Here is a 56981-nt window from a genome sequence, read left to right on the forward strand (position 1 = left end):
CGTCAAAAGCAACGGGCAACGGCATCAGCGCGGCCTGTTCCTCAGCCCAGACATCGGCGATGGTGCCGGGCTGCTTGCCATGGGCGGTCTCCCGCCACAACGCGAGGCAACGCTGCTCCAGCCAGGCGTTCAGCGCGGCAACCCGCTGGCAGTTCCACACCGCATCAAGGTCGAGAACCTTGTCCATCTTTTCCACATCATGGACCAGTTTCGCGATCCCATAAGTCACGATGTTGGCCCGGTAGCCGCCGGGGTACCAGTCCTGCTTGGGGATAGCTTTCTCCAAGGCCCGGAAGATGATCACCTTGGCCACGAGGCGCTTGAACCACGTCTCGTCGTACTTCTTGTCGCTCGCTGTCCAAGCTTCACCGATATCGGCCGCGAAGGCCGCGAAATTCTTTTGCGCGCCTTTGCTGACGGTGTCAGGCTTGAGGCGGAAGGACAACTCGACCTTGGCAAGATCGGTCTTGGCGAACAGCTGGGATTTTGGGTGTTCGGTGTCAAACCGTCTGCGGTCCGCCGTGCCAAGTTTCGCGCGTTCCACCTGATACTGGCCCCGGGCACGCTCATAGAACCAGCGGCTCTGGCGGCTGGCCCCTTCCGGCGGCGGTGCGAGAACCCGGCGAGAATAGCCCTCCATCCGCATGTGGAACGGGTGGTTCGAAAAGAAATCCGCCGCACTGACCTTGTTCTGGCTGTTGGCGAACCGCGAGATGTTGGGCACCACCTGGTCCGAGCTGTCCGCCGGCACCACCGTCAGTTTTAGCTGGACATGGACCTGTCCGAGGTTCTCCGGACTGTGCTTCAGGGCAGCGTGAAGCGAAGCCGTGGTCTGCCCGCCATTGACGATCTGCAGGTTCCGGGCCGACACGATCCGAACCCCCGCCCCGTCGACCTCGGTCTCGATGGCATCTGCGGTTGCCGACAACCCATTGTTGTAGCTGAAGAACATCTCCGGCTCGGCCTTGATTGTATTGCGGATGCCGTCGTTCACCGATTTCCGTGACGCCTGGATGAAGCTGCGGATGTTGGATTCCAGCAGCCGTGCGCCCCATTTCTCATAGATGTCGGCAAGCTGGCGGCCCCGGATCACGGCGAGATAGGACGGGTACTCAGTATCCGGCCCGGACGCCGCGAGCGCGGGCAAGGCACCATCGAAATCCTCGGCGAATTTCACGATGATCTTTTCTTTCGAGCCCGTCGTCTCCACCCGGTGAATGCGGGTAAGGTCCCAAATGTTGTAGGTGACCGGAATGTCGGCAATCTTGCCTGCCAGTACGGCGTCGGTGCGGGCATTGTAGACCCCGTTGGTCACGAGGATCAGCTTGACCTTGGTGATCGCGGGCCAAGCCTCGGCGATCATGGTGGCGACGCCGAATTCCGGAGATTCGATATGCAGCTCGTCACGGAAATCCCGGCGCCGCGCCGCGGCCACGAAATTGATGAGATGGCCGAAGTGCTTTTTCGCATCTGCGGCGTTCAGGCTTGCGGGCGTGTCATCCTCGAAGATCTCGCAGGCGATGACGCTGAGCACGCCGTCCGTCTCCCGTGGATCGCCGCCGTGCCCGTCGATGCGCAGAGATTTTCCGGAAGACGACCCACGATACTCGGTCCGATCGGAGGTCTCGATCTCTCCCTCGGCCTCCAGCGTCGAACATAGGCGCTCAAAGGCGAGATCCCCGATAGGAAGATCGGTCTCTGCCCCTTCGGCACGCAGGTCCAGAAGCAATTCCTGGTTGAATTAGATCAGGTTGTCCAAGGTCAGCCTCCAAGGCGATCCCGTTGAAAATACGGAAAAACAAATCACGCCAGCTCAACCCATGCTAGGCTGACACCGGTGATGAACGCAAACACACGTTCACTGATTTTGTAGAAAATTCCGATGTCAGACCGACCCGAGGAACTAGGTGGGCTTGCAGCCCCTCAAGTCATTGCCGGGCCGAGGGGTCGCACCAGTTCAATCCATCGCCTGTTTCAAAACTCCGGGACAGCCTCGCATTGTGCAGGTCGCAGCGGTGGAAGCACGAAGCCCTTTCCCCGCAACGCAGCACGCGGTTACAATAAGCTTTGATTTTTGTCTGCTTCTGGTCCGGCCCAGGATTCAGGCCAGTTTATATATGCCGGGATGTCGAACGGTCCCTCACATTCGTGTACATGTCGGCGCATAGCTGTCGGGTCGTGCCGAGAGGGCTGTTCATTTCCTGTCATACCAAGCCCCCTCACATGTCATCCAATGGCCTGCCTACTGGATCAACCGCGCGGCTGAAGCCCTGGAAGCGCGTAGATTGCCTCTCATTTCGGCCCGGGAGCTGGCCTCCACGTGCAAGTGCCGCGCAATGGCGGTGTCGCGCGCTGCCCACGACAGAGATCGAAGCTCCTCGTCGGTTGGCTCGATATCAGGATCTGCAAGGTTTATCCTGGGAACCATGATGGCACCTCTTCCAGAGACAATGTTCTCTGCAGCGTCGGATCGGCAAGGGCAATGTTGATGAGCTTAGGCGGGGCCACGAAAGTTCCTTGGCAACATGACACGGATAAGGCTGCCACAGGCCGAAGAGTGAAAACCGGAAAACCCTTATTTCTATTGGGTTTTCCGGAGTTTTTCAATGTAAACACAGCGGTATAGCCAGCACTAACTATTCCCAAGTTTACGCTTTGGGACGAGCTTTGCCCCCAGCCGGGACGATTGTGCCCCGATTTGGGAGCATCATTGCCCCGACCTACAACAAAACTCAATTCTTCTCAGCTGCAGCCGCTCGTCCCGCCGCAGGTGTTGCACTTCATGCAGGTGCCGTTGCGGACCAGCGTGTAGTTGCCGCACTCGCCGCAAGGATCGCCCTCGTAGCCTTGCATCTTTGCTTTCACCCGCAGGTCCATCGTCACGGTGCCCGTCGCCAGCGCCGTGCCGCCACTGATGGCCCCACCCATCGACCGGGCGGTTTCGGGGATCAGCATGTTCAGCGCCGAGACCGGATCGGTGCCGTTGGCCAGCGCTGTCGCCCCCATCCCACCTTGCAGCATCACCAGTTCCGACGGCAGGCGCTTGCGCAGATAGCCCGTTGAGCTGATCTGTTTCAACACTTCAAGCCCACGGGTGGCCGCCTGATCGGTCACTTCCGAGACGTTGCGCTTGCCTTCCTCGACCCCGCGACCGAGATCGTCGAACGAGGCACCCGTGGGTTTGACATGTGCAAGGTCAGTCCGATCAAGGTACGAAATCGCCAGTTCGCGGAAGATGTAATCTAGGATCGAGGTGGCGTTTTTCACAGAATCGTTGCCTTGAACCATGCCTGCCGGTTCGAAGCGGGTGAAGGTGAAGGCCTCGACATATTCTTCCAGCGGCACGCCGTATTGCAGGCCGACCGAGATCGCGATGGCGAAGTTGTTCATCATCGCGCGAAAACCCGCACCTTCCTTGTGCATGTCGATGAAAATCTCACCCAAGCGGCCGTCGACATATTCGCCGGTGCGCAGGTAGACCTTATGCCCTCCGACGATGGCTTTCTGGGTGTAGCCCTTGCGGCGCTCGGGCAGCTTTTCGCGGCTGGTACGGATGATTTCCTTGTAGATAATCTTCTCGACGATTTTCTCGGCCAGAACGGCGGCTTTTTCTTGGTTCGAGCCCGAAGACAAGATTTCTTCAGCCTCCTCGTCATCCTCTACCAAGGCCGAGGCCAAGGGCTGCGACAGCTTTGATCCGTCGCGATAGAGCGCGTTGGCTTTGATGCCCAAGGACCACGACAATTCATACGCCGCAAGCGTTTCGGCAATCGTCGCCGAATTCGGCATGTTGATGGTCTTTGAAATCGCGCCCGAGATGAACGACTGGGCAGCGGCCATCATGTAGATATGGCTGTCCACCGACAGGTAACGCTTGCCGGTTTTCCCACACGGATTGGCGCAATCGAACACCGAATAATGCGCAGGCTTCAGGAAAGGCGCGCCTTCCAGTGTCATCGTGCCGCAGACATGGTCGTTGGCGGCGTCGATCTGGGCTTTGGTAAAGCCCAGATGGCGCAGCAGATCAAAGCTGGGGTCGCGGAGCTTTTCTGCCGGGATTCCGAGGGTCTTCTTGCAAAAATCCTCGCCAATCGTCCATTGGTTGAACACAAAGCGGATATCAAAAGCCGATGGCAAAGCTGCCTCAATCTTTTCCAACTCACGCGCGCCAAAGCCGTGGCCGACAAGGGCGGTGGTGTTGATTCCGGGGCAATTGCCGATCGAGCCATGACCGACGGCATAGGCCACGATTTCAGCGGCTTGGCTCGTGGTATAACCCAGCTTTTCAAGCGCCGCAGGCACCGATTGGTTGATGATCTTGAAATAGCCACCGCCCGCCAGTTTCTTGAACTTCACCAGCGCGAAGTCAGGCTCAATACCTGTGGTGTCGCAATCCATCACCAGACCGATGGTGCCCGTTGGTGCAATCACCGTGGTCTGCGCGTTGCGGTAACCGTGCGCTTGACCAAGCGTCAGCGCCTCATCCCACGCCGATTTTGCCAGTGTCACGAGCGTTTGGTCGGGGCAGTTGGCGGCATCCAACGCCACCGGATTGACGTTGACGCCTTCATACCCGCTGGTCTTGCCATAGGCTGCGGCGCGGTGGTTGCGGATCACCCGCAGCATGTGCTGGGCGTTGCGGGCATAGCCGCTGAAAGCGCCGAGTTCGGAGGCCATCTCGGCGGAGGTTGCATAGGAAACCCCGGTCATCAGTGCCGTCAAAGCACCACAGAAGGCGCGGCCTTCGGTGGAATCGTAGCCCAACCCCATGTTCATCAAAAGCCCGCCGATATTGGCATAACCCAAACCCAGGGTGCGGAAATCATAGGACAGTTGCGCGATTTCCTTCGACGGAAATTGCGCCATCATCACAGAGATCTCCAGCGTCACCGTCCACAGCCGGGTGGCGTGAATGTAGGCGTCAGCGTCAAACTTGCCGTCCTTGAAGAAGGTCAGCAGGTTCATCGAGGCAAGGTTACAGGCGGTATCATCAAGGAACATGTATTCCGAGCAGGGGTTAGAGCCGCGAATGGCACCATCTTCCGGGCAGGTGTGCCAGGCGTTTACTGTGTCGTGAAACTGGATGCCCGGATCGGCACAGGCCCAAGCGGCATGGCCAACCTGATCCCACAGATCGCGGGCTTTCAGGGTTTTCGCGGTCTTGCCATCGGTGCGCCGGATCAGCGCCCAATCGGCATCGTCTTTCACGGCTTTCAAGAAAGCATCGGTGACGCGGACCGAGTTATTGGAGTTCTGGCCGGAGACGGTAATGTATGCCTCGGAATCCCAATCCACGTCATAGGTGGGGAATTCAATGCTGGTGAAGCCTTGCTTGGCGTATTGCAGGATACGGTTGGTATAAGTGTCCGGGATCATAGCCTTTTTGGCCGAACGGATCGCGGCTTTCAGCGCCGGGTTCTTGGCCGGGTCCACCGAGTCGTCGCTTGATCCATCCCACTGACGGATCGCGGTGAAAATCTCGTTCAGTTTCAACTCATGGGCTTTGGAACCGGCAACCAGCGAGGCAACCTTTTGTTCCTCAATCACCTTCCAGTTCACGAAAGCCTCAACATCGGGGTGATCCATATCGCAGATCACCATTTTTGCAGCCCTGCGTGTGGTGCCCCCGGATTTGATCGCACCCGCCGCGCGGTCGCCGATTTTCAGAAACCCCATCAGGCCCGAGGATTTACCGCCACCCGACAGCTTTTCGCCCTCGCCCCGCAGGCTGGAGAAGTTGGTACCAGTGCCCGAGCCATATTTGAACAGGCGCGCCTCGCGCACCCACAGATCCATGATGCCACCGTCGCCGACCAGATCATCCTTCACCGATTGGATGAAGCAGGCGTGCGGCTGCGGATGCTCATAGGCGCTACTAGATTTAGTCAGCACGCCCGTCATATGGTCGACGTAGTAGTGGCCTTGCGACGGGCCATCAATGCCGTAGGCCCAGTGCAGCCCGGTGTTGAACCATTGCGGAGAGTTCGGCGCTGCCATCTGCCGCGCCAGCATGAAGCGCATTTCGTCATAATAGGCGCGGGCATCAGCCTCGGTGGTGAAATAGCCCCCCTTCCAACCCCAGTAGGCCCAAGCGCCCGCCAGACGGTCGAAGACCTGCTTGGCAGAGGTTTCACCGACCAGGCGTTCTTCTACAGGAAGCACTGCCAGAGCATCCTCGTCGGGCACCGAGCGCCAGAGGAATTTCGGAATATCCTTTTCGCGCACGCGCTTGAGCCGTGCCGGGATACCCGCTTTACGGAAGTATTTTTGCGCCAAAACATCGGAAGCCACTTGGCTCCAGCCCTGCGGAACCTCGACCGCTTCATTGCGAAACACAACCGTGCCATCAGGATTCCGGATTTCCGACACCGTGGTCGAAAACGCCAACGCGCCATAAGCACCGGTTGCTTCGGTGGTAAACTTCCGCTCGATCTTCATCTGCCTGTCCCATGTTTTCGCGCGGTTTCTGCTGCGCCGCGTCTGTGTCCCACAATCCCTGCACCCCGCCGTCCCGTGCTTGCCGCGCCACCAAATGCGGGCGCTATGGCTCCGTCAGGGAGCGCAAACCTAGGGTTGGGCATTCTGCTGGCACACTACATCTTGTGGCAGCGGGTGGTGCGTCGTCAAATTGTCGCAATTCTTGCGCCGCATCAACGAATTTTTTACACTTAAACACTAGATTTTGTGCTTGACCTGCGGCGCATATCTAGACCTGCCATTACCCGGATGTAAGCCTTTTGCAGCCCTGTCTGCAAAATCGCGCTTAATGTGGCATCGCAACTGCCGCAAAAACCCAAGTTTCACGGCATGCTTGCGTGGTTTGGCTCAGGTGCCGTAGCAGCGCGCTGATTCCTCCACAGGCTGTGGATAAAGCCATGCGCTACCTGCGGTTGATCAACGCGATTCCCGCCGCGACGAATCCGGCGGCCATGATGAGGCCAAAAGACAACGCTTCGTCGAAAATTAAGTATCCTAAGATAATGGCGAACAGCGGGGTCAGGAAGGAAAAGCTGGCGACGGTCGAGGTCGGGTAGACAGACAGCAACCACAGCCAAGTGATGAACACACCGGCGACAATCACTCCCGCCTGAAACACCAGCCAAAACCAGTGAATGGGCTCTATATTGCGGATCAGCGGGCCGAAAAACGGTGCTGCTGCCAGTAAAATTGGCGCTGAAATCAACACCATCCAGAACAGTTGCGCTTCTGGTCCAGCCTCACGCAGCCGGGTCTTGCGTGCCAAAAATGCGGTGCCCGCCCAGCCCCAGGCGCCGACCAGAGCAAACATGTCGCCCGCAATGCTTGCGTGACCCGAGGGACTTTTTGACAGAATCGCCCAAGCGGTGCCGATGAAGGCCAGACCCAGCCCGAATCCCCGCTTGGGCGTGATCCGCTCATTCGGCAGCCAGAAATGCGCAGCAACGGCCAGCCAAAGTGGCATGGAATAGAAGATCACCGAGGCGCGGCTGACAGCCGTCAGGTCCAAGGCTATGAAAAGACAAAGAAACTCGGCTGCAAACACCGCGCCAATGGCAAGGCCGGGGCCAAGATCGGCAATCTTAATCCGATCCCATAGCCCACGATACTTCAACCACGCATAGACGAACACAATCGCCAACGCCGAGCGCAACCCTGCAAAGAATACCGGCTGCAAGCCACGATTGACCTCTTTCACCACGATCTGATTGACCGCCAACAAGAACGTCACCGCAATCAGCGCCGCCAGCCCTACCCTGTCCAGCCGCTCTTTACGCATCTTGCCCTCATTTTTGCGCCAACCTCTGGGGGCAGCAAGGTGAAGTCAAGGGCTGCAAAATCGCTGGCAGCACCGCGCGGTTTCCCTTACACGCGCCATAACAAACCGGGCAATGTAGGGGACCTTGTCATGTCGGATCTGATCGCGCGCGGGGTCGCCAAGGGCTTGCGGATGACCGATCAGCGCCGTGTGGTGGCACGGGTGATCGCGGCGGCCGAAGATCACCCGGATGTGGAAGAACTCTATGCGCGATCAGCGCAGGTTGACCCGAAGATCTCCCTTGCCACCGTGTATCGCACGGTCAAGCTGTTTGAGGAATGTGGCCTGCTGGAGCGGCTGGAGTTTGGCGATGGCCGCGCCCGTTATGAAGATGCCGAGCGCGATCACCACGACCATCTGATCGACGTGAACACCGGGCAAGTCATTGAATTTGTGGACCCCGAGATTGAAGCCCTGCAAGAGCGCATTGCGGCGCGACTGGGCTATCGGTTGATCGGACACCGTCTGGAACTGCTCGGCGTTCCGGTCAAGAAGGGATAGAGTTTGGCCTCGGATAACCTGCGCGGCATCCTGTTGATGGTGGTGTCGATGGCCCTGTTTGGGCTAGAGGACATGTTCCTGAAATGGGCAGCCGCCAGCCTGCCTGTGGGTGAGATTGTGTTTGTTTCCGGCGTGTTTGGCGTTGTGGTGTTCGTGATGATGGCTTGGCAGCAGCGGCAAAAGGTGTTCACCAAACAGGCGTTGCACCCTTGGGTTTTGGCGCGCGGGCTTGGTGAAATGGTCGGCACTTTCGCCTATATCACCGCACTTGCCACCGTGCCTTTGTCTACCGTCTCAGCGGTTTTGCAGGCGATGCCCTTGGCGGTGACGATGGCGGCGGCTTTGTTCATGCAAGAGCAGGTCGGCTGGCGGCGCTGGTCGGCGATTGCGGTCGGCTTTGCCGGCGTGCTGCTGGTGATCCGCCCCGGTTTGGATGGGTTTCGCCCCGAGGCGTTGTGGGTGCTGATCACCGTAGCGGGGCTGACTTTGCGTGACTTGGCCGCGCGGAAGATTCCACCGGAAAGTTCCACCGCGCAGGTCTCGGCTTGGGGTCTGCTCGCGGTGACATTGCTGGGCGCGCTGATGATGGCGGGATCGGGTGAAGTGGCTGTGCCAACCCTCTGGGAAACCTACGCTTTGATCGGGGCGCTTGTGTTCGGCACCGGCGGCTATTGGGCGATCATTGGAGCGACCCGCACTGGCGAGATTTCGGTGGTCGCTCCCTTCCGCTATGTCCGGCTGGTGTTTGCGGTACTGATCGGGGCGTTTGTGTTCCACGAATGGCCCGATGTCATAACCTTGTGCGGATCGGGGCTTATCGTCGCCTCGGGGCTTTATTCGTTTGCGCGCGAACGCGCCCGCAAACACGCGCTTTCCTTGAACGCACCCTTGGGCTAAGACGCCCAAGAGAGCACCATTTCCGCCCATTTGGAGGCCTGACATGAGCACGATCATTGATATCCACGCCCGCGAGATTCTCGACAGCCGCGGCAATCCCACCATTGAAGTTGATGTGTTGCTGGAAAGCGGCGCGCAGGGCCGTGCGGCGGTGCCATCGGGGGCCTCGACGGGCGCGCATGAAGCCAACGAGCGCCGCGACGGCGACAAATCGCGCTATATGGGCAAGGGCGTGTTAGAGGCTGTGGCCGCAGTCAACGGCGAGTTGGCCGAAGAAATCGTGGGCTTTGACGCGACCGAACAGGTTGGCATCGACCGCACCATGATCGAGTTGGACGGCACGCCGAACAAATCGCGTCTGGGCGCGAACGCCATTCTGGGCGTGTCTTTGGCAGTGGCGAAAGCCGCGGCAGAGTTCACCGGGCAGCCATTGTTCCGCTATGTTGGCGGCACCTCGGCGCGGATGTTGCCGGTGCCGATGATGAACATCATCAACGGCGGCGAACATGCCGATAACCCGATTGATATCCAAGAATTCATGATCATGCCGGTGGGCGCGGAAAACATCCGCGAGGCCATTCGGATGGGTTCGGAAGTGTTCCACACTCTGAAAAAAGAGCTGTCGGCGGCGGGGCATAACACCAATGTCGGCGATGAGGGCGGCTTTGCACCGAACCTGAACTCGGCCCGCGATGCGCTTGATTTCATTCTGAAGTCGATTGAGAAGGCGGGCTATCGCCCCGGTGAGGATATGTTCCTTGCGCTCGATTGTGCCGCGACCGAATACTTCAAGGGCGGCAAGTATGAGATGAAGGGCGAGGGGAAATCCCTGTCCATCGAAGAGAACGTCGATTTCTTGGCGGGCTTGGCAGCGGATTACCCGATCATCTCGATTGAAGACGGCTGTTCGGAAGACGATTGGGCAGGCTGGAAGCTGTTGACCGACAGGCTGGGCGACAAAATTCAGCTGGTTGGCGACGATTTGTTCGTGACCAATCCGCGTCGTTTGGCCGAGGGCATCAAGGCCGGTTGCGCCAATTCGATGCTGGTGAAGGTCAACCAGATCGGCACCCTGACCGAAACATTGCAAGCCGTGGATATGGCGCATCGCGCGCGTTATACCAATGTGATGTCGCATCGTTCGGGCGAAACCGAAGACAGCACGATTGCTGACTTGGCGGTTGCGACCAACTGCGGCCAGATCAAAACCGGCTCGCTGTCGCGCTCGGATCGGTTGGCGAAATACAACCAGCTGATCCGTATTGAGGAAATGCTGGGCGAGACGGCGGAATATGCCGGGCGCTCTATCCTGCGCGGCTAAGGCTTTCTGAAAGCGATTTTGAAACCACGCAAAGTATTGCTTTGCGTGGTTTTTTCATGGGTTAAAGCGACTTCAGCAAGCGGCCGGGGCGGAAATCGGCCAGCAAGGGATGCTCGCCCTGCCCCATGATTTCAGCCGCTAAAGCCTCTCCAGCCAAAGCGGAAAGCGTTATCCCCGAGTGCATCACGGCAAGGCTCAGTCCCGGTTGCACAGTGCCGATCAGCGGCAGGCCATCGGCGGGGACGGGGCGATAACCAAGGGCGAAGCGGTCCAGTGTCAGATCGGGCGCGTTGAAGCGGGCGCGCAGGCGGTGGATCGTGGCTTCGGCCATCGCAGAGGGGACGGCGATAGACTCGGAGGCATCTGCCTGATGGTTGGCCACACCGGGGGCAAGCAAAGCACCGCTGGGGTCTTGGCGGATTTCCTGATCGGGGGTGACAAGGATATGGTTGACGCGCCAGCCGACAGGTTTGCTGTAAACCATGATGCCGGGGCGGGCGAGCATTGGCAAATCAAGCCCAATCGGTGCCAGCAGTGCAGGCGTGGCGATGCCAGCGGCCAGCACGGTATGATCGGCGCTGAACGGACCGATCGCCGTGCGCACGCCCTTGATCTGACCGCCGTTTTCAATCAGCGATTTGGCTGCGATACCACTTAGAATCTTAGCTCCCGAGGCTGCGAGCAGCGCGCGGGTCAGAGCGACGGGGTCGACGGCACCTTCGATTGCGATATGCAAGGCTTGAGCGGGGGGATTGGCTAAGTGAGGCTCTAACTTAGCGATTTCGGCGCGGGTTACAGGCGTAGCGGGATAGCCGAGGGCCGCAAGTTCTTCGGCTTTTTGGTCAAAGCCCTGCCCTTCGTGCTCAAACCACAAAGTGCCTTGCCAGTTTGGCGCGTGGTCGGACAGCACGGCTGCCAATCGGTGATGCGCGGACATCGCTGCCACCCGCAAGTGGTGGTGGGCGGGCGATGCGTAGAAACTGGCGTTGATCCAGCCAAAGCTGCGGCCCGAGGCGGCGCTGGCGGGGGATGCGGATTCCAACACTGTCACTTTGGCCCCTGCGCGCGCGAGGTGAAAGGCAAGGCTGGCCCCGATGATGCCTGCGCCGATGATGAGGACGGATTGCGGCATGGGGCCTCCTTTCCGCTCAGCGTTGCATGGGGGTTCGGCATTGGAAAGGGGGGCTTGTTTGGGGAGATGTGCTGCGGCAGATTGCGGCGATGGATCACAAAAGCTTTGTTGCAAACCTTGCGCCTGATCTACGGGCGCGGCTGATTGCGCGGTCGGATCGGGCCGGGCTTTGGCATTTGGCGGGGCATCTGGGGGCGATTGTTGGCGTGGGTGCGCTGATCGCATTGGGTGTGCCGGGGTGGTGGATTTTGCTGCCGGTGCAGGGTGTGCTGATCGTGTTTTTGTTCACGCTGGAGCATGAGGCGACGCATAAGACGCCGTTTGCGTCGGAACGGTTCAATGAAGCCGTAGGGCACTTTTGCGGATTCTTGTTGCTTCTGCCGTTTCAGTGGTTCCGCTACTTTCATCTGGCGCATCACCGCTGGACCAATCTGGCGGGCAAAGACCCCGAACTTGCTTCGGAAAAACCAAGCGGGCTGAAGGCTTGGCTGTGGCATGTTTCGGGACTTCCGTATTGGATTTCGGAAGTGAAGCTGCTGGTTGATCTGGGCGGTGGCCGGGCGGAGGCGGAATACTTGCCCGCCAGTGCCCTGCCCCGGATCCTAGCCGAGGCGCGGGGGATGATCATGGGGTATGCGGCGGTCTTGGCCAGTTTGCTGATCAGCCCGCTGTTGTTCTGGGTCTGGCTGCTGCCCGTCGTGCTGGGCCAGCCCGCGCTGCGGCTGTATCTTTTGGCCGAGCATGGCGACTGCCCGCAGGTGGTGAATATGTTTGAGAACACCCGCACCACCTTCACCACGGCGCTGATGCGGTTTTTGGCGTGGAACATGCCCTATCATGTCGAGCATCACGTCTATCCGGCGGTACCGTTTCATCAGTTGCCTGCGTTGCACAAGCTGATGAAGACGGAGTTGCGCGAAACGGCCGATGGCTATGCGGCGTTTACCAAGGGCTACCTCGTGCGGCGAATGTAATGGTTACAAGTTAGCCGTGGCGTGGGGCTTGGCGCGGGGGTAGCTAGGGCCATGGAAAACATCTCCCCCAAGAATGAAGACTCGCTGCGTGGCTTTGGCTTTGCGCTGACCGCCTATCTTTTGTGGGGGTTTCTGCCGATCTTCATGAAGGCGGTTGGGCATATTTCGCCGGCGGAAGTGATCGCGCATCGGGTGATCTGGTCGATTCCGATTGCGGGCGCGGTGCTTTGGGCGACGGGGCGGACGGCGGATTTGTGGGTGGCTTTGCGCACACCGCGGATGCTGCTGATGGGCTTCGCGACGGCGGCATTGATCTCGGTGAACTGGGGGATTTACGTTTGGTCGATTGGCGCGGGCCATGCGCTGGATGCGGCTTTGGGCTATTATATCAACCCGTTGTTCTCGGTGTTTCTGGGGGCTGTGCTGCTGGGCGAGCGGCTAAGCCGCGCGCAGAAAGGCGCGATTGCGTTGGCGGCATTGGCGGTGCTGGTGCTGACGATTGAGGCGGGCAAGCTGCCGCTGGTGGCTTTGGGGCTGACGGTGACTTGGGGGATTTACGCTTACCTCAAGAAATCGCTTCCAATCGGGCCGAACCAAGGGTTTTTCCTTGAGGTGTTGATCCTGTTGCCGTTTGCGCTGGCCTATGTGATTTGGGCGCAGGCGACGGGGCGCAGTCATTTCATGGCGGGGGTGACGTCGGATACCGTGCTTTTGCTGTCGTGCGGATTGGTGACGGCCGTGCCACTGATGGTCTATGCCAATGGCGCAAAGCTGCTGCGGTTATCAACCATTGGCATCATGCAATATATCGCGCCAACGATGATCTTCCTGACGGCGGTGTTCGTGTTTGGCGAGCCGTTTGGGCGCGGCAAGATGATTGCGTTTCCGATGATATGGGTGGCGCTGGTGATTTATACGGTGTCGATGGTGCGGCAAGCGCGGGCGGTGGGAAGGTAGCGGCGCGCGCTTTATGTCTTCCCCGCGGGGAGTGAGTTGTGGTTAACGCGCAATTCAGCACAAATTATGGGCGGCTGATCTGTCCACCACCTACCGCTGCCGCAACCCCAGTGGTGCTTGGGCAGGAGGTTGGCAGGCCGAAGGCGACGCGGGCGGCGAGGTAGGCGAAGGCTTGCGCCTCTAACATATCTCCATTTAACCCTGCATTTTCAATCGGTTCAGCTGTGCAATTCATGCGTTGCGTTAGTTGCGCCATCATAGCGGCGTTGTGGCGACCGCCGCCCGCGACCAGAAGACGGGTGATGGGATGCGGGAAATGCTCGGCGGCTTTGGCGACGCAGGCGGCGGCAATCGCGGTCAGGGTGGCGGCAGCATCGGCGTTGGAGAGTTTGTGGGTTTTCTTGAAAAACGGCTGGAAATCGTTGCGGTCGAGCGACTTCGGCGGGATTTTGTGGAAATAGGCTTGGGTTAGGAAAGCCTGCACCAGTTTTTCATCCACGCGCCCCGTTGTGGCCAAAGCACCGCTTTCGTCTTGGGGAAGGCCAAGGCGAATTTGCATCAGATCGTTAACGGGCGCGTTGGCGGGGCCGGTGTCAAACGCCAACAGCGCACCGGGCGTGTCTGGGTTGGGCTGGCTGGGGTCGATCCAGGTGATATTGCCGACGCCGCCAAGATTCAGGATCGCAAGCGGTTCGGGGGCATGGATATACTTGGCGCAGGCAAAGTGAAAGAATGGGGCGAGGGGTGCGCCCTGCCCGCCCATTTGCACATCGCTAGAGCGAAAATCCCAGACCACAGGCAGGTTTAGCGCTTGCGCCAGAAGCTGGCCGTTGCCGGCTTGGTGGGTGCGGGCGTGGCCCGGATCATGCGCAAGGGTCTGGCCGTGAAAGCCGATCATCTCGGCACCAGAGAAGCGGGCGAGAATTTCGGCATGGGCAGTCTCAACCACTTCGGCGGCGGCGGCCACGTCTGGATCACCCGGCCACTGGCCGAAGGCTTTGCGGATGGTGGCCTGTTCGGCGGCGGTGTAGGGGCGGTAGGCATCGGGGCCGAACTCTAAGATCTCATGCCCATCGGTGCGCAGCGTGGCGGCATCGACTCCGTCCAGCGAGGTGCCCGACATTGTGCCCAAAACCCAAACAGCACCCTGTTTCGCCATCTTCCCCTTGGCCCCCTCGCCCGCTATACCCGCCCTACCTTAAAGCATGAGTGTGCCATGACCTACCATCCGAAATCTGATTTCATGCGTGTGATGATGACCCGCGGGTATCTCGCCGATTGCACGGATTATCAGGCGCTTGACGAGGCTTTGGCCAAGGGCGTGGTGCCGGGCTATATCGGCTTTGATGCCACGGCGAAAAGCCTGCATGTGGGCAGCCTGATCCAGATCATGATGCTGCGGTGGCTGCAGAAATGTGGCGGCAAACCGATCGTGCTGATGGGCGGCGGCACGACCAAGGTGGGCGATCCCAGCTTTCGCGCCGATGAGCGGCCATTGCTGACCAACGCGCAGATCGATGACAATATCGCGGGCATCAAGCGGGCGTTTTCGCCGTATGTGACGTTTGGCGATGGGGCTACCGATGCGGTGATGGTGAATAACGCCGAATGGCTGGACGATCTGAACTACCTTGGCTTTCTGCGCGACATCGGCAAGCATTTCAGCGTCAATCGGATGTTGTCCTTTGAAAGTGTCAAATCGCGGTTGGACCGTGAGCAATCACTGTCGTTCCTAGAGTTCAACTATATGATTTTGCAGGCTTATGACTTTTTGGAACTGAACCGCCGCTATGGCTGTCTCGTGCAGATGGGCGGCAGCGATCAGTGGGGCAATATCGTCAACGGCGTGGATTTGACCCGCCGGGTGATCGATCATGAAGTGTATGGTTTGACCTCACCTTTGCTGACCACTTCGGACGGCAAAAAGATGGGCAAATCGCAGTCTGGCGCGGTGTGGCTGAATGCCGATATGTATTCGCCCTATGAGTTCTGGCAGTTCTGGCGCAACACCACCGACGCCGATGTGGGGAAGTTTCTGAAGCTGTATACTGAACTGCCGCTGGAGGAATGTGATCGGCTGGGCGCATTGGAAGGCTCGGCGATCAATGATGCCAAGATCGTTTTGGCCAATGCGGTGACCGGTTTGCTGCATGGCGTGGAGGCTGCTTTGGCCGCGGAAGCCACCGCGCGCGAGGTGTTTGAAAAGGGCGGCGTGGGGAATGATTTGCCGACGTTGCGGGTGCTGGCGTCAGAGTTGTCGGATGGTCTGGGCATCGTGCAACTGTTCGTGCGCGCGGGCTTAGCGGCCACTGGCAAGGATGCCAAACGTCTGATCCAAGAAGGCGGCGCGCGGATGAATGACGAGTTGGTGACGGATGCGGGCCTGCGCGTGGGGGCTGGGATGCTGGTGGAACCGTTAAAGCTGACGGCGGGCAAGAAGCGTCATGCTTTGGTGGTTTTGGACTAAGCCATTGATTTAGGGTGTGGAAAAGGGGGCCGTTCTGGCCCCCTTTTTTGTTTGTGACTGCATGTTCGCCGTTAGTGAACGGGCGCTCTTATTGCTGAACGGTGACTTTCGTCATCACGTCAGGCGTCGCTGGCGGCTCGCCGCGCTGGATGGCGTCGACCACATCCATGCCTTTGATGACTTTGCCAATAACGGTGTATTGGCCGTTCAGGAAATCGCCCGGCGCGAACATGATGAAGAACTGGCTGTTGGCACTGTCAGGATCAGCGGAACGCGCCATGCCAACGATGCCACGCGCAAACGGCACGTCCGAGAATTCAGCCGGAATGTTCGGCATATCAGAGCCGCCCATACCAGCTTGCCCGGTATCGCCGCCTGCTTTGCCGAATTGCACATCGCCGGTTTGCGCCATGAAGCCATCAATGACACGGTGGAACACCACGCCATCATAAGCGCCTTTTTGCGCCAGAGCGGTGATTTGGGCGACGTGTTTCGGCGCGTCTTTGGTGTCAAGATCAATCACGATCTCGCCTTTGGCCGCACCGGAAACCTCAATCACCAGGTTCGGACCGGGGCCGTCGCCTTCGGCAAAAGCAGGGGCCGCGGTCAACAGCAAGGCTGCAAGGATGTTACGCAACATCGGCAGCCACCCGCACGGTGATCATGCGATCGGGGTTTGCTGGCGGTTCGCCCTTGGTGATTTTATCGACATGTTCCATGCCTTTGATCACGCGACCGTAAACCGTATATTGGCGGTTCAGGAAGTGGTTGTCGGAAAAGTTGATGAAAAACTGGCTGTTGGCCGAGTTCGGGCTGGCCGAACGCGCAGCGCCAATCGTGCCACGGTCATGCGGGATGCCGGAAAACTCGGCTGGCAGATCGGGATGCTCGGATCCGCCCGTGCCCGCGCGGCGCAGGTTGAAATCGCTTTCCATGTTGCCATTGGCGACATCGCCGGTCTGCGCCATGAAGCCGTCAATCACGCGGTGAAAGCAGACGTTGTCGTAAGCCTTTGCGCGGGCAAGGGTTTTCATCCGCTCGACATGCTTGGGTGCAATGTCGTTCAGCAGTTCCAGAACCACCTCGCCATCCTTCAGGGTGATGATGATGGTGTTTTCCGGGTCTTTGATCTCGGCCATGGGGCGCATCCTTATTTTGATCTGGGGCGGAAAGTAACCATCCAAGGCCGGAAGGGGAAGGGCTTAAGCGTGTTGCGTTGACGGGAATTCACTCTGCGCCCGAACACGTTTGCAAGAGCATTCGCTGCCTCGGGCGCAAAGAGAATACGAGACCCCAATCGAACGCACCACACTCTAGGTTGACGAATGCGTGAGATCGGCGGAAACAGTTGCAAACAGTTATGGAGGCATCAATGGCCTGGAAGACGATCGACGATATGGGTCTGGCCGGTAAAACCGTGCTGACCCGTGTGGATATCAACGTGCCGATGGAAAACGGCGTGGTGAGTGATGCGACGCGGATCGAGAAAATCGTGCCCACGGTTGAGGATTTGATCGCACGTGGGGCCAAGGTGGTGTTGCTGGCGCATTTTGATCGGCCCAAGGGCAAGATTGTGCCCCAGATGAGCCTTGTCCATGTGCAGGGCGCTTTGGAAGCGGCTTTGCGGCGCCGCGTGGTGTTTGGGGCCGATTGTGTGGGCGATGTCGCCAAGGCCGCGATTTCTGAGGCCGCGCAGGGCGATGTGGTGCTGCTGGAGAACACCCGGTTCCATCCGGGCGAGGAAAAGAACGATCCGAACTTGGCCGCGCAGATGGCGGCTTTGGGCGATGTGTTTGTGAATGACGCGTTTTCGGCGGCACACCGTGCGCATGCTTCAACCGCTGGGATAGCAGCGCTGTTGCCCTCGGCTGCGGGGCGGTTGATGGAGGCGGAGTTGAAGGCACTTGAGGCGGCGTTGGGCGATCCGGTGCGGCCTGTGGTGGCGGTTGTGGGTGGGGCGAAAGTTTCGACCAAGCTGGAATTGCTGGGCAATTTGGTGGGCCGCGTCGATCATCTGGTGATCGGCGGCGGGATGGCGAACACGTTCTTGGTGGCCCAGGGGGTTGAGGTTGGCAAATCTCTGGCCGAGCGGGACATGGCCGCGACGGCGTTAGAGATTGTAGAGAAGGCCAAGGCTTCGGGCTGTGTGATTCATTTGCCCGTCGATGTGGTTGTGGCCCGCGCGTTCAAGGCGGGGGCTGCGAATGAAACCGTCAGCGTCAAGGATTGCCCCAGCGATGCGATGATCTTGGATGCGGGGCCGAAGACGGTGGCGGCGCTGACCAAGGTATTCGAGGGCTGCAAGACGCTGATCTGGAACGGGCCGCTGGGGGCGTTTGAGATTGAACCGTTCAATGCGGCCACCAATGCGGCGGCGCGGGCTGCGGCACGGCTGACCAAGGATGGCAAGCTGGTGTCGGTGGCAGGCGGCGGCGATACGGTGGCGGCATTGAATCAGGCCGGGGCTGCGCAGGATTTCACCTTTATTTCCACCGCTGGCGGGGCGTTTCTGGAGTGGATGGAAGGCAAGACTTTGCCGGGCGTGGCGGCACTGGGGTAACGCGTGTCCACGCGTGAACAACCGCTTGATGCGTGACAAATCAAGGGTTTACAAGATCTCGGTCAGGTTTTGTTAACTTATGACGCGCTGGGACGGCAGCTTTGCCCCCGGCGCGTTTGTCTATTCGGCGCGGGTGGCGCGCTGGGCGTTCGGGCCGCGTGCCGTTTTCGCTCCGCCGAGGCTGCACCCGTGGGGGGTGGTTGTTGCGAGGCCGCCTTATCCGTGTTTGACACGAAAGCCTTGCTGCGGTGCGAATTCTACTGGCGTCGGGCGCTGCGGATTTGCATGATCGTCGCGTAGAGCGGAGGGTGTGGCATGGCGATCTGGGCTTTGGTGACCGGGGCTTCCGAGGGGCTGGGGCGGGAATTTGCCACTTTGGCCGCCAAAGATGGCTTTGACGTGATCCTCACTGCGCGCTCGGTGGATAAGCTTCAGGCCCATGCGACCAGTCTGCGGCGGGCTTACACTGTGGCGGTCGAGGTGATCCCCGCCGATTTGACCGACCCTGTCGCGGTAGAGCGGTTGTGGGATCAGGCCAGCCGCGGGCGGCAGATTGGCGTGTTGGTGAACAATGCAGGACTGGGCCACAATGGTGATCTGACCGACGCCGAAGGCTGGCCGCGTGAGGCTGATAGCCTTGCGGTGAATGTGATTGCGGCGACGATCCTGCTGAAACGCGCGGCGGCGCATATGAAGGCGCAGGGGTCTGGGCGGATCATCAATGTGGCCTCCACGGCGGGGTTTATGCCGGGGCCGCATATGGCGGTGTATCACGCCACCAAGGCCTATCTGCTCAGCCTGTCCGAAGCCGCCTCCGAGGAATTGCGCGGGTCAGGGGTGACGGTGACGGCGGTGTGTCCGGGGCCAACGGCGACGCAGTTCTTTGCTGCGGCTGAGGTGGAGAAGAAGCTGGTGATCTCGCGCCTGCCGCTGCCCACGGCGCAAAGCGTGGCGCTTGCAGGCTGGGAAGCGATGAACAAGGGCCGACGGGTGAAGGTGGTGGGGGGCATGAACAAGCTGTTTGCCTTCGCGCCCCGCATTGCCCCGCGCCGGATGATCGCGTTTATGGCAGGTATCTTCCTGAAAAAGCGCTGGTAAAGCGTTGTTAGCGCAACCAATATTGCGCGGCGCTTCGAACCTTTCTACCACCAAACTGACCTTTCCCGGATGGAGCATAAGATGCGCGCGACCAAAGCAGTTCAAAAAATCCTAGCCAATTACGAAGGCGAAACCCCCGGCGTGAAGGCCAATCTGTGCCGGATGCTGATGGAGGGTAAACTCGGCGGCACCGGAAAAATGATCATTCTGCCGGTGGATCAGGGCTTTGAGCATGGGCCGGCGCGGAACTTCGCGGTCAATCCGGCGGGCTATGACCCGCATTACCATTATCAGTTGGCGATTGACGCCGGGCTGAATGCGTTTGCCTCACCTTTGGGGATGCTGGAAGCCGGGGCGGATACTTTTGCCGGGCAGATTCCGACGATTTTGAAGGTGAACTCGGCCAATTCGTTGATGTCAGATACGGCGGGGAAGAATCAGGCAGTGACGGCGAGCGTAGACGATGCTTTGCGGCTGGGTTGTGCGGCGATTGGCTTTACGATTTATCCGGGTTCCGACATGCAGCTTGATATGTATGAAGAAATCGTCGCGATGCGGCGCGAGGCGGCTGCCAAGGGTGTGGCGACGGTGATCTGGTCTTATCCGCGTGGCGAAGCGATCACCAAAGACGGCGAGACCGCGATTGACGTGGCGGCCTATGCGGCGCAGATCGCGGCGCTTTTGGGCGCGCATATCATCAAGATCAAGCTGTCGACCGATCATCTGATGCTGCCAGAGGCGAAGAAGGTCTATGAGAAAGAGCAGATTGATATCGCAACCCAAGCGGCTCGGGTGAAGCATTGTATGGATGCCTCGTTCGCGGGCCGGCGGATTGTGGTGTTCTCGGGTGGGGCCTCGAAGGGCGTCGATGCCGTCTATGATGACGCGCGGGCGATCCGTGATGGCGGCGGCAATGGCTCGATCATCGGGCGTAATTCGTTCCAACGCAAACGCGAAGATGCTTTGGCGATGCTGAGCAAGTTGGTCGATATCTACAAGGGCAAGGCCTGAGTTTTCTGACTGCGGTTGGTGGGCGCGCTGGACAGGGTTCTGGCGCGCCTTACGGATTTTATGCGCGGCAGCATTTTCTTGTTTCCCAAGGGTTTGGCTTTGTGGCATCATAAAAACAACCTCCCCCGGGTATGAGGGGCGGATTTGAGGCAAGACAGATGATCCAGACCCAATCCCGGCCCGCTTTTGCTGGCATGTTGTTCTTCATGGCCACCTTCACGCTGGGCAGTTATTTTGCCTTTGCCGCAATTCAGGGCGATTACGGCGTGTTCCGCCGGGTGCAGATCAACGCGGAAGCCGCAGAGTTGCGGGTGGAGCGGGATCAACTGAAGGCGGAACTGGCGCGGCTGCAGAATCTGACCAAGCGGCTGTCGGATGATTATCTCGACATTGATTTGCTGGATGAACAACTGCGCGATGTGTTGGGCTATCTGCGCGCCGATGAGGTTGTCATCCGCTGACGACGCGCGGTGGGGTAAACCCCACCCTACATTGCGTGATGTGCTCGAATTTTTCTGAAAGGCTGGGGCTGCTGAGGTGTTGCAGCCTCGGGCTAACCGCAATCGCTTGGCATTCCGGTCTAATGTTTGAGCAGAGAGGAGGGCCGTTAGCGCGGCCCGCTTTGTAAGGCGGCGCGATTTTGTTGGTTGCCCTGCCCTTTTGCCCCTGCTGCATTTTCTGTTTTGCGTTATTTCTCCGATGCGGTATAGATGGTTTAATACTAAACTATCTTAACAGCGTGACGGGAGGATGCCGAGTTGGCTGCAAAAAAAGCCCCAGAGAAATCAAACGTCTCGAAGGAAGAACTGCTGAAGTTCTACCGCGAGATGCTGCTGATCCGCCGATTCGAGGAAAAGGCCGGGCAGCTTTATGGCATGGGTCTGATCGGGGGGTTTTGTCACCTCTATATCGGGCAAGAAGCGGTGGTTGTCGGCCTTGAAGCCTGCACCAAGGAAGGCGACAAGCGCATCACGTCTTATCGCGACCACGGCCATATGCTGGCCTGCGGTATGGAAGCCAATGGTGTGATGGCGGAATTGACCGGGCGTTCGGGGGGATACTCGAAGGGCAAGGGCGGAAGCATGCATATGTTCAGCCGCGAGAAGCATTTCTACGGCGGGCATGGCATTGTGGGGGCTCAGGTGCCTTTGGGTGCGGGTCTGGCGTTTGCCGATAAGTACAAGGGCAATGACAATGTGACCTTCACCTACTTCGGTGACGGGGCGGCGAACCAAGGGCAGGTCTATGAGACCTATAACATGGCGGAACTCTGGGCGCTTCCGGTGATTTTTGTCATTGAGAACAACCACTACGCCATGGGCACTTCGCAGGCGCGCTCGACCAAGTCCGAGACCCTGTTCGGGCGCGGTTTGGCTTATGGCATTCCCGGTGAGCAGGTCGACGGCATGGATGTGCTGGCGGTGAAGGAAGCCGGGGCGAAGGCTGTGGCGCATTGCCGGGCGGGCAAGGGTCCGTACATTTTGGAAATGATGACCTACCGCTATCGCGGCCATTCGATGTCGGACCCGGCGAAATATCGCACGCGGGAAGAGGTTGAAAAGATGAAATCCGAGAAGGATGCCATCGAACATGTGCGCGATCTGCTGCTGAGCGCTGGCCTTTGCTCGGATGAGGAGCTGAAGGCGATTGATAAGTCAATCAAGGACGTTGTGAACGCGAGCGCTGAGTTCGCCAAGGCCAGCCCGGAGCCCGCATTGGCGGAGCTTTGGACCGATATTTACGCCTGAGGGGGAACACCATGGCAGTAGACGTATTGATGCCGGCGCTTTCTCCGACGATGGAAGAAGGCACTTTGGCAAAGTGGATGGTCAAGGAAGGTGATGTGGTCAAATCGGGCCAGATCATCGCTGAGATTGAGACAGACAAGGCGACGATGGAGTTTGAGTCGGCGGATGAAGGCATTGTGGGCCGGATTCTGGTGGCTGAAGGCACCTCGGGTGTGAAAGTGAATACCGCGATCATGGTGCTGGTCGAGGCTGGGGAATCGGCGGATGCAGCGCCTGCCCCGGTTGCGACTGTGGCAGTGGCGGCTTCGGTGGCGGCGGTTGCGGCCCCGGCGGCGGCGGTTGCGGCCCCGGCGGCGGCAGTTGTGTCGAAAGCCTCGGCGGACTGGCCGGAAGGCACGCCGATGAAAACCATGACCGTGCGCGAAGCGTTGCGTGAGGCGATGGCCGAAGAGATGCGCGCCAATCCAAATGTGATGCTGATGGGCGAGGAAGTTGGCGAGTATCAGGGCGCTTACAAGATTTCCCAAGGCTTGCTGGCCGAGTTTGGGGCAAAGCGCGTCGTCGATACGCCGATCACCGAAATGGGCTTTACTGGCATCGCGGTGGGGGCGGCTTGGGGTGGTCTGAACCCGATTGTCGAGTTCATGACGTTTAACTTTGCGCTGCAAGCCATTGACCATATTCTGAATTCCGCCGCCAAGACCAATTACATGTCGGGCGGTCAGTTGGGGTGCCCGATTGTGTTCCGGGGGGCCAATGGCGCGGCAGCTAGGGTTGGTGCGCAGCATTCTCAGGATTTCACCGCATGGTACGCTGCGATTCCCGGTTTGAAAGTGGTGATGCCCTATTCGGCGGCAGATGCTAAGGGCTTGTTGAAGCAGGCTATTCGCGATCCGAACCCGGTGATCTTCCTTGAGAACGAGATCATGTACGGCCAGTCGTTTGAAGTGCCAGATCTGCCGGATTTCACCATTCCGTTCGGCAAGGCGCGGATTTGGCGCGAAGGCACCGATGTGACCATCGTGTCGTTCAGCATTGGCATGAAGTATGCGCTGGAAGCTGCTGATTTACTTGCGAAAGAGGGTATTTCGGCTGAGGTGATTGATCTGCGCACGCTGCGTCCAATTGATTATGATACGGTGCTGGCATCTGTGCAGAAAACCAACCGTTGCGTGACGGTGGAAGAAGGCTTCCCTGTCGGCTCGATTGGCGACCATCTGGCCAGCACGATCATGCAGCGGGCGTTTGATTATCTGGACGCGCCGGTGATCACCTGCACGGGCAAGGACGTGCCGATGCCTTATGCAGCCAACCTTGAAAAGCTGGCGCTGGTGACGACCGCTGATGTGGTCGCCGCCGTCAAATCTGTTTGCTACCGTTAAGGAGGCGATGATGGCGATAGAGATTCTGATGCCCGCGCTTTCTCCGACGATGGAGGAAGGCACACTGGCGAAGTGGCTGGTGAAAGAGGGCGATGTGGTGAAATCCGGCCAGATTTTGGCCGAGATTGAGACGGATAAGGCGACGATGGAATTTGAGGCGGTGGATGAAGGCACGATTGGCCGGATTCTGGTGGCTGAAGGGACATCTGGGGTTAAAGTTAACACCGCGATTGCGGTGTTGCTGGAGGAGGGCGAAAGCGCTGATGCAGCACCCGCTGCCAAGGCTGCTGTAGCCGCAGCGGTTCCGGTGGCGGCTGTTGCCGCGGCTCCGGCGGCTGCGCCAGTTGCGGCTGCGAAAGCGGCGGGCGCTCGGGTGTTTGCTTCGCCTTTGGCGCGGCGGATTGCGGCGGAGAAGGGACTTGATCTGGCCTTGGTTCAAGGTTCTGGACCGCATGGGCGGATTGTGCGGGCGGATGTTGAGGCGGCCGAGACGGGTGCTGCGGCGTCGGTTGTGGCGGTTGCGGCGGCTCCTGTGGCCGAGGTGAAGGTGGCCTCTGCTCCAGCAATGGCAGCTGGGCCATCAACTGAGACCGTGTTGAAAACCTACGCCGATCGGCCGTTTACCGAAGTGAAGCTGGACGGGATGCGCAAAACGATTGCAGCGCGTCTGACCGAAGCCAAACAAACCGTGCCGCATTTCTATCTGCGGCGCGACATTGAGCTGGATGCGCTGATGGCGTTCCGGGCCGAGTTGAATGCCAAACTGGAAGCCCGCGGCGTCAAGCTTTCGGTGAATGACTTTGTGATCAAGGCTTGCGCTTTGGCACTGCAACAGGTGCCAGCGGCGAATGCGGTTTGGGCTGGGGACCGGGTGTTGCAGTTCAAGAAGTCTGACGTTGCCGTGGCTGTGGCGATTGAGGGCGGGCTGTTTACGCCGGTGCTGCGTGATGCCGAGTCGAAATCTTTGTCGGCACTGTCCGCCGAGATGAAAGATCTGGCAAAACGCGCGCGGGATCGGAAATTGGCCCCGGCAGAGTATCAGGGCGGCAGCTTTGCGATCTCGAACCTCGGGATGTTCGGCATTGATAACTTCGATGCGATCATCAACCCGCCGCATGCTGCGATTTTGGCGGTGGGGGCTGGGGTTGCCAAGGCGATCGTCAAGAACGGCGCTGTGGTTGTGGGTACGGTGATGTCGGTGACATTGTCTGTGGATCACCGGGTGATCGACGGGGCTTTGGGCGCGTTGTTGGTGAACGCGATCAAGGACAATCTGGAGAACCCGCTGGCGATGCTGGCGTAGGGTCTGAAATAGAAAAAGCCCGCCGAGAGTGATCTCGGCGGGCTTTTTCATGGGTGGATGAAGGGCTTAGAGTTCGCCGTTGATCAACTGATCCATGGTGACGGAAGGATGCGCGCAGCCTGCTTCGCCGATCACGCGGGCGGGCACGCCTGCAACTGTGGTGTTATGCGGCACGTCATGCAGCACGACGGAGCCTGCGGCGATGCGCGAGCAGTGACCAACGTGGATATTGCCCAGAACCTTTGCCCCTGCCCCGATCATCACGCCGTCGCCGATTTTAGGATGGCGGTCGCCGTCTTCTTTGCCGGTGCCGCCCAAGGTGACGGAATGCAGCATCGAAACATTGTCGCCGACCACGGCGGTTTCACCAATCACGATCGAATGGGCGTGGTCGATCATGATGCCTTTGCCAATGCGGGCATTGGGGTGAATGTCGACGCCAAAGACTTCCGAGACGCGCATCTGCACGAAATAGGCCATATCCTTGCGGCCATTCGTCCACAGCCAATGGCCGATGCGGTAGGCTTGGATCGCTTGATAGCCCTTGAAGAACAGGATCGGCTGAATGAACCGCAGGCAGGCCGGGTCACGATCAAACACCGCCGTCACATCGGCGCGGGCGGATTGGCCGATTTCGGAGTCGGAGGAATAGGCTTCGTCCGCGATTTCGCGCAAGATTTGCTCGGACATTTCCCCCGAAGCGAGCTTCAGGGAAAAACGATACGCAAGCGCGCGCTCAAGGCTGGGATGGTGCAACAGGCTGGAATGGATCAGTCCGCCGAGCAGAGGTTCGGCCCGGACCATGTCGAAGGCTTCCTCGCGCACGCGGCGCCAAACGGGATCCAGAGGGCTGATTTTAGCACTGGTTTCGGCCATGATATATCTCCTGCTGGCAGAGAGATTAGCATATGGGGTTGGTTTGCAACAGGGCCAAGGGGGATTTTACTATTTCGCTTGGTCGTCGTGTTTCAGGAGACGCTGCGCTTGCGGCTGGCAAGCTGGCTGGCGACGAGGGCAAGCGCGGACAAGAAGCGGACGGAATGCGGGATTGAGTGGCGCGGGCCCGGTTCGGCAAGCGCGCGGGCCATCAGGCTGCCGTTGCCCCACGTGGGATGCGCGCGCCCGAAGCGTTTGGCGTAGCGGTGCGCGGCATCAGCCTGATCAAGCAGTCGGGTGATCAGGGCGGCGGGATCGGTGGAGACCGCAAGCAGGCCTGCGGCCTCGAACAGATCGCCGGGAAGGCAACGGCGCAAGTTAAAGTACCGCGGTGATGGTTTCGAACGGCCCGTTGCCGTAGCGTTGCGAGACTTGGGCTATGGCGATGGTGATTGCGCCGCTGACTGCGTCAGCGGTTTGCATCGCTGTGGTGTAGCTGAAGCCGGGCGCAGAGGTGGTGGTTTCGCGCAAGGTGACGGGGCCGTGAGTGATTTTGATGCTGTAAAGCTCGGTGTCTTCGCCCAAGGGCACTTCCAGCGATTGCCAAGTGTCACCGTCGATGCGGGTGCGGCGCTGCCAAGTGATGTCGAGATCGCCACTGGTTTGTTTGGTGGCGGAGAGGTGCGAGACCGGATAGGGCCGCAGGCCTGCGCCGTCAAAGCTTTCGATCAGCAAGACGGTTGCGCTGCTGTCGTAACCCTGATCGGCGGGGCCGAAGCGGTAGAAGCGCGGCAAGCCTCGGGCCGAGAGGGGTAGGTTGATTTGTTGGACGGCGTCGTTGAGCAGAACGAAAGTGCTGCCGATGGGCCACAAGGCGGGCATCACCCCGTCGGTGCCCGCTTGGCCGCGCAGACGCAGCGAAATGTCGTAGGTTTTGGGTGCCACGAGGGTAGCACTGGCGAATTGAAACACCTCCCAGTTTTCCGGGCTGCCGTCGCCGATGGCGGCAACGTTTGCACCGGAAAGGACGGAAAGTTCGCTGACCGACGATAGTGCACCGGATTCGACGCGCACGCGCAAGGTCGCACCGCGATCCCAGAGGCCGGGTTCGGCGGCGGTCAGTTCCGTTTCAGTGGTGCCGATGATCGCGGGTTGAGTGAGCGTGGTGTTCAGACTGTAGCTGTCGTCTGAAATGGCGCTCCACACCGCCACATCACCGGGCCAAGGCGAGGCTGCGACGCAGACATGCGGGGCATATTCGACCTCGATGCCTTTCAGCAGCGGCAGATCAAGGAACAGCGGGTAGACCGGAACGGTGGCTTGGAACGGCACCCAACCACGTGCAGGCACAGAGATTTCGGCGGGCTCGTAGACGTTGGGATCAACGCGGACGGCCTCGATGGTTTGCAACTCGGACAACTCGGCGCGGTCGATGCGGTACAACTCGCCCGCGATGCTGACAGTGTCACCGACGCCGATGGCAAGCTGGGATTTCGGTAAGGCAAAGCGGGCCGTGTCGCGCGAGACGCGGGTTTCGGCCATCCAACGTTCGGCAATCGCTGTGGCCTCGGCGGCGGTCAGGGTTAGGGGAAGTTCGGATTGTGAAACCACATCGCCTGTGCGGTCGGGGAATGAGGCAGAAACGGTGGAGACGGCGAAATCTGTTTCCGCCTCGTTGAAGGTCAGGCGAATGTGTTCGGGGGTTTCAATATCGGCGCTGCGGGTGCGCTCAATGCTGCCGTCGATCTCGGTCGAGATGGCGAGGGTTTCCGGCGCCAAGGTTTGCGGGTTCAGCGCGGTGCGCGATTGAAAACGTAAATTGCCTTCGCGCTCGATCACGTCGGTTGGAAAGGCGAGGATCAGCGGTTGCAGGGCGGCGCGGGCCGAAGCGACATCGGTGACCGCATAGCCGCGCACGATGCCGCGGGCTTGGCTTAGGTCAACGTCCTGCATTCCCGTAAGATCACAAATATCGGCGATCACGGCGGCAAGCGGCTCGTTTGAGGCGCGCCCGTTCAACCAATGGCCTTTGTCGTAGTTCGATGCATCTGACCACAGGCTCTTGTTGCCGGGGAAGGTCGGGAACGGCCGCGCATCCCATGCCCAAGCCAAAGAATTGGCGAAATCGACCATTTGGCCGCTGTAAAGCAAGGCTTCGGGGTTGTTCTGCGGATCGGTCCAATAACTGTGCATGGCGTGGTAATAGGACAGTTGCAGCAGATCATCGCGCAACCCGTTGGAATATTTCGGCAGCGCGGACTCCGACGATTTCGGGTCTAGAAACACATTGGGCTGGTTGGTGGCTTTGTCCACAGCCGCGCAGCCGTATTCGGTGAAGCGGATGGGCTTTGAGCCTGCAATCCAAGCGGTTGGTGTGGCAGCACGCAGCCCTGCGAGGCGCTGATGGTGCGAACTCGACCACCAGGCGCGCAGATCTTTGTGGCGGTAAACCCAAGGCTCGCCATAAGCGCCATCGGTGATCGGGGTGCGCATTTGGGCGGCCTGATCGGTGGGGGTTGCGTAATACCACTCAAAGCCTTCGCCGCCCGCGATGTTGGCGCGCAGGTAATCGGTATTGTGGATGTCGCCCCAATGGGCATCGAGGTGGCTGTCGCCGTCGCGCCAATCCGAAAGCGGCGTGTAATTGTCGATGCCGATGAAGTCGATGGCAGGGTCGGCCCAAAGTGGATCAAGGTGGAAATACAGGTTATCCTCGGTGTGGTAGCCAAAATACTCGGACCAATCCGCAGCATAGGTGATCTGGGTGATGGGGCCGAGGATGGCTTTTACCTCGGCGGCGAGCTGGCGCAGCGCTGCGACGGTGGGGAAGCTGTCGGCCGCGCCGCGAATTTGGGTCAGGCTGCGCAACTCGGTGCCGATGCAGAACGCGGCAACCCCGCCTGCGGCTTTGCACAGGTTGGCGTAGTGCAGGATGAAGCGGCGATAGGACCATTCGCTTGGGCCAGAATAGCTGACGCTCTCACCTGCGATGGCGAAATCTGCGGGGGCGACGGTGCCGAAGAAGGCCGCCACCTCGGCGGCAGCTGCGGCAGTACGGTCTGTGGTGCCGGATTGCCCCGGCGCGTGGTTTACAGTGATGCGCCCCCGCCACGGCAGAACCGGCTGCGAGGTCGCGGTGCTCCACGGATCGGGCAGAGTATTGCCGGGCAGTTGATCCATCAGGATGAACGGATAGAAGGTGATCGCCTTGTCCGCTGCGGTCAGGGCTTTGATTGCCTCGACCACCGATTGATCCGCAGGGGTGCCGCCGTAGACCGTGGTGCCCTCCAGCTTTGGCAGTTCCAGAGCGGCCGCCCGCGTCAGGCCAGAGACCTTCCACGGCATTGGCTGGCCATCGTATTGCTTCTGTTCGACCTTCGGCTGCACAAGGCAAGACCCGCAGCGCAGGTCATTGCCAAACCACGACACCACCAAGGAGACGCCGTTTGCGTTGGGAAGTTCCTCGGTCAACTGCTCAAGCGATGCGGAAAAATCGGTCTTGCCCGTGGCAGAATTGACGTTGGCCGAACGGTTGCTGCCTGGACCATAGGAATAATGCACAGGCGTGGTCGCCAAGGCATATTCCCCGGTGCCGGGGATCAGGCAGACACCGGGGATGATCTTGGACAAGCCCGGATGCGCGTCGGCAGCAGGGCTTTGCGCGGCCCGCACCACTTCGAAAGAGAATTGCGGCACACGATTGCCGAATTTCCCCAGATCGAGGGTCTCGATCACCACATAGGCCGTGCCGCGATAACTGGGGGCTTTGCCCGCGCCTTCAACCGCCTCAATTTTGGGATCAGGCAGTTGCGCCTCATCGCCCTTGTAAACGCGCAGGTTCAGGCTTTCGGGTTGGATTTCATTGCCATCCGCCCACATCCGCCCGACCCGAGTGATCTCGCCTTCACATAGGGCCACCGCCAGACTGACCGAATAACTGAAACTGTTGCTCGAGGGTTTCGGTGTGCCCTTGCCGCCACCAGAATGCACGACATTTTCTTGAAACCGGCTGGCCCAGATCACTTGACCCGACACCCGCACCCTGCCCCAGATACGCGGAATGGCCGCACCCTCGCTCGCCCCCATCACCCGAAAGCGATCAACCCTGCCGACATCGACAGCTTCCGAGCCCGCGCCCAGCAATTTCTGGTCGATCACCCGCCCCACCGTGGCCCCAATGGCGCGCCCGATCACCGCACCCGACAGGCCGAGCACGGTACCGCCAAAACCTGCACCCAAGGATGCACCAACGGCAGAGAGAAGGATCGTGGCCATGTTCAGGCTCCTAAGGGAAATTCAAATCGCGCGGCGATCTTGCGCCGCCACGGATCGCTTAACGGCGTTTCCACCACGCCGTGGCTGGTGTAGGCGTGGATGAAGCTGGCGCTGGAGCCAACCAGACCCGCAATGCCCAAGTGTTTGGCGACAGCACCAGATCGCATGCGAAACAACAGAACATCGCCCGGCGCCTCATCGGCGCGGTTCTTCTCGATCAGCCAGCGCTGAGCCGCAACCAACAGGTCTTCGCAGCCCGAGGGTTCCGACCAATCCTGCGAATAGGCCGGGATGCTTTCAGGTTCTGCGCTGATCACTTCCCGCCAGACACCCCGGATCAGGCCAAGGCAATCGGCCCCTGCGGCCTTGACGCTGGCCTGATGCAGATAGGGGGTGCCGATCCATGCGCGCGCGGTCTCGACGATCAGCGCAGGCGTCATCGCCCTAGGCTCCCGCCGTCATTGGTGCGGCTGTTGACCGGGTAAGACGCCAGCCAATCCTCGCCCGGAATATGCGGGAAGCCGCGAAAATTGGCAAAGTTATCGAATTTCGTGCGGCAGGTGGTAGACATTCGGTCACAGCCCACCTCAAGCCGCACCTGATCGCCAATCGCGATCTGCGCGCCAAGGTCGTACCACAGATCAACGACGCGCTGGGTGCCGCTTAGCCGATCAAACTTGATCACCCCCACCAGCCCGGCAGCAGCCCCCGAAGTGACGACAAAACGCCCACGTTCAAACCAGCGGTCTGCAAAGGCCGAGATTCCCTCAAACAGGCAACGATTTAACGCATCAAGGCCCGCTACGCTTGTCTCGGCAAAATTTCCCGGCGCAATCAGATCGACCCTACAGCGCGCGTCGCCCAAAACCGCAGTGCAACTGCGCTGAAAAATCCGCCCCTGTGGTTGGTTCAAACGATCCGTCAGCCCGCGCAATTCGGCCTTGAAAGCACCGCCTACGCGGGAAATCTCGCCCAGATTGCCGCGAAACTGTTCGATGCGCTGGGCCGGATCTGCCCAATTCACCAGCCAAGCCCGCACCTCTGCACCATCAAACCGCCCCGCAATCAGATCAGCCTCGTCGACCGCAGCATCCGACAGCCCCCCCACGGTTTCCGAGTTATCCACCGACAGCCCTGTGGTCTGCTGCAAGGTGCGCGCGGTCATACCGGAGCTGGCTTTGAACACATGCCCCTCAAAGCCCAGATCAAGATCGTGATCGGTGAAGCCAAACTGCACACCATCGCGGCGCGTGACCAGCCAAGCCCGGCACACGGTCGTGACGCCCTGCCCCAAATGATCCAGCAACTCTTGCCGCGCGCTCATACCCGCACCTCGACAATCGGCACATTTGGCACATCACCGGCCCGAAACGAGGCAACCGAGGTCTTGATCACATCGGCATCAAACCGCGCCGGTACGTCAAACTCATAGCCCGCCGTGATCAATGCGCCGATATCGGGCGGGGTGGCAAAGCTGACGATCCCCGTGGTTGCATCAACGCTGAACTCCAGCCCCTCCACCTTCGGATCATTGGCAATCGCCACAATCACCGTGCCCGCCACGGGTTTGGCGATGGGCCGCACATAACTGGCCGTCCCCGAACGATAGGTCTTTTTCAGCGCAAACGTCAGCGTCACACCATCACCTATCCCGATCTGCTGATCGGTTTCAGCAATCACCGCATTGGCACCACAGGATTTATAATCCGACCAGTCCTTCCAACGAAATGCATGCAACCTTGCGCGGCGGGCCTCAAAGAACGCCAAAAGCGCGTCCACATCGTCGAAACTGCGCAATCCAAACCCCGCATCATACCGCCGCCGAGAATGCTCCCATGGCGTGTTACGCTCCTCAAAGCCGTTCGCAAGCGTGACAATCTCAGTCAACCGCTCTGGCCCGCCTTGCGAGCCGAAACTGACACTCGCTGGAAATCTGATGTCGTGAAAAGCCATATTCTACCCTCACCGATTGCGTTGGCCGCGCGACAGCATCCGCTGCGCCTGCGCGGCAATTTGGGCCTGACTGCGTTGAAAGCCCTGCACATCGGGCGTGGTGATGTTCATCACCACCGTCACCGCACGCGCGCCCAAGGTCTGCACCCCCAGCCGCCCATCGGCACCCCTCGCCAGCGGCATGATCGCCTCTGGCCCGGCCTCGCCCATCAGCCCTTGCCCGAAGCGCATCGCAAACGGCGTCGCCTGCGACACCACCCCGCCCTTGGCAAACGGCATCACCCGGCCTTGGGCGAAACTGCTACCCGTTTCAAACGGCATCATCCCACCCAACAATCCGCTCAGACCCGAGGCTATCGCCCCGCCCAAAGCGTTCTGCACCGGCTTCATCGCGATGCCGTAAACCGTATCGGCCAAAGATTTCGCCACCGTTTTCAGTGCGTCCGACAGCTTGGCCCCGTCAAACACCAACCCGTCAAAGGCGCGTCGCAACCCGCCGCCGATGCCGCTCGACAGCACATTCACCTCACGCCCGGTGAACATCATGGTTTCTCGCATGCGCGACAACTCGCCCTCAAACGTGCCGACCATGCCCGTGGTGCCTGACAGCGTGGCTTCAAGCGCCGCTATCTGGTCTTGCAACTCCTCTACCGTCGCCATCGCCCGCCCCTTTTGTGAAATCCGGATAGGCGGCGGCCAATTCTTCCAGCCGCGCCCGCGTCAGGGGCGGCAAAGCAGCCTCCGCCCCCAGCATGATCCTCAACTCGATCGGCGACAGCACCCAGAACTGGGCCGGGGTCAGCCGCAACGCGCCCATCCCGGCCCGCATCAGCCCTGGCCAATCCATCCCATTCGTCGGCGCGATCTTCATGCCTCGCCCGGCAAAGCAAACGCCCGCGCCAACAACTCCGCCGCAGCCCGAGCCGCCTCGACCGGGCCACCGCCAATTTCCACCGTGCGCAGATGTTCAGCCGTGCCCTGCCAACCGCCGCCGCGCAGCCCCGCCACGATCAGCGCCAGCACGTCACGGGTGGAGACTTTGCCAGACTCGAACCGCTCAACCATCTCAATCAGCGATCCGGCCTGCAACGCGCCCTCCAACTCGGCCAAAGCGCCCAAAGTAAGCTTGGCCACATGCGCCACGCCATCCAGCACAATCGCCACTTCGCCCGCAAAAGCGTTCGCCATCACAGCGCCGTAAAGGTCAAAGCCCCGGCCGAGGCAAGCGTCATCTCGTAGGTCGCCTCACCGTTGTGACTGCCGGCATATTCAATCGCGGTGATCTGGAACGGCCCTTCGACCACGCCAAAACTGGGGATTACCACCTGAAACCGCGGCATCTCGGCATCAAAGAAAATCTGCCTTGCCCGCGCATCGGTGGTCGCATCGCGGAACACGCCGGACCCCGAGATCGAGGCCGTCTTCACCCCCGCGCCAGCCAGCAATTCGCGCCAGCCGCCCACGCTTTCCAAAGACGTCACATCAACGGTTTCCGCGTTGAAACTGATCCGCGTCGCCCGCAAGCCCGCCACCGTCACAAAGGTGCCGTCGCCCACCATATCGACCTTGATCAGCAGGTCTTTGCCGTTCTGCACTGCCATACCCGACTCCTATTGCCGCCCCGAAAGGCCAAAATGTCAAAGCTCGATCCGCGCCCGGAACGTCATGTCAATCCGCCGCGTATCGCCCGCCTCCAACCGCCGCGCCGCTGCCCGCAGGAAGCTGATCGACACCAACCGCCCCGTGGTCAGCGTCAACGCGGCCCCCACCAGCGCAGCCGACACCGCCCCCGCCACCTGTTTCGCAGTCAAAAACCCGCTGGCGTCACTAATCACCGCAATCTCAAAGCGATGCTCGGCCCCGCCGCCTGATGTGTCAGATTGATCCAAAACCTGTTCTGGCCCGATCAGCACAAACGTTCCGGGCACCGTCCCCGCAGGCATTGCATCAACGATGCTGACGTCGCCTAACCCCGCAAACCCCGTCAACCGCGCATATATCGCCGACTGCAACGCTGCCGCAGCCTGATAGCTCATGTCGGAACCTCCTCTCGCGCGAAACAGGTCAGATAGCGTGCGTCCTGATCATGCTCGGTCACCGCCAGAATGGTGAACACGCGCGCGCCATCGCGCAGCCGATGCTCTGGCTTTGGCCGCCGCACAGCCCCAACAGCCGCCCCCCGCACGGTAATCTTGTAGGGCACTGAGGCCAAAACCACCTCGACCCCCGCCATCTCACGCCCCGCCCCCGGCGAAACCTCACCCCACAATGTCCCCAAAACCGCCCAAGCTCGCGCAAACCCGCCCGCGCCGTCGGCGACATTCTGCGGCGCTTCCAGCACCAGCTTGCGCGACAGCCGCACCCCGTTCATGCCGCCCCCCCGCCCAAAACCCGCACCGTGCGCCAGCGTTCAATCAACGCCTGCACCACCAGCGGCAGACCCGCCACGCGTTGCCCCAGATCATGTCGGTTCTCGTAAAACTCCGACGCCAGCAGCAGCACCGCCTGCGCCAGATCAACCGGAACCTGCGCCCAAGCCGCCCCAAACCCTGCGTCAAACACCAGCTCAACCCGCCCATCCGTCGGCACATTCGGCAACAACACCCCGGCCGCGATCAACTTTGGGCGATGCATGTCCTGCACCAAGCGGTAGCGATCCGCACTGACCACCGTGCCGACCGCATCCACATCCACCAACGTCACCGAAATCAGCGCGCTGACCGGAGCCACCGGCAAAGCCTGCTCGCCCCGCGCCCGCCAATCTTCCAGCGCCAACTTAAACCGCCGCGCCAAAAGTACCTTACCGATCCGCCCCTCAATCATCGCCATCGCGGCGCGCAGATAGCCCTCGATCAACCCATCCTGCATCCCATCATCGGCAAATCCCGACCCCAACCGCAGATGATCCTTCAGCGCCTGCACTGGCAACGAACCCGCCGCAACACTGGTGATTTCCGTCAACATCATCGCCCTAATCCCTTCCCAAATGCCCCAACCCACGCCCCGCGCGGCTATGGACGCGCACCCCGCACCGCACGAACGGAGGGGAACAGCCAGACGGCGCGGCCCATCGGCGCGCGTCCATTGCCCGGCCCCCATCGGAAGCCGGGCAGTCATAGCGGCGTCAGGACACCGCGATCTTCAGCAGTTTGATCGCCGCAAAATCCGTGACATCGCCGCCGACACGCTTGCTGGCATAAAACAGCACGTTGGGTTTGGCCGAGAACGGGTCGCGCAGAATCCGCAGATCGGGACGTTCGGCAATCGTGTACGCCGATTTGAAATCGCCAAACGCTATCGCATAGGCGTTGGCGGCAATATCCGGCATATCCTCGCAGATCAGCACCGGATAACCCATCAGCCGCGACGGATCGGCAGCCGCCAGACCGTCCGACCACATAAAGCGACCATCGGCATCCTTCATCTTGCGCACAGCTCCGGCGGTTTTCGAATTCATGATGAAACTCGCATTGGCGCGGTAATCCGCCGTCAGCGCATAAACCAGACTGATGATGCAATCGACCGCGTTGGTCGTGGCAAAATCCGCCGCAGCTCCGGTCGGGATGTAGCCCAGATTGCCCCAGGCCCAGGACGCATTCGCCACCTTGGTCGGCAGCAAAATCCCCTTCGGCTGATCGACGCCGGTGCCGTTGATAAAGGCCGAAGCCTCGGCCCGGATAAACCGCGTGGCGATTTTGCCCGCCAGCCAACCCTCAACGTCAAACGCACTATCATCCAGCAAGCGCTGGCTGGCCTTCGGCATCGCCGACAGTTCATGCAGCTTGATCGAAATCCGCTCAATGGTCGGCGTCGCGGTTTCCGAAGTTGCCGCCGCTTCCGTGGCCCAACCCGAACCGACTTCCGAACGGTCAATCAACACGTCAAACGAGGTCGCATCAATCTGCACCACATTGGCAATCGCCCGCAGGCTAGAGGTCGACACCAGCATCGAGCGGATAGAATCCGCCGTTTGCGGGTCCACCAGATAGCCGCCATCAGCGGCCACCGCCGAAGACATCGCCTTGCCTTCCAGCACAAGGCCGCGCAATCCGTCATCATCGCCCGAACGCAGATAGGCGCCAAACGCCTTCTTATGCGGCACGTCCATCTCGGCAGAGGCCGACAAAGCGGGGCGGGCGTAGGTCATCTGTTTGCGATCCAGCATGGTCAATCTTTCGTCCTGTTGTTGAAGTGTTTGTTTCACATTGACCTGAAAGCCATTGAAGGCATTCAAAAATCCAGCCATAGCGGTTTTCACGTCCGCACCCGGATAAGTGGCCACGTCTTGGGCCATCGCAGTCTGGGCAGCGGGCATAGCCCCTCTGGCCCGAGCCTTCGTCTCGGTCATCTCGGTTTCCCCGTGTTTGGTCGCAGAAGTTGTTGAAAAGCCGCTAAATGCGCGCGCTTAGGGATTGGCGTGCTTCGTCGAAAAGCTGCACCATGCTGCGCCAGGTATCGCCGTCAGGGTTTTCGCCCTTTGCCGAAACCCGTGCCTCGGGAAGCATCGGAAAGGTCACAAGCGACACTTCCCAAAGCTCCAGCTCGGACAAAAGGCGCTGCCCTTTGCCATCGCGTTCGGCTCTGACGGTGCGGTAGCCAATCGACAAGCCGTCAATCGCCCCCGCCGCCAGCAGGGCCACCGCCTCGCGGCCCTTGTCCACTTCCGGCAGGATGCGGCCCTTGACCCACAGGCCAACGGCATCCTCGCGCACCTCGTCCCAGACCCCAATCGGCTGCGTCGGGTCGTGCTGCCACAGCATTTTCACCGCACGACCCTGCGTGGTCAGCCGCGATAGGCTGGCGGCATATGCCCCCTTTTGCACCACATCGCCGCCCTGATCGCGTTTGCCAAACAGGCTGGCGTAACCCTCCACCCGGCTGCCATCTGTCACCACCAGCCGCGCTTCGGGCTGCTGAAACTTGCACTCCGGCGCGCCCTGCATTTTCCAATTCATCGCGTTACCTTTCATCTGCTCGCCGCCTGCATCACCGCCTCGGCCATCTGGGCCAACAGAAACGCTGCTACTCCATAAACGCCGACCCAAATCCGCTTCTCCAGCCGCTCCAGCACCGCATCAATCTGGCCCAGCCGATAATCCAGCGCCGCCCAACGCTCTTCGGCCACGCGCTCATTCGCCTCGATCCGCGCGGCTGCGGCATCGAAACTGTCGTAAAGATAACGCGAGCCGTCAGACGGTTTGCGCGGCGGCGTCATTCGCCCTCCTGAATGCGCGGCAGGCCCAGCAAGATGCGCTTTTCAACTTCGGTCAGGAAAGCCGCAGTCCCCACACGTGCCCAAAGCTGATCCCGCTCCACCGCCAGCGCCGGAATCTGATCCAGGTCAGGCCGCAGCTCCACCAATTCGCCTGTAAAGGTAGACAGCCAATGCGAAATCCCCGCCGTCACCCGCGCCACCAAGGGCAGCACGGTCAGCCTGTAAAACGCCCGGTTGGCTTCCTGATAGTTGGAATAGGTCGCATCCCCCGGTATCCCCATCAGCATCGGCGGCACGCCAAACGCCGTGGCAATCTCGCGCCCCGCCGCTTCCTTGGTCTGCTGGAACTCCATATCCGAAGGCGAGAACCCCATCGGCTTCCAATCCAAACCGCCCTCCAGCAACATCGGCCGCCCCGCATTGCGTGCACCCTGATGATGCAGCTCCATCTCGCTGACCAACCGATCATACTGATCGTTAGACAGTTGCGCCTGCCCATCCGCACCCTTGTAAACAATCGCCCCCGAAGGCCGGGCCGCATTATCCAGCAGCGCCTTTGACCACGCACTCGCCGAAGTATGCACATCAATCGCCACAGCCGCCGCCTGCAACGGACTGAACCCATAATGGTCATCCGACGGATGAAACGTCTTGATATGGCAAATCGGCTGCACCTCTGGCGTCATCGCAAAGCGGTGCGTCCGCCCGCCCACCGAATAATCATAAGCCACCGGCCAGCCATCCGCGCCGGGCACCAGTGACATCCGATCCGAGCGCAACACATGCAGCTCACCGGGAACCACGTCCGCCCCCGGCACTGCCTCGATATAGGCGTTCCCAGACAGCAGCAGATGGCCATAAACCGCCTCCAAAAACTCCGCCCGCCCCTGCGCACCATTCGGGCGCCGGATCAGATCCAGCACCGGATGGCTGTCATAACGACGGGTTTCATCTTGCAACACCAACGGCATGGCGCTCGCCGCTTCCGAGATCAGCTTAACGGCGCGAAAGCCCATCGGATTGCCCTGAAATCCGGTCTTCGCCAGCGACACCAAATCCCGCGGGCTCCACGCCACCCGACCCGAGCCGCCCCAAGCCACCACCCGCCCGGTGACCGAGGCCTTGTTTTCCACCACGGGGGGCGCGCGCTTTAGAAAATCGAACACCATGCGTCAAAGCTCCTATCTTCCCGACCTCAACCCGTCACGTCTAGGCCGCGCTTGTCTGAAGGCAGTTCTAAAACGGAAAGGTTTAAGCAACCCCAAGCCACCGCGCGCTCCTCCGCGCCGCACGCAACGCCTAAATCCCGCGCACCTGAGGCCGCCGATACGTCTCCGCTGGCTCCACGATCAAATCCGTCAGCGCCCAAACCAGCGCATCCACCCGGTCGGGCGAGCCCTTCCCGACATAGCCATGCCGCGTCATCTGCAACATCTGCGCCTCCAAAGCCGCCAGCCCGCGCACATGCGACACCCGGCCCTGCTCGTATAAAGCCGACACAGGCTCCGCCCGCGCCATCTTGCCCTTGCTCGCCCGCACCGCCCGATACGGCACCAGCGGGTCGATCTGCCGGATCACCCCCTCGACCAGATCGCCGCCCTGATTGACCTCGGCCACCAAGCGATCCGCGCCAAACCGATCCATCGCCGCAATCGCGGCCCTTGCCCACTGGTCAGGCGAAGCCCCCTTGACCGAGCAATCCGCCAAAACCACCGCCCGCCAATTCTGCGTCGGCCCCTCGGTGATAGCCCCCACCACGACAATGCCACATTCATCCGACTTGCCATGCCCGGTCACTGGCGGGTCCACCGCCACCACAATGCGCTGCAAACGCGGCGGCTCAGAAATCCGCCCCGCCTCCAGCATCGCGGTCGTCCACAGCGCCCCCTCGGCATCCTCGATCAACAGCCCATCCAACTCCTGCGCGCCTTTGGTGGTCCCCGCATAGCGCGTCCGCACCTCCTGCAAGAACGAGGCTGCCAGATAGGCCCGGTTCGCCTCGGTCGGCGCATGGGTCATCACGGTTGAGGGGTTTTTCAGAATGTCCTTCAGCACGCCCACATTCTGCGGCGTCGTCGTCACCACCTGTCGCGGGTTTTCCCCCAGCCGCAGCCCAAACTGCAACTGATCCCAAGCCTGTTCCGCCTTTGGCCATTTCGCCAATTCATCCACCCAAGCCGCATCAAACTGCGGTCCGCGCAGACTGTCCGGCTCATGCGCCGAAAACACCTGCGCAAGCGCACCATTCGGCCAAACCAACTGCTTCTTGGTCGCCTGCCATTCCGGCCGCCGATCCGGTGGCGAGCAGGCCAAAATCCCGCTCTCGCCCTCAATCATCACCGCTATCACCTGATCTACCGTCTCGCCCACCAGCGCCACGCGCCGCGAACGCCCCGCATCCATCGGCCCTGCCCCCTCCACTTCCGATCGCACCCATTCTGACCCGGCGCGGGTCTTCCCCGCCCCGCGCCCGCCCATGATCACCCAGGTTTTCCACGCCCCCGCAGGCGGCAACTGATGCGGCAGTGACCAGAATTCGAACATCCAAGGCAGCGCCAGCAGCGCGTTCTCGCTCAGGCCGTCAAGGAAATCGTCAACCTGCGCTTGCGTCGCGGAGGCAAGCCAATCGGCGGCCGATCTCATCGCGTGCGGCGTGTAAATCGAGCGTGCCGGTTCCGACAGCCCCGGCAACTTGTTTGCGAAGTTTTTCAACGCGTCCCCTTTCACTATGGACCAAATCCAACGCCAGCCGCAAATCGCGCACCGTCTGCGGCATCGCTTTAGAGGCTTCAAACTCGCCCGCCTTCAGCGCATTGATCGTGCGCAGCAGGTCCGAGACCGTGGATTCATAATATTGCTCTGCATCCGCCAGCAGATCGCTTGACGGCTGTTCTCCGAGGGAGAAATTTAGTGTCATGCCCGTTTTGCCCGCCTCTCATGCCGTCCCCGCACGTGTAAAATGAAAAAACGGCGCAAAGGGTTGCCCCCTTGGCCGTTCAGACACCTCATCCAGCATATCCAAATCTATAGATCAGAGCGGGCGCAAAGTCAAGTTAAACCATTTATTATCATATAGTTACAGAACTTTCGCTTTACCATTCGTTAACTTTTGACATCGCGCAGATCGGTCAGTATCGGTGCCCAAAGCGGCATAAATCGCGCCATCAAACACGTCACGCCCGATCAATGCGCGGCCAACCCACAACATATTGTGTAAGATGCCACCAAGTTGCCCTGAAATCACAAGTCGCTCCCAGCTGGGAAAGCACTCTGCCTTCCCAGAACACTCAACTCGCTCTTTCTGAAATATTCCCGCCGGCGGCTCTTAGCCCCAGGCCACACTACCTCTGCATCGGCACCGCCAAAGCCTGAGGCTCCGCACTCACAATCCTCTGCTGCCCGATCAGCCAGCCGTAGGGCAGCGACAGCACAGCCTCATCCCCGGCCTTGATTTCGTTGGCATCAACCTGTGGGTCCACCTCGGCATAGCCTACCGAAAACACGATGGATGTGATCTTGTCCACCGCAGCCAACGGCGGCGCCGCTCCATAAGGCAAATCCTGATCCAACCGCCCCGCCAGCAGCACCCGACCCTCCAGCACCCCGCCCGCAGTCAAAACCCGCGCATAGGCGACCTCGGGGCTTTCCACCTTCGTGCCGCTGGGCACTTGTGGCACAAACTTTGCCACCCGGAACACCCCATCGCCCTCCAGCCAATGCCAGGCATAATCCGGGTCCACCGTGCGGAACCCGGTCACCGCAGTCCGATAAAGCCGATCAAACACATAAACCTCAGCCGCACCGGCATTTCGCACTTTATAGCGCCCGACCACGCCTGAGTCCGCCGCCTCCCAGACCACCCCAACACTGATATCGCCATCCTTCAGCACACCCATCACCTGCTCCTGTGCCGCGGCACTCATTGTCATCAGCCCAAAGATCAGGGCCAAACTTCGCATCTAATATGCCGTCCGGGGCGGTTGCCCCAGTTCTGACCTGATCTTGTTCTCGGTATGTGGATTGTTCTGATAGGGCGGCAGCCCCACCGCCGCCAGCTCGTCATTCTCCACCCCGCCGGTCTTATTGCCGCTCCAAGTCCCGTTCTGCGCCTGCTCGCAATGCACCAACTCATGCCCCAGCCCCACCGCCGGCGGTCGCGTCATATAGGGTTTCGTGCCATCGCCGATCTGGGTCTTATCCGGGTTATAGTTCAGTGTGCTGCCCGAGCCCGTCCCCGGCGTGCCGTCAGGCTTCAAATTCGCTCCCGGTCCGGTGCCGTTGACGCTGTTGCCGCCGGTGCTGGCCACGATCTTCACCGGACCCTTGCCCGGCGCGTTCAGGCTGTTCAGCAGGTCATGCCCGGTGGGCGTGCTGTCCAGCCGCTTTAAATCCAGCACCACGGCATCGCGGTAGGCTTTGGTGCCGACGATGGTGATGTTGGGGCCGACATGGGTGACAGTGGTACCATCCGCCAACACCTCTTCCCAGATGTTCAGCGCGCCGGGTTCCCCCGGAGCAGGCGTCGCCACGATGCCGATCAGGACGGTGGGCAGGCCGAGGATGATCGCGCCGCCCTTCATCGTCGGGTCGAACTGCCGTGCTACGGGCAGGCTGCCGATCAGAACGGTGGGCGAGCCGAAGGCGATTGGGTCGAGCGAGGGGATCGGCACCAAGGCGGGGATGAGGCAGGCGCAGAGGTCGGTCATCCGCGCTGCGGGCAGTCCGCCCACCAGCACCGTCACCATCGCGGGCGGGATGATCGGCAACGGCGCCCCCAGACACATCGGGCAGGTGTGCATGTCCGTCACGCGGGCTGCGGGAAATCCGACCATGGCAAAGCCTTTGAGAATACAATGAAGGAAGGCTAGGCCGCTGCCCGCGATGTGTCAAGAAATCGCTGGGGGTGCGAGGGGTTCCGGGGCCGGTCCCAACTCGGGACCTTTTTTATGTGTTTTATATCAAGGGGATGGGGTGGTGATGTTAAGGGATTTTTAAGGTTTGGAGGGATTTGGCGCTATTTCTCGCTCTTCCTTGTTCTCTCCCAAGCGCGAGTTACACCACCTTTCTTTTTACTCTTCCACTTGCCCGATTGGTTCTCAAACAAATCGGTACTTGCCTGCCTGCCCCCGGTAGGCGCGATACCGCACCAGCCCAGTCAGGCGCGCCCCGATTTCTGATGCGTTGGGTTCTGGCACAACGCCCCTTGCTCAACGGCTTGCAGCCTTATGAGCAATGAACCGGAAAACTCTGCCCCGCAGAGTTTTCTTTCGGTTCGGTAGCAAGAAGGGTGGCTACTCCTGCACCCCAACCGCCGCTTCTTCGCCCTTGGCGGCCTCAATCGCGCGCCATTTGGTGACGTTTTCGTTGTGCTGGGCGAGGGTCTCGGCGAAGGCGTGGCCGCCGGAGCCGTCGGCGACGAAGTAAAGATAGGGTGTGGTGTCGGGGTTCAGGGCGGCCTCGATGCTCAGGCGGCCCGGATTGGCGATCGGGGTCGGCGGCAGGCCGTCGATGACATAGGTGTTCCAAGGGGTGCTACGTTTCAGCTCGGATTGGCGCAGGCCACGGCCCAACACGCCCTCACCTTTGGTGACGCCATAGATCACCGTCGGGTCGGTTTGCAGCTTCATGCCCTTGGCCAGACGGTTGATGAACACGGAAGCCACCTGTTTACGCTCTGTAGGGATGCCGGTTTCTTTCTCGACAATCGAAGCCATCACCAAGGCTTCTTCCGGGGTTTTATAGGGCAGGCCTTCGGCGCGGGTGGCCCACAACTCGGCCAGAGTTGTGGCTTGGCGGGCTTCCATATCGGCAACCAGTGTGGCGCGGTCAAAGCCCTTTTCGACCTCGTAGCTGTCGGGCGAGAGCGTGCCTTCGGCGGGCAGTTTGTCGATGGTGCCCTCAAGGAAATCGGCACGTTTCAGCGCATCGACGACCTGCCACGCGGTCACGCCCTCGGCCAGCGTGATGCGCCAGCGGATGTCGGGGGCCTGTGCGGCATCCAGATAAGCGGTGGGGGCGGCATCCTTGGCGGGGTCGAATTTCGCGACTTCGACATAGCGGTTGGTGGCGGGGTCAAGCTCGCGCAGGATGACTTCGGCGGTGGCGACCGAGATGCGGAAGTTGACTTCACGGCCACAGGTGGATTGGCCGCCTGCGGTCAGGGCGGTCAGCACATCGCCCATCGAGGATTGGGGTTGCAGCAGATAGCTGCCGAATTTCAGATCGTTCGCAGCTTGCGCATAGTCGGCGCCGATGCGGAAGATGCGGGCGTCGCTGACGGCGCCTTCGGCCTCCAGCCCCCGGCTGACTTGCGCAAGGCTCGCGCCCTTATCGACCTTGAAGCAGATGGCTTGGGTCAGCGGACCCGGCCCGGTGAAGGCTTGTCGCCCCCAAGCGATCAGCCCGAAGGCGAGGATCAACACCACGATGAACAACGTCAGCGCGTTGGAGGCGACAGAGCGCCACATCAGTGGACGACCTTGCCAATGACCAAGCTGGCGTTGGTGCCGCCAAAGCCGAAGGAGTTCGAGAGTGCCACGTTGATCTCGCGCTTGACGGCTTTGTTCGGGGCGAGGTCAAGTTTTGAGGCGATTGCCGGGGTGTCGAGGTTGATGGTGGGCGGGGCGATTTGATCGCGGATGGCCAGCACACAGAAGATCGCCTCTACCGCGCCCGCAGCGCCCAGAAGGTGGCCGATGGAGGATTTGGTGGAGGACATTGTGGCTTTGCTGGCGGCATCGCCCATCATGCGTTCGACCGCACCAAGTTCGATGGTGTCGGCCATGGTCGAGGTGCCGTGGGCGTTGATGTAGTCGATGGCCGAGGGTTCCAGGTTGGCGCGTTTCAGGGCCATTTTCATGCTGCGGAAGCCGCCTTCGCCATCTTCCGACGGCGCGGTGATGTGGTGGGCGTCGCCGGACATACCGTAGCCAAGGACTTCGGCGTAGATTTTGGCACCGCGGGCTTTGGCGTGTTCGTATTCTTCCAGCACCACTACACCCGCGCCTTCGCCCATCACAAAGCCGTCGCGGTCGGCGTCATAGGGGCGGCTGGCTTTGGTTGGATCGTCAGCGCGTTTGGTCGAGAGCGCCTTGCAGGCGTTGAAACCGGCGATGCCGATCTCGGAAATCGGCGCTTCGGCACCGCCTGCCAGCATCACATCGGCGTCGCCCCATTGGATCAGACGCGCGGCGTCGCCGATGGCGTGGGCTCCGGTCGAACAGGCGGTGACAACCGCGTGGTTCGGGCCTTTGAAGCCGAAACGGATCGAGACTTGGCCAGAGATCAGGTTGATCAGGCTGCCGGGAATGAAGAACGGCGAGACGCGGCGGGCGCCTTTTTCTTTGATCAAGACGGCGGTTTCGGCGATCGATGTCAGACCCCCGATGCCGGAACCGATCATCACACCGGTGCGCTCGCGGTCTTCATCGGTGGCAGGTTCCCAACCACTGTCGCGCACGGCTTGCACGGCGGCGGTCATGCCGTAGAGGATGAAATCATCGACCTTGCGGCGGTCTTTCGGCTCCATCCAGTGATCGGGGTTGAAGGTGCCATCGGTGCCGTCGCCATAGGGGATCTCGCAGGCGTATTGCGTCACCACACCCGAGGGATCAAAGCGGGTGATCGGCCCTGCCCCGGATTGACCAGCGAGCAGTCGGCTCCATGTTTCCTCGACACCGCAAGCCAGCGGCGTGACCATTCCCAGACCCGTAATAACAACCCGACGCATCTATATCCCTCGCAATGGTTTTCCGCCTGATACACGGCCCAAAGCCTGCGCGCAACTTAAGCCGCACCCCGGTGGCAATCGGGCAGCAACACGCCGCCACCGCACAATTTGACCACGCCAGCGGAAAGTCGCTTGACCGTGCAGTTGCAGCAATGATAATGAATGAACGTTCATTCCATTAGATGCGATGCCCTGATGCTGCAAACCACCGAAACACCTGCCGATGCACGCGTGGCCGAGATTTTGGCCGCAGCCCGGCAGGCTTTTGCCGAAAAAGGCTTTGACGGCGCCTCGATGCAAGACCTTGCCCGCGCGGCAGGGATGAGTGTTGGCAATTTCTACCGCTACTTCCCGTCGAAAGCTGCCATCGTACAGGCGTTGATTGCGCTTGATCTTGAGGAAATGGCCCGAGACTTCGAACCGGTTTTCGCCTCGGATGACCCGATTGCAGCGATGCGGCAACAGGTGCGCGTGAAACTGGTCGAGCACCAATGCAACCATGATGGCGCGCTGTGGGCCGAAATCACCGCAACCGCGCTGCGCAAGCCCGAGATTGGCATCGCCTGCGGCCATATGGAAACCACGATCGCTGACTATTTGATGCAGGCTTTTGCCGCAGCCACGGGTCTGAGCCTAGAGCAATCCCGCGCGCGGTTTGCGGCCCATGCGGCCTTGATCGTGCTGTTGGTGAAATCTTCGGCGATGATGCCGCAGAAAGACGAGACCCTGCGCAATGATCTTAACGCGCTGATCCTGCGTATCATTGATCAAACACTTGATGAAGTTGCCGCCAGCGGCGCGAAAGGCTGACCCATGATGACCTCCCGTTTTGTATTTGCGCTTATTGCCGTGCAAGCCGTCACGGCCCCCCCGATGCGGGCCGAAAGCGCTGAAGCCGCAACGCCTGAGTCCCCTGCAACCACCGCGCAAGTGCTGCCCGCGATCACGGTCTCGGCGGTGGAGATCCGGCACCTGCGCGATGTGGTGCTGGCCTCGGGGCTGGTGGCCCCGCAGGAAACCATTCAAGTGGCCCCCTTGATTGAGGGCCAACCGATTGAAGCTTTGCTTGCCGATGTCGGCGATAAAGTCACCGCAGGGCAAGCGCTGGCGCGGCTGTCAACCTCGACGCTTGATCTGCAAAAGGCCCAGCTTGCGGCATCCTTGGCCGCCGCCAAGGCCCAGATCGCCCAAGCGCAAGCGCAGGTGATCGCGGCGAACTCATCCGCCGCTGAGGCGCAGCGCACTTCTGACAGGACCACGAAACTGAAAGCCCAAGGCTCGGCCAGCCAAGCCGCGGCAGATACCGCCCTTGCTGGCTCGGTCTCGGCGCAAGCGCAGGTTTCGGTTGCGGTGCAATCCCTTGAGGCCGCAAAGGCGCAGCAAACTTTGGTTGAAGCACAACTGGCAAATGTCGATCTGCAACTGGCGCGCACCGAAGTCACCGCCCCTTTCGCAGGAGAGATCACCGCGCGCAATGCGCAACTGGGCGCGATTGCGTCGGCTGCTGGTCAGCCGATGTTCACCCTGATCCGCGATGGGGCGCTGGAATTGCGCGCAGATGTCGCCGAGGGCGATCTGACCCGTCTGGAGAAGGGGCAAACCGCTGATCTGCTGCTGGTGGGCATGGCGAAACCTTTGACCGGCAAAATCTCTTTGGTCGAGCCGAGCATTGACGCTGTCACCCGGTTGGGCCGGGTGCGGATTGCGATTGATGACGCAGCCGCCGTGCGCTCCGGCATGTATGTTGAGGCCAGCATTCTGGTGCATGAAGGCGACAGTGCTGCGGTGCCGATCACGGCGGTGAAATCGTCGGGCGGCAAAACTTCGGTGATGCTGGTGGAAGGCGCTGTGGTGTCACAGCGCATGATCACCGCGGGCGTGCGCGATGGCGGATGGATCGAAGTGCTGGACGGTCTGAAGATTGGCGACGACGTGGTGACCAAGGCGGGCGCGTTTGTGCGCGACGGCGATCATATCAACCCGGTGGTGGCTGCGGCCGCCGATACCAACTGAGGGCTTGGCGCATGAATATCTCGGCATGGGCAATCCGCAATCCGCTGGCCCCGATCCTCGCGTTCTTCATCTTGATGGTGCTGGGCTGGCAATCGTTTAACGCGCTGCCAATCACAAGGTTTCCAAATATCGACGTGCCGGTGATCGCCGTCACCGTCACCCAAGGCGGCACAGCGCCCGCCGAGATGGAAACTCAAGTGACCAAGATCATCGAGGATGCGGTGGCAGGCATAACTGGGGTGAAAAACATCACCTCGACAGTTGTTGATGGCCAATCGACCTCGGCCGTCGAATTCCGTATCGAAGTGCCAACCGACAAAGCCTTGCAGGATGTGAAAGACGCGGTGGACCGGGTGCGCGGCAAGCTGCCCGCCGCCGTGGACACCCCGAAGATCACCAAGATTGACGTTGAAGGCAACGCGATCATGACCTTTGCCGTTTCCGCCCCTGACATGACCATCGAGGAAGTCTCGTGGTTTGTCGATGACGTGGTGGTGCGCGGGCTTCAGGGCCGCCCCGGTGTGGGCCGGATTGACCGCTTTGGCGGCGCGGATCGGGAAATTCTGGTGGCGCTGGACCCGGTCAAGCTGAACAGCTTTGGCATCTCGGCGGCGGCAGTCAATGCCCAGATCCGCGCGACCAACACCAACCTTGGCTCGGGCCGTTCGGAAATCGGTTCGGGTGAACAGGCGATCCGCACCTTGGGCGATGCCGGCACCGTGCAGGGGCTGGCGGGCACCACGATTGCGCTGCCCTCGGGGCGGCATGTGCGGCTGGCCGATCTGGGCGATGTGCAAGACAGCTATAAAGAATTGCGCAGCTTCTCGCGGTTGAATGGCGAGCAAGTGGTGACCTTCTCGGTGTTCCGCGCCAAGGGGGCGTCGGAAGTTTCGGTGGCAGAAACCGTCAACCAGACGCTGGACCAAATCCGTGCGGATCATCCGAATGTCGGCGTCAAGCTGGTCGATGAAACGGTGTTCTACACCTATGGCAACTACGAATCCGCACTCAGCACTTTGTTTGAGGGCGCTTTGCTTGCAGTGCTGGTGGTGCTGGCGTTCCTACGCAACTGGCGCGCGACGCTGATCACCGCTGTGGCGCTGCCGCTGTCTGCGGTGCCGACGTTCTGGGCGATGGATATGCTGGGGTTCTCGCTGAATCTGGTGTCGTTCTTGGCGGTGACCTTGGCGACCGGCATTCTGGTGGACGATGCGATTGTGGAAATCGAGAATATCGCCCGGCATATTCGGATGGGCAAAACCCCCTACCGCGCCGCGATTGAGGCCGCCGATGAGATCGGTTTGGCCGTGATGGCGACCACCGCCACCATCATCGCGGTGTTCGTGCCAGTGTCGTTCATGGGCGGCATACCGGGGCAATATTTCCGACAATTCGGCCTGACGGTGGCGATTGCCGTGGCGTTCTCGCTGCTGGTCGCCCGCCTGATCACCCCAATGATGGCGGCCTATCTGATGAGCGCCAAGGATGCCAATGCGGGCCACCACGAAGGTGCGCAAGACGGCTGGTTCATGCGCAACTATCTGCGGCTGGTGGCAGCGACCACCCAAGGCGGGTTGCCGTTGCCGATGCTTCCGAAAGACCGCGGCGGCAAGTTCCGCCGTATTCCGTCCTATTACTTCACCATGCTGACGGCGATTGGTGTGCTGATCGTGTCGATCTATTTCATGGTGCAGGTACCGGGCTCGTTCCTGCCCCCTGAAGACGTCAGCCGGATCTCAATCTCGGTCGAACTGCCACCGGGCTCGACCTTGGCGGAAACCGATAAAACCACCGCCGAAATCCGTGACCACATCAAGGATGTGCCATGGGTCGAGAACGTGTTTGTGATCGGTGGTGCGTCGCCGAAAGGGGATCTTGACGTGAGGCGGGCTTCGGTGACGGTGACTTTGGTGAAACTCGATCAAAGCCTGCTGTTGAAGCTATCACAACTGGGGCGGCGGATTCCCGTGCTGGGGCTGCTGGTGCCCGAAGTGGAAAACCATGGCCGCACGGTGCCGCAAAACGTCATTGAGGCCGAGATTTTCGACAGCCTCGCCAGCGTCCCCGATATCCGCGCCTTCAAACTGAATGACCGCGGCGAGCGCGACATTGCCTATTCGATTCTGGCAAGCTCCGAGGCCGATCTGAACACCGCCACATCGGCGCTGGAATCCGCGCTGCGCGCCGAGCCTTTGCTCGCCGAGGTCAGCTCGGAAGGCGCTTTGCCGCGCCCCGAAGTACAAATCACCCCACGCGCCGAAGAAGCCGCGCGTCTCGGGATAACCACGCAAGACATCGCGACCACAGTGCGGGTGGCGACGATTGGTGATCTGGATGTGTCGCTGGCCAACCTTGCCATCGACAACCGCCTGATCCCGATCCGGGTGCAACTGGCCAATGCGTCACGCGAAGATTTGAACCTCATCGCGGCCACCAAACTGACCACCAACACTGGCGCGACGGTGCCATTGTCTGCGGTGGCCGATATCGTGATCGGCGAAGGCCCTTCGGTGGTGAAACGGCTGAATCGCCAACGTCAGGCAACGATTGGTGCATCGCTGCCCGTCGGCGTGGCGCTGGGCACGGCCAGCACGCGGCTGGCCGAGATCGTCAAGGCCACCAAACTTCCCGCTGGCGTGGTGGTGAAGGAATCCGCCGATGCCGAGGTGCAGACCGAATTGTTCGCCAGCTTTGGCAAGGCGATGCTGATGGGGCTGATGCTGGTGCTGACCGTGCTGATCCTGCTGTTCAAATCGGTGATCCAGCCGTTCACCATCCTGCTGTCGCTGCCCTTGGCGATTGGCGGCGTGGCAGCGGCACTGATCCTGACCAATTCGGCTTTGTCGATGCCGGTGCTGATTGGGATATTGATGCTGATGGGGATCGTGACCAAAAACGCGATCCTGCTGGTGGATTTTGTCATCGAGATGCGCAAACAGGGGCTTGGCCGCTTGGCCGCGATCATCGAGGCTGGGCATAAACGGGCGCAGCCGATCGTGATGACCTCAATCGCGATGTCGGCGGGGATGCTGCCCTCGGCTTTAGGTGTGGGCGAAGGTGGGGCGTTCCGCGCGCCAATGGCCACAGCCGTTATCGGCGGCATCATCGTCTCCACCGTGCTTAGCCTCGTGGTGGTGCCGTCGTTCTACCTGATCATGGACGATCTCTCCCGCCTGATCGCCCGGGCGTTCCGGGGCATCATCAGCCCGAAAGAGGTGGAATATGAACCCGCCTCGCCCGAAGTGCTGGAATCCCGGATTGCAGCGCTGGAAGCCGAGAAAAACGACAAACCACTGCAGCGGATGCCGGGGCTGGCAGCAGAGTGACCTAGAACCAGCGGCGGTCTTGGGTGGCATCGAGCCACCACGCGACCGCGGCTGCCGCTGTCTGGTTTTAAGCTGCGCTTTGGCTATCAACGACGGAGCCTCCGGCGGGAGTATTTCAAAAAGAGCAACGATAGAGAACCGCGGTCTTTTGACGGCCCGTCACAAATGCAGTGATCTTATGCGTTGCTCTTTTTGAAATACTCCCGCCAGAGGCTTCGACATTTCCGCAATGCTGCCCGCGTTGGGCGCAACTGCGCCAGCCGGGTGAGGGTGCCTCGATGGCAGCCGAGACCGTACTGAGTTGCGGTCAAAACAAACACCCGAACAACAAAAAAGCACCCCGCAGGGTGCCTTTCCGTTTGATCTGAAAATGCGATCAGGCAGCGGAGGAGATGAACTTCACCGCGTCGCCGAAGGTCTGAATGGTTTCAGCCGCATCATCCGGGATCTCGATGCCGAATTCTTCTTCAAACGCCATGACCAGTTCGACGGTGTCGAGGCTGTCTGCGCCCAGATCATCAATGAACGAGGCGGTCTCGGTCACTTTTTCCGCTTCGACGCCCAAATGCTCGACGACGATCTTCTTCACACGATCAGCGATGTCGCTCATGTTCTTTCCTCATATCGTTTAGGGGTCGCCCCCGGTCTTTTGCCTGCCCGTTGCCGGGCGCTCTTTCCTGCATCGGCAGGCACCATAACCGAAGCTAATGGCGTATTCTTGCGCGCCTATAGCAAGGGTGCGCGCATTAGGCAAACGGTTTCAAACCGCCCTCGCCCCGCTTATGACATATCGCCGCCGCCGTTGATATGTAGTGTCGTTCCGGTGATATAGGCGGCCTCTTGTGATGCCAAATACAGCACACCTGCAGCGACTTCCTGCGGCTTGCCCATCCGGCCTGCGGGGACGCCGACGAGGATCTTCGCCCGCTGCTCGTCGTTCAGCTTTTCGGTCATCGGCGTCTCGATCAGACCCGGTGCCACACAGTTCACCGTGATGTTGCGGCTGGCGACTTCCTGCGCGAGGGATTTAGACATAGCGAGGGTGCCTGCTTTGGCTGCGGCATAGTTCGCCTGCCCCGGATTGCCGGAATGACCGACGACTGAGGTGATGTTGATAATGCGGCCCCAGCGCGCCTTCATCATGCCGCGCAACGCACCCCGCATCAGCCGGAAGGTGGCGGTCAGGTTGACGTCAATCACCGCCTGCCATTCGTCATCTGACATCCGCATGAACAGGTTGTCGCGGGTGATGCCGGCGTTGTTGACCAGAATATCAACGCTGCCCAGTGCGGCGGTTGCCTGCTTGACCAGCTCATCCACCGCCGCAAGGTCGCTTAGGTTGCATGGCAGCACATGCGCACGGTCGCCGAGTTCAGCAGCCAGCGCCTGCAAGGGTTCCAGCCGTGTACCAGAAAGCCCCACGGTGGCACCTGCCGCATAGAGGGTGCGGGCGATCTCGCCGCCGATGCCACCCGAAGCGCCCGTCACAAGCGCTGTCTTTCCTGTCAGATCAAACATGTTCTGTCCTCTCAAAAGCAGCACCTGCACGGCCCCGCCGTTTATCCAAATCGCAGCGGTTTCAGAACCAGACCACGATTTTTCTCAAAAATCGTCCGGCTAGCCCTTGGCGGCCAGCACATCTTCCGGCGTGCCCACCGCGCGGGTCGCAGACCCAATTGACGTGCGCTTGATCATGCCCGACAGGGCTTTGCCTGCGCCGATCTCCCAGAACTCGGTCACGCCTGCGCCTTCCATCCACAGCACCGACTCGCGCCAGCGCACCGAGCCTGTGACTTGGGCCACCAGCAAAGCCCGGATGCGGTCGGGCTCAGTCACGGCTTCGGCGCGGACGTTCACCACAACGGGGATCTTCGGCGCATGAATAACCACGCCCGCGAGAGCTTCGTTCATCACGGCGGCGGCAGGCTGCATCAAGGTGCAATGAAACGGGGCGCTCACCGGCAACAGCAGGGCGCGCTTGGCACCTTTGACCTTGGCGATCTCCAAAGCCCGTTCAACAGCGCCACGGTGGCCCGACACCACCACCTGCCCCGGATCATTGTCGTTGGCGGCTTGGCAGACCTCGCCTTGCGCGGCTTCCGCAGCGACTTCGGTGGCGGCAGCGAAATCGAGGCCCAAGAGTGCTGCCATTGCACCGACGCCAACCGGAACCGCCTCTTGCATCGCCTGTCCGCGAATCCTGAGCAGACGCGCGGTGTCAGAGAGATCAAGCGCACCGACGGCACAGAGTGCGGAATATTCGCCCAATGAATGCCCCGCCACGAAAGACGCCGTCTCAATGCCGATGCCTTCGCTTTCCAGCGCGCGCAAAGCGGCGATAGACGTGGCCATCAGCGCTGGCTGGGCGTTCTTTGTCAGGGTCAACTCTTCAATCGTCCCCTCCCAGATCAGGCTGGACAGCTTTTCCCCCAAAGCCGCATCAACCTCATCAAACACAGCCTTGGCGGCTGGATAAGCCTCGGCCAAGGCGCGGCCCATGCCGATGGTCTGGGCGCCCTGCCCCGGAAATACGAATGCGCGGCTCATCTGGCCCTCCCTTATTCTTACCTTTGGCTTACCCTGCGAAAACCAATCGTGCAACGCCCTGCCGCTTAGCGCCCGATCTTGACAGCGCCGCCCCGCCCGGCCCAGATGACGTCATGACACCGACAACCCGCAAAATCCTCTATGCTGTCAGCTTTGAGAGCCTTGGCGTCGCCGTGGCCACCCTTGGCCTGCTGGCGATGTCCGAGGCCAATGCAACGCAGTCCGTGATCCTGTCCGTCCTCACCGCCACCATAGCGATGGGCTGGAGCATGGGGTTCAACGCGCTGTTTGAGGCATGGGAGGCACGCCAAAGCCAAAAAGGCCGCAGCCTGACCCGGCGTTCGGTCCATGCGCTGCTGTTTGAGGGCGGTCTTGTGATCCTGGTGCTGCCGATCATGGCGTGGTGGCTTCAGGTCGATCTGTGGACCGCGCTGAAATATGAGGCCGGATTGATCCTGCTGTTCATCATCTACACGTATATTTTCACCTGGAGCTTCGACCGGATTTTTGGCTTGCCGCACTCAGCACGCTAGGTAATTTTGTCGTGCGTGCCTGGTCAGGCGCGGCCAGATTGGTGTACGGCCAAATCCGCCAATAAAAGAAGGTGATTTCACCTTGCCTGATTGCTTGCATCCCCAGACAATCCCGCTATAAGCCCCCAATCTTTCCGCAATTCCACGTAACGGCGCAGGCTCTCGTGGACGGGCCGCGGAAAGTGTTTGCCCGTCCTATGAAATGCGCCACATAGACAGATCGGAGTTAACATGCCGCTTTACGAGCATGTGATGATCGCGCGTCAGGACTTGTCCACCGCGCAGGCTGAAAGCCTCATCGAACACTTCTCCACGGTTCTGGCCGACAACGGCGGTAAAGTTGTCGAGCATGAATATTGGGGCGTCAAGACGATGGCCTACAAGATCAACAAAAACCGCAAGGGCCACTACGCCTTGCTGAAAACCGATGCACCCGCTTCGGCAGTTCTGGAAATGGAACGCCTGATGCGCCTGCACGATGACGTCATGCGTCTGCTGACCATTAGGGTTGACAAGCACACAGACGGCCCGTCGGTTCAGATGCAAAAGCGTGACGAGCGCGAGCGCGGAGATCGCCCCGAGGGTGGTTTCGGTGGTGAGCGTCGTGAGCGTCCTTCGTTCGGCGACCGTCCTGACCGCGGTGGTGACCGTGGCGAGCGTCCGTCGTTCGGCGGCCCGCGTCGTTGATCCCCAGCCTCAGGAAAGGAGCCTAAATCATGGCGAACAAACCGTTTTTCCGCCGCCGCAAGGTCTGCCCGTTCTCGGGCGACAATGCTCCGGCAATTGACTACAAAGACACGCGCCTGCTGCAACGCTATGTATCTGAGCGTGGCAAGATCGTGCCGTCCCGTATCACCGCAGTTTCGGCGAAGAAGCAGCGCGAATTGGCTCAGGCCATCAAGCGCGCACGTTTCCTTGCTCTGCTGCCCTATGCTGTGAAGTGAGGGTTTAATCATGCAAGTTATCCTGCTTCAACGCGTGGCCAAGCTTGGCCAAATGGGCGAAGTCGTCAACGTCAAGGACGGCTACGCGCGCAACTTCCTGCTGCCGCAAGGCAAAGCGCTTCGCGCAAACAACGGCAACATTGCCCAGTTTGAAGTGAAGAAAGCTCAGCTGGAACTCACCAACCTGGAAACCCGCAAAGAAGCCGAAGCTGTCGGCGAAAAGCTGGATGGCCAGACCTTCGTGATCATCCGTTCGGCCTCCGATTCGGGCGCCTTGTATGGTTCGGTTACCACCCGTGACGCGGCAGATGCTGCGATTGCAGATGGTTTCACCGTCAACCGCGCTCAGATCGTGCTGGATCGTCCGATCAAAGAGCTTGGCGTGCACACTGTCTCAGTAATCCTGCACCCTGAAGTCAGCGTGAAGTTCAGCTTGAACGTCGCACGTTCGGTTGAAGAAGCCACTTTGCAAGCTTCGGGCAAGTCGATCCAAGAACTCGCAGCCGAGGCAGAAGCCGAAGCCGATTTCGAAATCGCCAACCTGTTCTCCGAAATGGGCGCAGCCCAAGACGGCGAAGACCTGACCCGCGACTAAGTTGGTTAAGGTTTGCAATTTGAAACCGCGCGCCGGCAACTGCGCGCGGTTTTTCATTGTGCGCCGCAGAGACGACGTCCATGCCAGCTGAAACCGATTTCAACATCGAGCCGCCGCCCGCTTTTGATCAAAGCATGTCGCAAACTGGAAAGCCCAAGCGATAGCCCGGCTTTAGCCTGCCCGGATGGCACGCAAAACCACCAGCCTGGGCATTATTTACCTGATCGCCGGAATCTCGGTGTTTTCGGTGCAAGACCTGATTCTAAAGCTGATTTCCGGTGGCTATCCTTTGTATCAGGCGATGCTGATCCGGGGTTTCACCTCGATCCCGTTCCTGCTGGCCTTCGCGCATTTTGACGGCGGCATTCGCACCCTGTTCACGCCGGGCGCGTCAAAGATGATCCTGCGCGGGCTGGTGATGTTTCTGGCCTATTTCAGCTTTTACATCGCGCTTGCGGGCCTGCCGTTGCCGACCACCGTGGCGCTTTACTATTCCGCGCCCCTATTCATCACCGTGCTGTCCGTGCTGTTCCTCTCCGAGAAGGTCAGCGCCGCCGCTTGGGCCGCTGTGCTGACCGGATTCCTCGGCGTGATCATCATGGTGCGCCCCGGATCGGACTTGTTCGATTGGGCGGCGCTGCTGCCGATCCTGTCAGGGCTGACCTACGGCATCTCGATGATCAGCGCCCGCAAGATGGGCGACACCCAGACTGCCGCCGCTTTGGCGTTCTGGGGCAACGCGGTGTTCCTCATCTGCGCCGGTCTGATGGCTTTGTATTACCACGACGGCAGCCACATCGTCACCAGCCACCCCAGCCTTGCGTTCCTCACCCGGGGCTGGATCACCCCCACCGCGCATGATCTGATGCTGATGATGACCTGCGGAGTCATTGCCGCCGTGGGCCTGTGGTTGCTGACCCAAGCCTATCGCATCGCGGCGGCGTCAGTGGTGGCCCCGTTCGAATATCTTGGCCTGATCTGGAGCGTTCTGTGGGGCTGGCTGTTCTGGCGCGACTGGCCTGATGCCCAAGGCTGGCTGGGCATCGGCATCATCGCAGGCGCAGGGCTGTTCGTGCTGTTGCAAGAACGCCGCAGATCACCCCAACGCGCCAAAGCGGTCGTGTAGCGCGCCCGCATGAGCGGCCAGCTTGGCGGATTTCGCCCACTGATCCAGCAAATCCTCCCAACGCATCGGCACGAAGCTGACGGTATCGCCCGCCACCAGTTTGGCAAACTGCGCGACTTCCCGGCGGTGCAAAGCGATGCGCTTTGGGTCAACCGGTTTGCCCGAAGCCCAAGTCGCAGGTTCGGCATACAAATACACCAACACGCCGCCCACGGCCCGCTTCTCGGCCCGCGTCAGAATTGCATAGGCTGATTTGATCAGTTGCACGGCATCCAAGGTCTGAAACCCGGCCTCGCCCGCCACCATGTCATCGCGCAGTTTGGTGAAGCGCGGCAGCTTTTCGCCCCAGACCGGGCGGTCAAAAACCTCGGCAAAGCCATTCGCCTTCATCGGGCGAAATGGCTCATAGCGCCGCGCCTCAATGCCAATCAGCGTGGTGTGGGTTTCAATCGACACATCCAGCCAAGGGTGCCGCCCGCCGGTCCATGGAAACCGCATCTCGGATTCCAATGTGACGCTTGCCACCTGCCCCGCCGGCACCCCCGGCAACGGCGGCAGATCCTGCGCCCGGTTCAGAAACCAGCCAAACGCGTTGGCGGTCAAAGCGCTGGAGGATTCTGGCCCATCCATCTTGCCGGTATTCACCTCATGCCCCGGTGAGCGCTTGAGGCACTCCAGGATGCCGTCTACGGGCAGATCGGGC

At 60.4% G+C, this 56981-nt stretch carries 54 protein-coding genes and 1 pseudogene (1 of these 55 running past the window's edge); 21 read left to right on the top strand and 34 right to left on the bottom strand.

The window, feature by feature from the left end; genetic code table 11:
• Positions 1-166 precede the first annotated feature (166 nt).
• From Q7V03_RS06375 to Q7V03_RS06385, 3 genes and pseudogenes are all read right to left on the bottom strand, one after another.
• Positions 167-1363 (bottom strand): annotated as a pseudogene (locus Q7V03_RS06375) (AIPR family protein); the annotation flags it as partial.
• A 1379-nt stretch (positions 1364-2742) separates the two neighbouring features.
• Entirely contained in the window at positions 2743-6438 is a 3696-nt protein-coding gene (locus Q7V03_RS06380) for a vitamin B12-dependent ribonucleotide reductase (RefSeq protein ID WP_304924770.1), read from the bottom strand.
• 442 nt (positions 6439-6880) lie between these two features.
• Positions 6881-7756 carry a DMT family transporter gene (locus Q7V03_RS06385; protein ID WP_304924771.1) on the bottom strand — a complete coding sequence of 292 codons (876 nt, stop codon included), beginning with the start codon at positions 7754-7756 and terminating at the stop codon, positions 6881-6883.
• A gap of 129 nt (positions 7757-7885) precedes the next feature.
• On the opposite strand from Q7V03_RS06385, the gene Q7V03_RS06390 reads away from it, so the two are divergent.
• Genes Q7V03_RS06390 through eno form a run of 3 tightly spaced genes read left to right on the top strand, consistent with a single transcriptional unit; the run spans position 7886 to position 10514 of the window.
• Positions 7886-8296 carry a Fur family transcriptional regulator gene (locus Q7V03_RS06390; RefSeq protein ID WP_304924772.1) on the top strand — a complete coding sequence of 137 codons (411 nt, stop codon included), beginning with the start codon at positions 7886-7888 and terminating at the stop codon, positions 8294-8296.
• A 3-nt stretch (positions 8297-8299) separates the two neighbouring features.
• A complete protein-coding gene (locus Q7V03_RS06395) occupies positions 8300-9193 on the top strand; it encodes a DMT family transporter (protein ID WP_304924773.1) in 894 nt (297 codons plus the stop codon).
• 43 nt (positions 9194-9236) lie between these two features.
• Complete coding sequence (gene eno / locus Q7V03_RS06400; protein ID WP_304924774.1) at positions 9237-10514, top strand: phosphopyruvate hydratase; 1278 nt, start codon at positions 9237-9239, stop codon at positions 10512-10514.
• Between the two features lie 61 nt (positions 10515-10575).
• On the opposite strand, the gene Q7V03_RS06405 is transcribed toward eno, so the two are convergent.
• Positions 10576-11646: an FAD-binding oxidoreductase gene (locus Q7V03_RS06405; RefSeq protein ID WP_304924775.1), complete on the bottom strand. Its 1071-nt coding sequence runs from the start codon at positions 11644-11646 to the stop codon at positions 10576-10578.
• Between the two features lie 68 nt (positions 11647-11714).
• Here Q7V03_RS06405 and Q7V03_RS06410 point away from each other — a divergent pair, with 68 nt between their 5' ends.
• Together Q7V03_RS06410 and rarD are read left to right on the top strand one after the other, a co-directional pair.
• The gene (locus Q7V03_RS06410; protein WP_304924776.1) at positions 11715-12620 is read left to right on the top strand and encodes a fatty acid desaturase; all 906 of its coding nucleotides are present in this window, start codon (positions 11715-11717) and stop codon (positions 12618-12620) included.
• A gap of 51 nt (positions 12621-12671) precedes the next feature.
• On the top strand, positions 12672-13577 hold the full coding sequence (rarD, locus tag Q7V03_RS06415; protein WP_304924777.1) for an EamA family transporter RarD: 906 nt from the start codon (positions 12672-12674) through the stop codon (positions 13575-13577).
• 64 nt (positions 13578-13641) lie between these two features.
• Here rarD and Q7V03_RS06420 read toward each other — a convergent pair whose 3' ends face one another.
• Complete coding sequence (locus Q7V03_RS06420) at positions 13642-14736, bottom strand: anhydro-N-acetylmuramic acid kinase (protein ID WP_304924778.1); 1095 nt, start codon at positions 14734-14736, stop codon at positions 13642-13644.
• Between the two features lie 57 nt (positions 14737-14793).
• Between Q7V03_RS06420 and tyrS the strand changes: the two genes are divergently transcribed.
• Positions 14794-16044: a tyrosine--tRNA ligase gene (gene tyrS, locus Q7V03_RS06425; protein ID WP_304924779.1), complete on the top strand. Its 1251-nt coding sequence runs from the start codon at positions 14794-14796 to the stop codon at positions 16042-16044.
• 88 nt (positions 16045-16132) lie between these two features.
• On the opposite strand, the gene Q7V03_RS06430 is transcribed toward tyrS, so the two are convergent.
• Together Q7V03_RS06430 and Q7V03_RS06435 are read right to left on the bottom strand one after the other, a co-directional pair.
• On the bottom strand, positions 16133-16684 hold the full coding sequence (locus Q7V03_RS06430) for a peptidylprolyl isomerase (RefSeq protein ID WP_304924780.1): 552 nt from the start codon (positions 16682-16684) through the stop codon (positions 16133-16135).
• Positions 16674-17183, bottom strand: coding sequence for a peptidylprolyl isomerase (locus tag Q7V03_RS06435; RefSeq protein WP_304924781.1), 510 nt, complete (start codon positions 17181-17183; stop codon positions 16674-16676). The genes Q7V03_RS06430 and Q7V03_RS06435 overlap by 11 nt, the downstream gene beginning before the upstream one ends.
• Positions 17184-17416: 233 nt before the next feature.
• Between Q7V03_RS06435 and pgk the strand changes: the two genes are divergently transcribed.
• The 7 genes from pgk to Q7V03_RS06470 all read left to right on the top strand — a co-directional run bounded on the left by pgk (position 17417) and on the right by Q7V03_RS06470 (position 25146).
• Positions 17417-18604 carry a phosphoglycerate kinase gene (gene pgk, locus Q7V03_RS06440; protein ID WP_304924782.1) on the top strand — a complete coding sequence of 396 codons (1188 nt, stop codon included), beginning with the start codon at positions 17417-17419 and terminating at the stop codon, positions 18602-18604.
• Between the two features lie 315 nt (positions 18605-18919).
• Positions 18920-19702: an SDR family oxidoreductase gene (locus Q7V03_RS06445; protein ID WP_304924783.1), complete on the top strand. Its 783-nt coding sequence runs from the start codon at positions 18920-18922 to the stop codon at positions 19700-19702.
• Between the two features lie 81 nt (positions 19703-19783).
• Positions 19784-20713 carry a class I fructose-bisphosphate aldolase gene (locus tag Q7V03_RS06450; protein ID WP_304924784.1) on the top strand — a complete coding sequence of 310 codons (930 nt, stop codon included), beginning with the start codon at positions 19784-19786 and terminating at the stop codon, positions 20711-20713.
• Between the two features lie 158 nt (positions 20714-20871).
• Positions 20872-21174 carry a septum formation initiator family protein gene (locus Q7V03_RS06455; RefSeq protein WP_304924785.1) on the top strand — a complete coding sequence of 101 codons (303 nt, stop codon included), beginning with the start codon at positions 20872-20874 and terminating at the stop codon, positions 21172-21174.
• A 297-nt stretch (positions 21175-21471) separates the two neighbouring features.
• Positions 21472-22461, top strand: a complete 990-nt coding sequence (gene pdhA, locus Q7V03_RS06460) for a pyruvate dehydrogenase (acetyl-transferring) E1 component subunit alpha (RefSeq protein ID WP_304924786.1) — start codon at positions 21472-21474, stop codon at positions 22459-22461.
• Positions 22462-22472: 11 nt separating this feature from the next.
• Entirely contained in the window at positions 22473-23843 is a 1371-nt protein-coding gene (locus tag Q7V03_RS06465) for a pyruvate dehydrogenase complex E1 component subunit beta (protein WP_304924787.1), read from the top strand.
• Between the two features lie 10 nt (positions 23844-23853).
• Positions 23854-25146, top strand: a complete 1293-nt coding sequence (locus Q7V03_RS06470) for a pyruvate dehydrogenase complex dihydrolipoamide acetyltransferase (protein WP_304924788.1) — start codon at positions 23854-23856, stop codon at positions 25144-25146.
• A 66-nt stretch (positions 25147-25212) separates the two neighbouring features.
• On the opposite strand, the gene cysE is transcribed toward Q7V03_RS06470, so the two are convergent.
• The 23 genes from cysE to fabF form a co-directional block, all read right to left on the bottom strand.
• Positions 25213-26022, bottom strand: a complete 810-nt coding sequence (cysE, locus tag Q7V03_RS06475; protein WP_304924789.1) for a serine O-acetyltransferase — start codon at positions 26020-26022, stop codon at positions 25213-25215.
• A gap of 92 nt (positions 26023-26114) precedes the next feature.
• Positions 26115-26399 (bottom strand): hypothetical protein, encoded by a 285-nt coding sequence (locus tag Q7V03_RS06480; RefSeq protein ID WP_304924790.1) that lies wholly within the window; start codon positions 26397-26399, stop codon positions 26115-26117.
• Between the two features lies 1 nt (position 26400).
• The gene (locus Q7V03_RS06485; protein ID WP_304924791.1) at positions 26401-30297 is read right to left on the bottom strand and encodes a glycoside hydrolase TIM-barrel-like domain-containing protein; all 3897 of its coding nucleotides are present in this window, start codon (positions 30295-30297) and stop codon (positions 26401-26403) included.
• 2 nt (positions 30298-30299) lie between these two features.
• Complete coding sequence (locus Q7V03_RS06490) at positions 30300-30737, bottom strand: NlpC/P60 family protein (protein ID WP_304924792.1); 438 nt, start codon at positions 30735-30737, stop codon at positions 30300-30302.
• Entirely contained in the window at positions 30734-31621 is an 888-nt protein-coding gene (locus tag Q7V03_RS06495; protein WP_304924793.1) for a DUF2163 domain-containing protein, read from the bottom strand. The genes Q7V03_RS06490 and Q7V03_RS06495 overlap by 4 nt, the downstream gene beginning before the upstream one ends.
• Entirely contained in the window at positions 31618-32250 is a 633-nt protein-coding gene (locus Q7V03_RS06500; protein WP_304924794.1) for a DUF2460 domain-containing protein, read from the bottom strand. The genes Q7V03_RS06495 and Q7V03_RS06500 overlap by 4 nt, the downstream gene beginning before the upstream one ends.
• Positions 32251-32259: 9 nt before the next feature.
• Entirely contained in the window at positions 32260-32910 is a 651-nt protein-coding gene (locus tag Q7V03_RS06505) for a phage tail tape measure protein (protein ID WP_304924795.1), read from the bottom strand.
• On the bottom strand, positions 32867-33121 hold the full coding sequence (locus tag Q7V03_RS06510; RefSeq protein ID WP_304924796.1) for a rcc01693 family protein: 255 nt from the start codon (positions 33119-33121) through the stop codon (positions 32867-32869). The genes Q7V03_RS06505 and Q7V03_RS06510 overlap by 44 nt, the downstream gene beginning before the upstream one ends.
• Positions 33118-33438 (bottom strand): gene transfer agent family protein, encoded by a 321-nt coding sequence (locus tag Q7V03_RS06515; protein WP_304924797.1) that lies wholly within the window; start codon positions 33436-33438, stop codon positions 33118-33120. Before Q7V03_RS06515 ends, Q7V03_RS06510 begins: the two co-directional genes overlap by 4 nt.
• Entirely contained in the window at positions 33438-33851 is a 414-nt protein-coding gene (locus Q7V03_RS06520; protein WP_304924798.1) for a phage major tail protein, TP901-1 family, read from the bottom strand. The genes Q7V03_RS06515 and Q7V03_RS06520 overlap by 1 nt, the downstream gene beginning before the upstream one ends.
• A gap of 36 nt (positions 33852-33887) precedes the next feature.
• Entirely contained in the window at positions 33888-34286 is a 399-nt protein-coding gene (locus tag Q7V03_RS06525) for a DUF3168 domain-containing protein (protein ID WP_304924799.1), read from the bottom strand.
• Entirely contained in the window at positions 34283-34621 is a 339-nt protein-coding gene (locus Q7V03_RS06530; RefSeq protein ID WP_304924800.1) for a head-tail adaptor protein, read from the bottom strand. Before Q7V03_RS06530 ends, Q7V03_RS06525 begins: the two co-directional genes overlap by 4 nt.
• Positions 34618-35217, bottom strand: a complete 600-nt coding sequence (locus Q7V03_RS06535) for a hypothetical protein (RefSeq protein WP_304924801.1) — start codon at positions 35215-35217, stop codon at positions 34618-34620. The genes Q7V03_RS06530 and Q7V03_RS06535 overlap by 4 nt, the downstream gene beginning before the upstream one ends.
• A 157-nt stretch (positions 35218-35374) precedes the next feature.
• The gene (locus tag Q7V03_RS06540; RefSeq protein WP_370651080.1) at positions 35375-36598 is read right to left on the bottom strand and encodes a phage major capsid protein; all 1224 of its coding nucleotides are present in this window, start codon (positions 36596-36598) and stop codon (positions 35375-35377) included.
• Between the two features lie 43 nt (positions 36599-36641).
• The gene (locus Q7V03_RS06545; protein ID WP_304924830.1) at positions 36642-37205 is read right to left on the bottom strand and encodes an HK97 family phage prohead protease; all 564 of its coding nucleotides are present in this window, start codon (positions 37203-37205) and stop codon (positions 36642-36644) included.
• 11 nt (positions 37206-37216) lie between these two features.
• A complete protein-coding gene (locus Q7V03_RS06550; protein WP_304924802.1) occupies positions 37217-37465 on the bottom strand; it encodes a hypothetical protein in 249 nt (82 codons plus the stop codon).
• Complete coding sequence (locus Q7V03_RS06555) at positions 37462-38634, bottom strand: phage portal protein (RefSeq protein ID WP_304924803.1); 1173 nt, start codon at positions 38632-38634, stop codon at positions 37462-37464. Before Q7V03_RS06555 ends, Q7V03_RS06550 begins: the two co-directional genes overlap by 4 nt.
• Positions 38635-38764: 130 nt before the next feature.
• Positions 38765-40108 (bottom strand): DNA-packaging protein, encoded by a 1344-nt coding sequence (locus Q7V03_RS06560; RefSeq protein ID WP_304924804.1) that lies wholly within the window; start codon positions 40106-40108, stop codon positions 38765-38767.
• The gene (locus Q7V03_RS06565) at positions 40059-40382 is read right to left on the bottom strand and encodes a hypothetical protein (protein ID WP_304924805.1); all 324 of its coding nucleotides are present in this window, start codon (positions 40380-40382) and stop codon (positions 40059-40061) included. Before Q7V03_RS06565 ends, Q7V03_RS06560 begins: the two co-directional genes overlap by 50 nt.
• Before the next feature lie 424 nt (positions 40383-40806).
• Complete coding sequence (locus tag Q7V03_RS06570; protein ID WP_304924806.1) at positions 40807-41361, bottom strand: hypothetical protein; 555 nt, start codon at positions 41359-41361, stop codon at positions 40807-40809.
• A 63-nt stretch (positions 41362-41424) separates the two neighbouring features.
• On the bottom strand, positions 41425-42297 hold the full coding sequence (locus tag Q7V03_RS06575; RefSeq protein ID WP_370651081.1) for a M91 family zinc metallopeptidase: 873 nt from the start codon (positions 42295-42297) through the stop codon (positions 41425-41427).
• Positions 42298-42756: 459 nt separating this feature from the next.
• Positions 42757-43932 carry an endolytic transglycosylase MltG gene (gene mltG, locus Q7V03_RS06585; protein WP_304924807.1) on the bottom strand — a complete coding sequence of 392 codons (1176 nt, stop codon included), beginning with the start codon at positions 43930-43932 and terminating at the stop codon, positions 42757-42759.
• A complete protein-coding gene (fabF, locus tag Q7V03_RS06590) occupies positions 43932-45194 on the bottom strand; it encodes a beta-ketoacyl-ACP synthase II (protein WP_304924808.1) in 1263 nt (420 codons plus the stop codon). The genes mltG and fabF overlap by 1 nt, the downstream gene beginning before the upstream one ends.
• Before the next feature lie 162 nt (positions 45195-45356).
• Between fabF and Q7V03_RS06595 the strand changes: the two genes are divergently transcribed.
• The 3 genes from Q7V03_RS06595 (at position 45357) to Q7V03_RS06605 (ending at position 50533) form a co-directional block, all read left to right on the top strand.
• Positions 45357-46004, top strand: coding sequence for a TetR/AcrR family transcriptional regulator (locus tag Q7V03_RS06595; RefSeq protein ID WP_304924809.1), 648 nt, complete (start codon positions 45357-45359; stop codon positions 46002-46004).
• A 63-nt stretch (positions 46005-46067) separates the two neighbouring features.
• Positions 46068-47207 (top strand): efflux RND transporter periplasmic adaptor subunit, encoded by a 1140-nt coding sequence (locus Q7V03_RS06600; protein ID WP_370651082.1) that lies wholly within the window; start codon positions 46068-46070, stop codon positions 47205-47207.
• 11 nt (positions 47208-47218) lie between these two features.
• Positions 47219-50533, top strand: coding sequence for an efflux RND transporter permease subunit (locus Q7V03_RS06605; protein WP_304924811.1), 3315 nt, complete (start codon positions 47219-47221; stop codon positions 50531-50533).
• A gap of 376 nt (positions 50534-50909) precedes the next feature.
• Here the strand turns inward: Q7V03_RS06605 and Q7V03_RS06610 are convergent, their stop codons facing one another.
• The 3 genes from Q7V03_RS06610 to fabD form a co-directional block, all read right to left on the bottom strand.
• A complete protein-coding gene (locus Q7V03_RS06610; RefSeq protein ID WP_054008607.1) occupies positions 50910-51143 on the bottom strand; it encodes an acyl carrier protein in 234 nt (77 codons plus the stop codon).
• 170 nt (positions 51144-51313) lie between these two features.
• Positions 51314-52051 (bottom strand): 3-oxoacyl-[acyl-carrier-protein] reductase, encoded by a 738-nt coding sequence (fabG, locus tag Q7V03_RS06615; RefSeq protein ID WP_304924812.1) that lies wholly within the window; start codon positions 52049-52051, stop codon positions 51314-51316.
• Positions 52052-52150: 99 nt separating this feature from the next.
• A complete protein-coding gene (gene fabD, locus Q7V03_RS06620; protein ID WP_304924813.1) occupies positions 52151-53080 on the bottom strand; it encodes an ACP S-malonyltransferase in 930 nt (309 codons plus the stop codon).
• Between the two features lie 113 nt (positions 53081-53193).
• On the opposite strand from fabD, the gene Q7V03_RS06625 reads away from it, so the two are divergent.
• The 5 genes from Q7V03_RS06625 to Q7V03_RS06645 all read left to right on the top strand — a co-directional run bounded on the left by Q7V03_RS06625 (position 53194) and on the right by Q7V03_RS06645 (position 56278).
• Positions 53194-53613, top strand: coding sequence for a PACE efflux transporter (locus Q7V03_RS06625; protein ID WP_304924814.1), 420 nt, complete (start codon positions 53194-53196; stop codon positions 53611-53613).
• A 231-nt stretch (positions 53614-53844) separates the two neighbouring features.
• Positions 53845-54300: a 30S ribosomal protein S6 gene (rpsF, locus tag Q7V03_RS06630; RefSeq protein ID WP_304924815.1), complete on the top strand. Its 456-nt coding sequence runs from the start codon at positions 53845-53847 to the stop codon at positions 54298-54300.
• A gap of 29 nt (positions 54301-54329) precedes the next feature.
• A complete protein-coding gene (gene rpsR / locus Q7V03_RS06635) occupies positions 54330-54557 on the top strand; it encodes a 30S ribosomal protein S18 (protein ID WP_054008603.1) in 228 nt (75 codons plus the stop codon).
• Positions 54558-54567: 10 nt separating this feature from the next.
• Positions 54568-55152, top strand: coding sequence for a 50S ribosomal protein L9 (gene rplI / locus Q7V03_RS06640; protein ID WP_304924816.1), 585 nt, complete (start codon positions 54568-54570; stop codon positions 55150-55152).
• A gap of 184 nt (positions 55153-55336) precedes the next feature.
• The gene (locus tag Q7V03_RS06645; protein WP_304924817.1) at positions 55337-56278 is read left to right on the top strand and encodes a DMT family transporter; all 942 of its coding nucleotides are present in this window, start codon (positions 55337-55339) and stop codon (positions 56276-56278) included.
• Here the strand turns inward: Q7V03_RS06645 and Q7V03_RS06650 are convergent.
• Positions 56249-56981 carry the 3' portion of a hypothetical protein gene (locus tag Q7V03_RS06650; RefSeq protein ID WP_304924818.1) on the bottom strand. The gene runs 14 nt beyond the window's last position, so 733 of the gene's 747 nt are visible here — the last part of the coding sequence; its start codon lies off the right edge, out of view; it ends in the stop codon at positions 56249-56251. The genes Q7V03_RS06645 and Q7V03_RS06650 overlap by 30 nt on opposite strands.

Source organism: Cypionkella sp. (genome assembly GCF_030652235.1).
GTDB lineage: Bacteria > Pseudomonadota > Alphaproteobacteria > Rhodobacterales > Rhodobacteraceae > Cypionkella.

Coding starts and splice junctions, on each gene's coding strand:
- Q7V03_RS06380 (WP_304924770.1), bottom strand. CDS start 6,438: ATGAAGATCGAGCGGAAGTTTACCACCGAAGCAACCGGTGCTTATGGC.
- Q7V03_RS06385 (WP_304924771.1), bottom strand. CDS start 7,756: ATGCGTAAAGAGCGGCTGGACAGGGTAGGGCTGGCGGCGCTGATTGCG.
- Q7V03_RS06390 (WP_304924772.1), top strand. CDS start 7,886: ATGTCGGATCTGATCGCGCGCGGGGTCGCCAAGGGCTTGCGGATGACC.
- eno (WP_304924774.1), top strand. CDS start 9,237: ATGAGCACGATCATTGATATCCACGCCCGCGAGATTCTCGACAGCCGC.
- Q7V03_RS06405 (WP_304924775.1), bottom strand. CDS start 11,646: ATGCCGCAATCCGTCCTCATCATCGGCGCAGGCATCATCGGGGCCAGC.
- rarD (WP_304924777.1), top strand. CDS start 12,672: ATGGAAAACATCTCCCCCAAGAATGAAGACTCGCTGCGTGGCTTTGGC.
- Q7V03_RS06420 (WP_304924778.1), bottom strand. CDS start 14,736: ATGGCGAAACAGGGTGCTGTTTGGGTTTTGGGCACAATGTCGGGCACC.
- tyrS (WP_304924779.1), top strand. CDS start 14,794: ATGACCTACCATCCGAAATCTGATTTCATGCGTGTGATGATGACCCGC.
- Q7V03_RS06430 (WP_304924780.1), bottom strand. CDS start 16,684: ATGTTGCGTAACATCCTTGCAGCCTTGCTGTTGACCGCGGCCCCTGCT.
- Q7V03_RS06435 (WP_304924781.1), bottom strand. CDS start 17,183: ATGGCCGAGATCAAAGACCCGGAAAACACCATCATCATCACCCTGAAG.
- pgk (WP_304924782.1), top strand. CDS start 17,417: ATGGCCTGGAAGACGATCGACGATATGGGTCTGGCCGGTAAAACCGTG.
- Q7V03_RS06445 (WP_304924783.1), top strand. CDS start 18,920: ATGGCGATCTGGGCTTTGGTGACCGGGGCTTCCGAGGGGCTGGGGCGG.
- Q7V03_RS06450 (WP_304924784.1), top strand. CDS start 19,784: ATGCGCGCGACCAAAGCAGTTCAAAAAATCCTAGCCAATTACGAAGGC.
- Q7V03_RS06455 (WP_304924785.1), top strand. CDS start 20,872: ATGATCCAGACCCAATCCCGGCCCGCTTTTGCTGGCATGTTGTTCTTC.
- Q7V03_RS06465 (WP_304924787.1), top strand. CDS start 22,473: ATGGCAGTAGACGTATTGATGCCGGCGCTTTCTCCGACGATGGAAGAA.
- Q7V03_RS06470 (WP_304924788.1), top strand. CDS start 23,854: ATGGCGATAGAGATTCTGATGCCCGCGCTTTCTCCGACGATGGAGGAA.
- cysE (WP_304924789.1), bottom strand. CDS start 26,022: ATGGCCGAAACCAGTGCTAAAATCAGCCCTCTGGATCCCGTTTGGCGC.
- Q7V03_RS06485 (WP_304924791.1), bottom strand. CDS start 30,297: ATGGCCACGATCCTTCTCTCTGCCGTTGGTGCATCCTTGGGTGCAGGT.
- Q7V03_RS06490 (WP_304924792.1), bottom strand. CDS start 30,737: ATGACGCCTGCGCTGATCGTCGAGACCGCGCGCGCATGGATCGGCACC.
- Q7V03_RS06495 (WP_304924793.1), bottom strand. CDS start 31,621: ATGAGCGCGCGGCAAGAGTTGCTGGATCATTTGGGGCAGGGCGTCACG.
- Q7V03_RS06500 (WP_304924794.1), bottom strand. CDS start 32,250: ATGGCTTTTCACGACATCAGATTTCCAGCGAGTGTCAGTTTCGGCTCG.
- Q7V03_RS06505 (WP_304924795.1), bottom strand. CDS start 32,910: ATGGCGACGGTAGAGGAGTTGCAAGACCAGATAGCGGCGCTTGAAGCC.
- Q7V03_RS06510 (WP_304924796.1), bottom strand. CDS start 33,121: ATGAAGATCGCGCCGACGAATGGGATGGATTGGCCAGGGCTGATGCGG.
- Q7V03_RS06515 (WP_304924797.1), bottom strand. CDS start 33,438: ATGGCGAACGCTTTTGCGGGCGAAGTGGCGATTGTGCTGGATGGCGTG.
- Q7V03_RS06520 (WP_304924798.1), bottom strand. CDS start 33,851: ATGGCAGTGCAGAACGGCAAAGACCTGCTGATCAAGGTCGATATGGTG.
- Q7V03_RS06525 (WP_304924799.1), bottom strand. CDS start 34,286: ATGAGCTATCAGGCTGCGGCAGCGTTGCAGTCGGCGATATATGCGCGG.
- Q7V03_RS06530 (WP_304924800.1), bottom strand. CDS start 34,621: ATGAACGGGGTGCGGCTGTCGCGCAAGCTGGTGCTGGAAGCGCCGCAG.
- Q7V03_RS06535 (WP_304924801.1), bottom strand. CDS start 35,217: ATGATGTTGACGGAAATCACCAGTGTTGCGGCGGGTTCGTTGCCAGTG.
- Q7V03_RS06540 (WP_370651080.1), bottom strand. CDS start 36,598: ATGACCGAGACGAAGGCTCGGGCCAGAGGGGCTATGCCCGCTGCCCAG.
- Q7V03_RS06545 (WP_304924830.1), bottom strand. CDS start 37,205: ATGAATTGGAAAATGCAGGGCGCGCCGGAGTGCAAGTTTCAGCAGCCC.
- Q7V03_RS06550 (WP_304924802.1), bottom strand. CDS start 37,465: ATGACGCCGCCGCGCAAACCGTCTGACGGCTCGCGTTATCTTTACGAC.
- Q7V03_RS06555 (WP_304924803.1), bottom strand. CDS start 38,634: ATGGTGTTCGATTTTCTAAAGCGCGCGCCCCCCGTGGTGGAAAACAAG.
- Q7V03_RS06560 (WP_304924804.1), bottom strand. CDS start 40,108: ATGAGATCGGCCGCCGATTGGCTTGCCTCCGCGACGCAAGCGCAGGTT.
- Q7V03_RS06565 (WP_304924805.1), bottom strand. CDS start 40,382: ATGACACTAAATTTCTCCCTCGGAGAACAGCCGTCAAGCGATCTGCTG.
- Q7V03_RS06570 (WP_304924806.1), bottom strand. CDS start 41,361: ATGGGTGTGCTGAAGGATGGCGATATCAGTGTTGGGGTGGTCTGGGAG.
- Q7V03_RS06575 (WP_370651081.1), bottom strand. CDS start 42,297: ATGGTCGGATTTCCCGCAGCCCGCGTGACGGACATGCACACCTGCCCG.
- mltG (WP_304924807.1), bottom strand. CDS start 43,932: ATGTGGCGCTCTGTCGCCTCCAACGCGCTGACGTTGTTCATCGTGGTG.
- fabF (WP_304924808.1), bottom strand. CDS start 45,194: ATGCGTCGGGTTGTTATTACGGGTCTGGGAATGGTCACGCCGCTGGCT.
- Q7V03_RS06595 (WP_304924809.1), top strand. CDS start 45,357: ATGAACGTTCATTCCATTAGATGCGATGCCCTGATGCTGCAAACCACC.
- Q7V03_RS06600 (WP_370651082.1), top strand. CDS start 46,068: ATGCGGGCCGAAAGCGCTGAAGCCGCAACGCCTGAGTCCCCTGCAACC.
- Q7V03_RS06605 (WP_304924811.1), top strand. CDS start 47,219: ATGAATATCTCGGCATGGGCAATCCGCAATCCGCTGGCCCCGATCCTC.
- Q7V03_RS06610 (WP_054008607.1), bottom strand. CDS start 51,143: ATGAGCGACATCGCTGATCGTGTGAAGAAGATCGTCGTCGAGCATTTG.
- fabG (WP_304924812.1), bottom strand. CDS start 52,051: ATGTTTGATCTGACAGGAAAGACAGCGCTTGTGACGGGCGCTTCGGGT.
- fabD (WP_304924813.1), bottom strand. CDS start 53,080: ATGAGCCGCGCATTCGTATTTCCGGGGCAGGGCGCCCAGACCATCGGC.
- Q7V03_RS06625 (WP_304924814.1), top strand. CDS start 53,194: ATGACACCGACAACCCGCAAAATCCTCTATGCTGTCAGCTTTGAGAGC.
- rpsF (WP_304924815.1), top strand. CDS start 53,845: ATGCCGCTTTACGAGCATGTGATGATCGCGCGTCAGGACTTGTCCACC.
- rpsR (WP_054008603.1), top strand. CDS start 54,330: ATGGCGAACAAACCGTTTTTCCGCCGCCGCAAGGTCTGCCCGTTCTCG.
- rplI (WP_304924816.1), top strand. CDS start 54,568: ATGCAAGTTATCCTGCTTCAACGCGTGGCCAAGCTTGGCCAAATGGGC.
- Q7V03_RS06645 (WP_304924817.1), top strand. CDS start 55,337: ATGGCACGCAAAACCACCAGCCTGGGCATTATTTACCTGATCGCCGGA.